At 72.0% G+C, this 55030-nt stretch carries 56 protein-coding genes (2 of these 56 only partly in view); 35 read left to right on the forward strand and 21 right to left on the reverse strand.

What is annotated here, in order from left to right:
- Both ACIBTX_RS25420 and ACIBTX_RS25425 read left to right on the forward strand, forming a co-directional pair.
- On the forward strand, positions 1–563 hold the 3' portion of the coding sequence (locus ACIBTX_RS25420) for a hypothetical protein (protein WP_357173121.1). It extends 4 nt beyond the left edge of the window; only the last 563 of its 567 coding nucleotides appear in the window; the start codon falls outside the window, past its left edge; its stop codon occupies positions 561–563.
- A 321-nt stretch (positions 564–884) separates the two neighbouring features.
- Positions 885–1559 (forward strand): YdcF family protein, encoded by a 675-nt coding sequence (locus ACIBTX_RS25425; protein WP_357127539.1) that lies wholly within the window; start codon positions 885–887, stop codon positions 1557–1559.
- A gap of 6 nt (positions 1560–1565) precedes the next feature.
- Here ACIBTX_RS25425 and ACIBTX_RS25430 read toward each other — a convergent pair whose 3' ends face one another.
- Complete coding sequence (locus tag ACIBTX_RS25430; RefSeq protein WP_357173124.1) at positions 1566–2792, reverse strand: helix-turn-helix transcriptional regulator; 1227 nt, start codon at positions 2790–2792, stop codon at positions 1566–1568.
- A gap of 370 nt (positions 2793–3162) precedes the next feature.
- Between ACIBTX_RS25430 and amcA (ACIBTX_RS25435) the strand changes: the two genes are divergently transcribed.
- The 6 genes from amcA (ACIBTX_RS25435) (at position 3163) to ACIBTX_RS25460 (ending at position 6293) form a co-directional block, all read left to right on the forward strand.
- Positions 3163–3327 carry a multiple cyclophane-containing RiPP AmcA gene (gene amcA, locus ACIBTX_RS25435; RefSeq protein WP_196921378.1) on the forward strand — a complete coding sequence of 55 codons (165 nt, stop codon included), beginning with the start codon at positions 3163–3165 and terminating at the stop codon, positions 3325–3327.
- Positions 3324–3671 (forward strand): hypothetical protein, encoded by a 348-nt coding sequence (locus ACIBTX_RS25440; protein WP_357127532.1) that lies wholly within the window; start codon positions 3324–3326, stop codon positions 3669–3671. Before amcA (ACIBTX_RS25435) ends, ACIBTX_RS25440 begins: the two co-directional genes overlap by 4 nt.
- Positions 3668–4804 carry a cyclophane-forming radical SAM peptide maturase AmcB gene (gene amcB / locus ACIBTX_RS25445; protein ID WP_357394082.1) on the forward strand — a complete coding sequence of 379 codons (1137 nt, stop codon included), beginning with the start codon at positions 3668–3670 and terminating at the stop codon, positions 4802–4804. Before ACIBTX_RS25440 ends, amcB begins: the two co-directional genes overlap by 4 nt.
- Entirely contained in the window at positions 4801–4983 is a 183-nt protein-coding gene (gene amcA, locus ACIBTX_RS25450; RefSeq protein WP_357127526.1) for a multiple cyclophane-containing RiPP AmcA, read from the forward strand. Before amcB ends, amcA (ACIBTX_RS25450) begins: the two co-directional genes overlap by 4 nt.
- Before the next feature lie 62 nt (positions 4984–5045).
- The gene (locus tag ACIBTX_RS25455) at positions 5046–5708 is read left to right on the forward strand and encodes a pentapeptide repeat-containing protein (RefSeq protein WP_357127523.1); all 663 of its coding nucleotides are present in this window, start codon (positions 5046–5048) and stop codon (positions 5706–5708) included.
- A 15-nt stretch (positions 5709–5723) separates the two neighbouring features.
- On the forward strand, positions 5724–6293 hold the full coding sequence (locus tag ACIBTX_RS25460) for a kinase (protein WP_357127520.1): 570 nt from the start codon (positions 5724–5726) through the stop codon (positions 6291–6293).
- 17 nt (positions 6294–6310) lie between these two features.
- Here ACIBTX_RS25460 and ACIBTX_RS25465 read toward each other — a convergent pair whose 3' ends face one another.
- On the reverse strand, positions 6311–6760 hold the full coding sequence (locus tag ACIBTX_RS25465) for a hypothetical protein (protein WP_357127517.1): 450 nt from the start codon (positions 6758–6760) through the stop codon (positions 6311–6313).
- A 119-nt stretch (positions 6761–6879) separates the two neighbouring features.
- Between ACIBTX_RS25465 and ACIBTX_RS25470 the strand changes: the two genes are divergently transcribed.
- Positions 6880–8121 (forward strand): FUSC family protein, encoded by a 1242-nt coding sequence (locus ACIBTX_RS25470; RefSeq protein WP_357173129.1) that lies wholly within the window; start codon positions 6880–6882, stop codon positions 8119–8121.
- On the opposite strand, the gene ACIBTX_RS25475 is transcribed toward ACIBTX_RS25470, so the two are convergent.
- Positions 8104–8529 (reverse strand): VOC family protein, encoded by a 426-nt coding sequence (locus tag ACIBTX_RS25475; RefSeq protein ID WP_357127512.1) that lies wholly within the window; start codon positions 8527–8529, stop codon positions 8104–8106. The genes ACIBTX_RS25470 and ACIBTX_RS25475 overlap by 18 nt on opposite strands.
- Before the next feature lie 136 nt (positions 8530–8665).
- On the opposite strand from ACIBTX_RS25475, the gene ACIBTX_RS25480 reads away from it, so the two are divergent.
- On the forward strand, positions 8666–10498 hold the full coding sequence (locus ACIBTX_RS25480) for a glycoside hydrolase family 15 protein (RefSeq protein WP_357127508.1): 1833 nt from the start codon (positions 8666–8668) through the stop codon (positions 10496–10498).
- 9 nt (positions 10499–10507) lie between these two features.
- On the opposite strand, the gene ACIBTX_RS25485 is transcribed toward ACIBTX_RS25480, so the two are convergent.
- Entirely contained in the window at positions 10508–11323 is an 816-nt protein-coding gene (locus ACIBTX_RS25485) for a DUF72 domain-containing protein (protein ID WP_357173326.1), read from the reverse strand.
- 132 nt (positions 11324–11455) lie between these two features.
- Here ACIBTX_RS25485 and ACIBTX_RS25490 point away from each other — a divergent pair, with 132 nt between their 5' ends.
- Positions 11456–12187, forward strand: coding sequence for a Clp protease N-terminal domain-containing protein (locus tag ACIBTX_RS25490; protein WP_357127506.1), 732 nt, complete (start codon positions 11456–11458; stop codon positions 12185–12187).
- A gap of 9 nt (positions 12188–12196) precedes the next feature.
- Here ACIBTX_RS25490 and ACIBTX_RS25495 read toward each other — a convergent pair whose 3' ends face one another.
- A complete protein-coding gene (locus tag ACIBTX_RS25495; protein WP_124771885.1) occupies positions 12197–12715 on the reverse strand; it encodes a hypothetical protein in 519 nt (172 codons plus the stop codon).
- A gap of 136 nt (positions 12716–12851) precedes the next feature.
- The gene (locus tag ACIBTX_RS25500; RefSeq protein WP_357127501.1) at positions 12852–13037 is read right to left on the reverse strand and encodes a DNA repair protein; all 186 of its coding nucleotides are present in this window, start codon (positions 13035–13037) and stop codon (positions 12852–12854) included.
- A 170-nt stretch (positions 13038–13207) separates the two neighbouring features.
- On the opposite strand from ACIBTX_RS25500, the gene ACIBTX_RS25505 reads away from it, so the two are divergent.
- Positions 13208–13870: a GNAT family N-acetyltransferase gene (locus tag ACIBTX_RS25505; RefSeq protein WP_357127498.1), complete on the forward strand. Its 663-nt coding sequence runs from the start codon at positions 13208–13210 to the stop codon at positions 13868–13870.
- A 235-nt stretch (positions 13871–14105) separates the two neighbouring features.
- Here the strand turns inward: ACIBTX_RS25505 and ACIBTX_RS25510 are convergent, their stop codons facing one another.
- A complete protein-coding gene (locus tag ACIBTX_RS25510; RefSeq protein ID WP_357127495.1) occupies positions 14106–15560 on the reverse strand; it encodes a glycoside hydrolase family 3 N-terminal domain-containing protein in 1455 nt (484 codons plus the stop codon).
- A 165-nt stretch (positions 15561–15725) separates the two neighbouring features.
- Here ACIBTX_RS25510 and ACIBTX_RS25515 point away from each other — a divergent pair, with 165 nt between their 5' ends.
- Positions 15726–16901 (forward strand): ROK family protein, encoded by a 1176-nt coding sequence (locus ACIBTX_RS25515; RefSeq protein WP_396833095.1) that lies wholly within the window; start codon positions 15726–15728, stop codon positions 16899–16901.
- 84 nt (positions 16902–16985) lie between these two features.
- Here ACIBTX_RS25515 and ACIBTX_RS25520 read toward each other — a convergent pair whose 3' ends face one another.
- Together ACIBTX_RS25520 and ACIBTX_RS25525 are read right to left on the reverse strand one after the other, a co-directional pair.
- Positions 16986–17999 (reverse strand): ABC transporter permease subunit, encoded by a 1014-nt coding sequence (locus ACIBTX_RS25520; protein ID WP_357127490.1) that lies wholly within the window; start codon positions 17997–17999, stop codon positions 16986–16988.
- Positions 17996–19006, reverse strand: coding sequence for an ATP-binding cassette domain-containing protein (locus ACIBTX_RS25525; protein WP_357127487.1), 1011 nt, complete (start codon positions 19004–19006; stop codon positions 17996–17998). Before ACIBTX_RS25525 ends, ACIBTX_RS25520 begins: the two co-directional genes overlap by 4 nt.
- 131 nt (positions 19007–19137) lie before the next feature.
- Between ACIBTX_RS25525 and ACIBTX_RS25530 the strand changes: the two genes are divergently transcribed.
- Positions 19138–19980, forward strand: a complete 843-nt coding sequence (locus tag ACIBTX_RS25530; protein WP_355052121.1) for an ABC transporter ATP-binding protein — start codon at positions 19138–19140, stop codon at positions 19978–19980.
- A gap of 10 nt (positions 19981–19990) precedes the next feature.
- A complete protein-coding gene (locus tag ACIBTX_RS25535) occupies positions 19991–20887 on the forward strand; it encodes a ribokinase (RefSeq protein ID WP_357128020.1) in 897 nt (298 codons plus the stop codon).
- Between the two features lie 17 nt (positions 20888–20904).
- Here ACIBTX_RS25535 and ACIBTX_RS25540 read toward each other — a convergent pair whose 3' ends face one another.
- Positions 20905–21633: a hypothetical protein gene (locus tag ACIBTX_RS25540; RefSeq protein WP_357127484.1), complete on the reverse strand. Its 729-nt coding sequence runs from the start codon at positions 21631–21633 to the stop codon at positions 20905–20907.
- 90 nt (positions 21634–21723) lie between these two features.
- Here ACIBTX_RS25540 and ACIBTX_RS25545 point away from each other — a divergent pair, with 90 nt between their 5' ends.
- On the forward strand, positions 21724–23304 hold the full coding sequence (locus ACIBTX_RS25545) for an alpha/beta fold hydrolase (RefSeq protein ID WP_396833096.1): 1581 nt from the start codon (positions 21724–21726) through the stop codon (positions 23302–23304).
- A gap of 14 nt (positions 23305–23318) precedes the next feature.
- Here ACIBTX_RS25545 and ACIBTX_RS25550 read toward each other — a convergent pair whose 3' ends face one another.
- From ACIBTX_RS25550 to ACIBTX_RS25560, 3 genes are all read right to left on the reverse strand, one after another.
- Positions 23319–23690 carry a hypothetical protein gene (locus tag ACIBTX_RS25550; protein WP_357127477.1) on the reverse strand — a complete coding sequence of 124 codons (372 nt, stop codon included), beginning with the start codon at positions 23688–23690 and terminating at the stop codon, positions 23319–23321.
- Complete coding sequence (locus ACIBTX_RS25555) at positions 23687–24169, reverse strand: DUF6232 family protein (RefSeq protein WP_357127474.1); 483 nt, start codon at positions 24167–24169, stop codon at positions 23687–23689. Before ACIBTX_RS25555 ends, ACIBTX_RS25550 begins: the two co-directional genes overlap by 4 nt.
- 193 nt (positions 24170–24362) lie before the next feature.
- The gene (locus ACIBTX_RS25560; RefSeq protein ID WP_357127471.1) at positions 24363–24842 is read right to left on the reverse strand and encodes a DUF6232 family protein; all 480 of its coding nucleotides are present in this window, start codon (positions 24840–24842) and stop codon (positions 24363–24365) included.
- Between the two features lie 98 nt (positions 24843–24940).
- Here ACIBTX_RS25560 and ACIBTX_RS25565 point away from each other — a divergent pair, with 98 nt between their 5' ends.
- A complete protein-coding gene (locus tag ACIBTX_RS25565) occupies positions 24941–25714 on the forward strand; it encodes an enoyl-CoA hydratase-related protein (protein WP_357127468.1) in 774 nt (257 codons plus the stop codon).
- A gap of 93 nt (positions 25715–25807) precedes the next feature.
- Positions 25808–27430: an acetolactate synthase gene (locus ACIBTX_RS25570; RefSeq protein WP_357127465.1), complete on the forward strand. Its 1623-nt coding sequence runs from the start codon at positions 25808–25810 to the stop codon at positions 27428–27430.
- Positions 27431–27478: 48 nt separating this feature from the next.
- Here ACIBTX_RS25570 and ACIBTX_RS25575 read toward each other — a convergent pair whose 3' ends face one another.
- Genes ACIBTX_RS25575 through ACIBTX_RS25585 form a run of 3 tightly spaced genes read right to left on the reverse strand, consistent with a single transcriptional unit; the run spans position 27479 to position 28617 of the window.
- Positions 27479–27895, reverse strand: a complete 417-nt coding sequence (locus tag ACIBTX_RS25575; protein ID WP_357394078.1) for a PLD nuclease N-terminal domain-containing protein — start codon at positions 27893–27895, stop codon at positions 27479–27481.
- Between the two features lie 27 nt (positions 27896–27922).
- Positions 27923–28228: a DUF202 domain-containing protein gene (locus tag ACIBTX_RS25580; protein ID WP_357127459.1), complete on the reverse strand. Its 306-nt coding sequence runs from the start codon at positions 28226–28228 to the stop codon at positions 27923–27925.
- Complete coding sequence (locus ACIBTX_RS25585) at positions 28225–28617, reverse strand: DUF202 domain-containing protein (protein WP_357127456.1); 393 nt, start codon at positions 28615–28617, stop codon at positions 28225–28227. Before ACIBTX_RS25585 ends, ACIBTX_RS25580 begins: the two co-directional genes overlap by 4 nt.
- A 42-nt stretch (positions 28618–28659) precedes the next feature.
- Here ACIBTX_RS25585 and ACIBTX_RS25590 point away from each other — a divergent pair, with 42 nt between their 5' ends.
- From ACIBTX_RS25590 to ACIBTX_RS25605, 4 genes are all read left to right on the forward strand, one after another.
- Entirely contained in the window at positions 28660–29457 is a 798-nt protein-coding gene (locus ACIBTX_RS25590) for a GNAT family N-acetyltransferase (protein WP_396833097.1), read from the forward strand.
- A gap of 2 nt (positions 29458–29459) precedes the next feature.
- The gene (locus ACIBTX_RS25595) at positions 29460–29867 is read left to right on the forward strand and encodes a hypothetical protein (RefSeq protein ID WP_357394072.1); all 408 of its coding nucleotides are present in this window, start codon (positions 29460–29462) and stop codon (positions 29865–29867) included.
- Positions 29868–30054: 187 nt separating this feature from the next.
- Complete coding sequence (locus ACIBTX_RS25600) at positions 30055–30834, forward strand: electron transfer flavoprotein subunit beta/FixA family protein (protein ID WP_357127448.1); 780 nt, start codon at positions 30055–30057, stop codon at positions 30832–30834.
- 14 nt (positions 30835–30848) lie between these two features.
- Positions 30849–31808, forward strand: coding sequence for an electron transfer flavoprotein subunit alpha/FixB family protein (locus ACIBTX_RS25605; RefSeq protein WP_396833098.1), 960 nt, complete (start codon positions 30849–30851; stop codon positions 31806–31808).
- A 96-nt stretch (positions 31809–31904) separates the two neighbouring features.
- On the opposite strand, the gene ACIBTX_RS25610 is transcribed toward ACIBTX_RS25605, so the two are convergent.
- Together ACIBTX_RS25610 and ACIBTX_RS25615 are read right to left on the reverse strand one after the other, a co-directional pair.
- Positions 31905–32732, reverse strand: coding sequence for an anti-sigma factor (locus ACIBTX_RS25610; RefSeq protein WP_396833115.1), 828 nt, complete (start codon positions 32730–32732; stop codon positions 31905–31907).
- Positions 32686–33288 (reverse strand): sigma-70 family RNA polymerase sigma factor, encoded by a 603-nt coding sequence (locus ACIBTX_RS25615; protein WP_357127442.1) that lies wholly within the window; start codon positions 33286–33288, stop codon positions 32686–32688. The genes ACIBTX_RS25610 and ACIBTX_RS25615 overlap by 47 nt, the downstream gene beginning before the upstream one ends.
- 230 nt (positions 33289–33518) lie before the next feature.
- On the opposite strand from ACIBTX_RS25615, the gene ACIBTX_RS25620 reads away from it, so the two are divergent.
- The 7 genes from ACIBTX_RS25620 to ACIBTX_RS25650 all read left to right on the forward strand — a co-directional run bounded on the left by ACIBTX_RS25620 (position 33519) and on the right by ACIBTX_RS25650 (position 40094).
- A complete protein-coding gene (locus tag ACIBTX_RS25620; RefSeq protein WP_396833099.1) occupies positions 33519–34349 on the forward strand; it encodes a DUF4397 domain-containing protein in 831 nt (276 codons plus the stop codon).
- Positions 34346–34996 (forward strand): class F sortase, encoded by a 651-nt coding sequence (locus ACIBTX_RS25625; protein WP_357127436.1) that lies wholly within the window; start codon positions 34346–34348, stop codon positions 34994–34996. The genes ACIBTX_RS25620 and ACIBTX_RS25625 overlap by 4 nt, the downstream gene beginning before the upstream one ends.
- A gap of 107 nt (positions 34997–35103) precedes the next feature.
- Positions 35104–36279, forward strand: a complete 1176-nt coding sequence (locus ACIBTX_RS25630; RefSeq protein ID WP_357173172.1) for a cysteine desulfurase family protein — start codon at positions 35104–35106, stop codon at positions 36277–36279.
- A 181-nt stretch (positions 36280–36460) separates the two neighbouring features.
- Positions 36461–37534, forward strand: a complete 1074-nt coding sequence (gene mnmA, locus ACIBTX_RS25635; protein WP_396833100.1) for a tRNA 2-thiouridine(34) synthase MnmA — start codon at positions 36461–36463, stop codon at positions 37532–37534.
- 104 nt (positions 37535–37638) lie between these two features.
- The gene (locus tag ACIBTX_RS25640) at positions 37639–38643 is read left to right on the forward strand and encodes a methionine synthase (protein WP_363661148.1); all 1005 of its coding nucleotides are present in this window, start codon (positions 37639–37641) and stop codon (positions 38641–38643) included.
- A gap of 37 nt (positions 38644–38680) precedes the next feature.
- Positions 38681–39049 carry a VOC family protein gene (locus tag ACIBTX_RS25645; RefSeq protein WP_357173178.1) on the forward strand — a complete coding sequence of 123 codons (369 nt, stop codon included), beginning with the start codon at positions 38681–38683 and terminating at the stop codon, positions 39047–39049.
- 31 nt (positions 39050–39080) lie between these two features.
- Positions 39081–40094 carry an ADP-ribosylglycohydrolase family protein gene (locus ACIBTX_RS25650; RefSeq protein WP_357127420.1) on the forward strand — a complete coding sequence of 338 codons (1014 nt, stop codon included), beginning with the start codon at positions 39081–39083 and terminating at the stop codon, positions 40092–40094.
- A 155-nt stretch (positions 40095–40249) separates the two neighbouring features.
- Here the strand turns inward: ACIBTX_RS25650 and ACIBTX_RS25655 are convergent, their stop codons facing one another.
- Entirely contained in the window at positions 40250–40795 is a 546-nt protein-coding gene (locus ACIBTX_RS25655) for a type II toxin-antitoxin system PemK/MazF family toxin (RefSeq protein ID WP_363661147.1), read from the reverse strand.
- 800 nt (positions 40796–41595) lie between these two features.
- Between ACIBTX_RS25655 and ligA the strand changes: the two genes are divergently transcribed.
- From ligA to ACIBTX_RS25685, 6 genes are all read left to right on the forward strand, one after another.
- Complete coding sequence (gene ligA / locus ACIBTX_RS25660) at positions 41596–43731, forward strand: NAD-dependent DNA ligase LigA (protein WP_357127414.1); 2136 nt, start codon at positions 41596–41598, stop codon at positions 43729–43731.
- 153 nt (positions 43732–43884) lie between these two features.
- Positions 43885–46731, forward strand: a complete 2847-nt coding sequence (locus ACIBTX_RS25665) for an EAL domain-containing protein (RefSeq protein WP_396833101.1) — start codon at positions 43885–43887, stop codon at positions 46729–46731.
- Positions 46732–46854: 123 nt separating this feature from the next.
- Positions 46855–47160, forward strand: a complete 306-nt coding sequence (gene gatC, locus ACIBTX_RS25670; RefSeq protein ID WP_355052147.1) for an Asp-tRNA(Asn)/Glu-tRNA(Gln) amidotransferase subunit GatC — start codon at positions 46855–46857, stop codon at positions 47158–47160.
- Between the two features lie 76 nt (positions 47161–47236).
- Positions 47237–48712 carry an Asp-tRNA(Asn)/Glu-tRNA(Gln) amidotransferase subunit GatA gene (gene gatA / locus ACIBTX_RS25675; protein WP_357394067.1) on the forward strand — a complete coding sequence of 492 codons (1476 nt, stop codon included), beginning with the start codon at positions 47237–47239 and terminating at the stop codon, positions 48710–48712.
- Positions 48713–48725: 13 nt separating this feature from the next.
- Positions 48726–50225, forward strand: coding sequence for an Asp-tRNA(Asn)/Glu-tRNA(Gln) amidotransferase subunit GatB (gene gatB / locus ACIBTX_RS25680; RefSeq protein WP_396833102.1), 1500 nt, complete (start codon positions 48726–48728; stop codon positions 50223–50225).
- Between the two features lie 115 nt (positions 50226–50340).
- A complete protein-coding gene (locus ACIBTX_RS25685; protein ID WP_357127402.1) occupies positions 50341–52698 on the forward strand; it encodes a transketolase-like TK C-terminal-containing protein in 2358 nt (785 codons plus the stop codon).
- Between the two features lie 6 nt (positions 52699–52704).
- Here ACIBTX_RS25685 and ACIBTX_RS25690 read toward each other — a convergent pair whose 3' ends face one another.
- Together ACIBTX_RS25690 and ACIBTX_RS25695 are read right to left on the reverse strand one after the other, a co-directional pair.
- Positions 52705–54276 (reverse strand): metallophosphoesterase, encoded by a 1572-nt coding sequence (locus ACIBTX_RS25690; protein ID WP_363661145.1) that lies wholly within the window; start codon positions 54274–54276, stop codon positions 52705–52707.
- Between the two features lie 61 nt (positions 54277–54337).
- Positions 54338–55030, reverse strand: partial view of a PQQ-dependent sugar dehydrogenase gene (locus ACIBTX_RS25695; RefSeq protein ID WP_357127396.1) — the 3' portion only. The gene runs 480 nt beyond the window's last position; the window shows 693 of its 1173 coding nt (coding positions 481–1173); its start codon lies beyond the right edge, outside the window — the gene reads right to left on this strand; the stop codon is at positions 54338–54340.

Consider the following 55030-nt stretch of genomic DNA (forward strand, 5'->3'; position numbering starts at 1 on the left):
CTGACTGGGGAAATGCTCCTGAATGGGTGGCCGCAGCGATCGCGGCCGCCGCTGCACTGTTCGCGTGGCGTTCGTATGTGGCCTCGGCAGAGTCAGCAGCGACGGCTGCGAAGCTGCTCCAGCAGCAGCAAGCGCCGCAGTTCACTGCCGAGGTGGAGAACCCTAACGGTGATGAGACCGGCCACCATGGTTGGCACAGGCTGATGATTGGCGTCGCAGCGTCGCCAGCTGGCCCACTTGATGAGCTGCGAGTCGATCTGCTAACCGATGGCGTCTCGTTCACCCCCGGCATCAACGGAGTCGAGCCGGGGGAGCCGCGGTTCACTGCGGTGCATGCGTACGAAGGGGTCAAGCCGGCCGGGCTGGATGTCGGCGACCGGGCACATTGGCGGGTGGAGTTCGCGGAGAGCGATGCTGGTATGCCTACCCTCGATCAGGTCGAGATCCGCGTAACGGCGACTCGCGGCGGACACAGCTGGACCAGCAAGTTGCACGCGGACGTCGCAGCGTGCCGGACAGAGCGGGAAGCGCTGCGAAGTTGGCGTCGTTCGGATCGGAGCTGAAAACACCAGTCCGGGTCGCGAAACTACAAGCGCCTCGCCCTACCGAGGCGCTCATCTGCCGCAGATCGCGTGGGCTCGCTCCGTGCGCGGTGCGGCCGTCCGCGAGGCTGGCGAGATGGCGTTGTGGGTTCAGGTACGCGAGCGGGCACCGACGGAGGGAGCGGCTGCCGATGGCGCTGATGGTGTCGGCCCTACCTGAATGCCCCCCGCTGGACAGACGTGCTGTAGCTGATCTGCGTCGCCCGGCCTGCCCTACGCTGACATCATGAGTAAACGGGGCGTGAACCAAACTCCAGCGCTCGCCCTAGCTGGCGGGCGCTGATGGAACGGCAGACCGAAGTGCCGACTCACGTGCTCTCAGACGAAGTCCGTGCTCACGTGGCGACGCTGTGGCGATACCACGACATGCACCACGAGCTACGCCCGTGCGACGTGGGCATCGGGCTGGGCAGCCATGACCTCGGCGTTGCAGTGGTCGCATCGCGCCTGTTTCAAGCAGGCCTGTTCCCATGGATTGTTTTCACCGGTGCGAACGCCCCGACCACGGTCGAAAGGTTCCCGCGTGGAGAGGCGGTGCACTACCGCGAGTACGCCGTCGAGCAGGGTGTGCCCCCGGAGGCGGTTCTCGTGGAGCCGCGTGCCACGAACACCGCCGAGAACCTCGAATTCTCCCGTGCGCTCCTGGCCGAACGCCAGATCCCGGTGAAGTCGGTGCTGATCATGTCGCGGCCCTACCAACAGCGTCGGGCCTACGCCACCTGCAGGCTGATCTGGCCGGAGGTCGATGTGGTGTGCGCCTCAAACCCGCTCGAGCTGGACGACTACGTGCGCAGCATCGGCGACCCGCGGCGGGTGGTGGACATGCTGGTGGGCGACACGCAGCGGATCGAGGTGTACGCCGAGCGCGGGTTCGCTATCCCCCAGGAGATGCCGGACGAGGTGCGGGCGGCCTTCGAGCGCCTGGTGGCGGCTGGCTACACGAGCCGGTTGATCTGAGCCCAGCTACCAGCGGGGGCCTCCCGTCCGGACGCCCATTCGGTCGCTGAGTTCGACGGCCAGTCGTGGTGGCCGGGGGCGGGTGAGGATGTCTCGGACGAGGTCGCGGGAGAGCTGGTGGTAGCGCACCTGGTCGGGCCCGAGGGTCTCGGCGTCTAGGAGCGCGGCGAGCGCGTCGTCGATGCGGTTCCACCGGGCGAGGGCTCGGGCAGTTTCGATGGCGTGGCGAACCTGCCGCTCGACGGGCACGGTGCTGGTGTCGAGTGGGGCGCCGATGGCGATGGCGCGTTGCACATCGCCGAGTTCCATCGCCACGGTCGTCTTGTGGATCGATACGTTGGTCGGCCCGAACGCGGTCCACACGTGGTTGCCGTCGGCGCCGAGCCGCTGTGCGGCGGTATCGGCTTCGTTGATGTGGGTGTCGGCGGAGGCGCGGTCGTCGTCTCGGGCGGCGGCGAGCGCGCAGACGAGGTGCAGGCTGCCGTAGACCGACAGCAGCTGCGGAGTCGGCCTGACGAGCCGGGGTTCCAGGAACCGCGCCGCCGTGGCGGCGAGGCCCAGGGCTTGGGCGTACTCCCCGATGGAGGCGAGCGAGTGCGCGGCGGAGCGGCTGAGTGAGCCGATGACGACGTGGTCGTGGCTGGCGTTGGCGGCGGCCAAGCCCCGGCTGGCGGCGGTCCACGCGAGGTCACCTTCGCCGAGCTTGGTGAGGAACAACGCGGCGAGCTGGTGGGCGTAGGCGGTCATCGCGTGCGCTCGCTGGCCATCGTCTCCGTCGTACGCCTCGGTGGCGGTGAGGCAGTCGTGGATGAGGTAGGGCAGCCGGCGGGCGAGGGTGCCGTATCGCGAGTGCTGGTAGGCGGTCCAGATCTCGGCGACGTCGTTCTCGATCTCGCGGAGGGCGGGGGCCTCGACGTCCCCCGTGCTGGCCAGCGTCGGCGCGAGGTGACGATAGTCGTGAAGCGCGGCCCGCAAGGCCGGGATGGTCTCGCGCCCTGAGTCGTCCGACCACTCGAACAGGCTCGGTGCCTCGATCAGGTCGCCGAGGGACACGTCGAGGGCTTTGGCGATCGCGCGTATGACCGATAGCCGATCGAGGTCAGCCCGGTTCGTCTCGACCTTGCGTAACCACTCCTGGGTCTTGCCAACCAAACCGGCCAGCACCTCCTGGGAGAGCCCTCGTCGACGCCGGTAAAAGGCGACGCGCTGGCCGGTGGTCATGTCTTCCGTCATCCCTCGCACACCATCACCCTGCCCGCTGAAGACCGCCGGACCCGGTACGGATTTTCCCGGTCCTCCGTACGGACCGCCCCTACGTTCAGTTCACCCCAGATCACCGGCGCGTGTCGATGCCGGTGTCGGGGATGACTAACAGGGAGCTGCAGATGGAGGGATCGATGAGCGGCGCACCACACCACGGCTTGGGCCGCTGGCTCGGCCCGTCCTGGAACGAACTGTCTCGGTGTTCTCCCCGCCTGCGTACCGCCATGAGGGCTGCGTGGGTGGGTGATCGGCGGCCTGCTCCCAGCCGCCGTGATGCGGCGGCGGGCTCGCCATTCCCCCGGCGAGCCCGCCGCTCATCGATCCTGGCGGGGGTGGAGGCATGACGGTGTACGTATCGCGTAACGCGATAGCCAGCCAGTCCCGGCGCCCCGAGCCCAGGTGGACGTCCTCACAGGGTCAGGTGCGGCGCGCTGATCCTCCGCTGCTCACCTTCGTGTGGCGTCGGCTGTTCGAGCAGCAGGCCCGCGAGGGCGGTCGCCGGTGACCGGGCAGCAGCGCCGTCTGGCGGCGAACGGGCTCGCGCCAGCCGAGGTGGAACATCTGCCGATGCGCCCGCTGTGGCTGTGCCGCCGGTGCGGGCAGCCATGGCCCTGCGGCGCGGCGAAGCTCGCGCTCCTCGCCGAGTACCGGGAAGAGCCGGTGAGCCTGTTCCTCTACCTGGCCGGCTGCCTGCACGACGCGATCGACGACCTGCATCGGCTCAACCCGAGCGTCACAGGCAGCGCCGCCGACATGTTCGACCGGTTCCTCGGCTGGCCCGCCCGCCACACCCACGCCTACCGCGTCAGTACCACCACGGCCGCCAGCATCGAAGAGGCCTCCTCGTGAACGGCATCGGCCTCATCAACGCTACCGGCCAGCCGGCGGTCGCCGGCAGCTTCCACACCCTGGTCGTGCAGCCGACGAGCTTTTGCAACCTCGACTGCACCTACTGCTACCTGCCCGACCGGAGATCCCTCCGCCTGATGAGCAGCGCAGTCGCGCAGGCTTGCGCCGAGTCGATCGCGCAGCAGAACAGCGGCCATCCGGTGAGCGTCGTGTGGCACGGGGGCGAACCCACCGCAACACCCACCGGGTTGTTCCGGGATCTACTAGACCCATTCGAGGAGCTCCGCCGCGCGGGGATGGTGCGTCACGAGATCCAAACAAACGCGACGTTGATCAACAGGCAATGGTGCGAAGTTTTCGCCGCTCATGGGTTCGAGGTCGGGGTCAGTATCGACGGACCGGGCGCGTTGAACCGGAACCGCCTCGACCGGGCCGGCAACCCGACGGACGCCCGAACCCTGCGCGGCATACAGACCCTGGCCGAGGCAGGGCTGAGGTATTCGGTGATCTGTGTTGTCACCCCGGAAACCATCGACCACGCGGAAGCCCTCATCGACTTCTTCACCGGCCTGCCCGGCTGCGAGTCGGTGGGCTTCAACATCGAAGAGCAGGAGGGCGCTGACCGGGCACCGGTGTCGGAGGACGCCGCGTACCGGTTCTGGCAGGGCCTTATCGAACGTCGCGTCGGCGGCAGCCCGCTCCGGATCCGCGACGTGGACCGGCTGGCCGACTATCTCGCCGCCACCCGCGCTGGCCGCGTCGACCACGAGCCGTACGAGCCGATCCCGACCGTCTCTTGGGATGGACAGGTGGTGCTGCTGTCACCGGAACTGCTCGGCATCACCGAGCCGCGATACGGCGACTTCATCGTCGGCAACGTCCTTCAGCAATCCATTTCCGCCATGCTTGCCGGCGCCGGCGACCTGGGCTACGTCGCCGAGTTCATTACGGCCCTCAACGGCTGTGCCGACCACTGCGCCTTCTACGACTTCTGCCGTGGCGCCCAGGCCGGCAACCGCTACTTCGAGCACGCGACGTTCACCGCCCGAGAGACGACCTACTGCCGGACCACCCGACAGGCCCTCGTTCGCGCCGCCGCGGACCACCTCACCCCTCAAGGAGTAGCACCATGACCAATGCTCTCGCGATCCTCGTCAACGCCGCACCCGAGCAACTCGCTCGCCTCGGCGTCGACCCTGAGCGGTCAGTAGCGTCGATCGACGCGGCGAAGTTCGACAACCGCCCCGCCTGGGCTAACAAGGGTAAGTTCGACAGCCGACCCGGCTGGGACAACTGGAACAAGAAGAAGTAGCCCCAACCACGGGAATGCGCGGGGTGGCGTGCCCACCCCGCGCCTACACAGGTTGAGGACACATGCGCACCACCACGATCGGCGACGTGAAGGTCCTGCTGCCGGACCTCGAACCGGACGACCTCGACATCACCGCGGACCTCGCCGGCGGCCTCACCGAGGCTCTCGTCAACGGCGCGGCGTGGCACGGCTCGCACCTTGAGGACGCCCGCATCCGCAGCAGCCTGATCACCGGCGTGGACCTGAGCGAGAGCACCTGGGAGGCCGGCAGCCTCTACGGCTGCGAAATCACCCGCACCGACTTCTCCGGCGCGACCCTGACCGGCATCACCATCGAACGCTGCGCCATTACCGGCTCCCGGTTCACCGGCACCAGGCTCACCGACGTACGCCTCAAGGACGTCCTGTTCGACGGCTGCCGCTTCGACTACGCCACCTTCCAACGCGTCACCGCCGCCGGCTCGGTCGCCTTCACCGACTGCACTCTCACCAACGGCGCGTGGTCCTCCTGCCGACTACCTCGCATCGCGCTGCGGTCATGTGACCTCGCCGGACTGGAATTGGACTCCTGCCAGCTCGACGGCACCGACCTGCGGGGCAGCCGGCTCCAGGGCCTCAAGACGCCGCTGGACAACCTGCGCGGCGTCACCCTCGGCGAGGACCAGCTTCCTGACCTCACCCAGCTGACCGTCGCCGCCCTCGACCTCAGTGTCCGCAACGACTGAAGCCGAGGAGGCATCGTGCTCGCTGAACCCACTGGCAGCCCGGACACGATCCTCGTCTGCATCCGGGGCAACTCCGGCTCCGGCAAGAGCAGCATCGCCCGCGAGCTACGACGCCGGCACGGCCGGGGCTGCGCCCTGGTCGAGCAGGACTACCTGCGCCGCATCCTGCTGCGCGAACGGGACAAGCCCGGCGGCATCGCGCCTGCGCTGATCGCGCAGACCGTTCGGTTCGCGCTTGACCACGGCTATCACGTGGTGCTGGAGGGCATCATGCACAGCAGCCGCTACCGAAGCATGTTGACCGCGCTGCGGGACGACCACCGCGGCCGGTCGCTGTTCTGCTATCTCGACGTGTCGCTGGCCGAGACCCTGCGCCGGCACCTCACTCGCCCGCAGGCCAGTGAGTTCACCGCCGAGCACATGAGCGGCTGGTACGCCGCTCATGACGTCCTGGGCTGGCCTGACGAACTCGTCCTGCCGGAGACGACCGGCCTGGACGAGGCCGTCGAGGCCATCGCCGCTGCGTCCGGGCTACCCCAGAGCGGATGCGACGACGACCTGCTGCCCGGCCGGCCGTACTCGTGAAGGTGCCCCGAACGCTCTCAGGCCTTGGCGAACCTCGTGGTGAGTCGTGCGGTTGCCTTGACCTCGTACTTCAGGTGGTAGCCGGCGGCGATCACCATCGCCTCGGCGACCTTCGCCGCGTGCTCGTGGCCCTTGACGGCGGCGTTGGCGGCCAGGTCGACCGGCTGCCCGGTGGCGAGGCTGCCGGCCAGGGCGAGCAGTCGTTGGTCGTCGGCGGACAGGTGCTCGACCGCCGGTAGCGCGAGCAGCGCCGCCCAGTCGCGGATCACCGCCACCTGGATGTCGTGGCCGTCGTCGTACTCGGGGATCTGCACGACCTCGACCAGGTCCGCGAAGCCGGGTTGGTCCGGGAACTTGGTGAAGGTCAACAGGTGTACGGCGGCCTTCTCGGTGTCGGAACGGCCGACCCAAGCGCCGGCGCGGATCAGCGTACGGAGGGCGTCGGGGCTGAACTCGGAGGTGGACATGGCAGTGCCTCCTTCGCCGAGGGAATCCTCGTGTCGAGTACAGCAGACGTCGACAAGCATGGATCCCAAGCGATTGGCGCAGCCGGGATAGGTTTGCGCGCTCCGGGTAAGCGGCGCGGATGTGTGCCCACCAGGAGTCGGCGGCTGTCGGCGAGCCGGCGGACCACCGGGAGGCCCGGTTCGACCGCCTGCGGGCGTGGGCACAACGGGCGCTGCGCTCGCGTGCCTGGCGGCTGCGTCTGTTCGGTCTGCTCGCGGTGCAGGCCGGCGTCGCCGCCGCGATCGCCTGGTTCGTGGCGTACCAGTTCTTGGACAATCCGTCCCCGGTCCTGGCGCCGACGACGGCGGTCGGCATCGTGGCGGCCTCGATGGGGTCGCGCCTGCGGCGCACCATCGAGCTGCTGGTCGGGGTGACCCTGGGGCTGGCCGTCGGCGACGTGCTGATGCCGTTCTTCGGCATCGGGTTCTGGCAGACCGGTGTGGTCGTCGTGCTGGCGATAACGGTCGCCATCCTGCTCAAGGGGGGCGGTTCGCTGCTCACCCAGGCCGGCGGCACGGCGGTGCTGATCGCGACCCTGGAGCCGCCGCTACGGGACCTGTCCGTCCCCCGCTTCGTCGACGCGGCGGTCGGGGGGCTGGTCGGGCTGGGGGTCGGTCTGCTCCTGGTGCCCATCCATCCGCAGCGGACGCTGCTGCGGCTGGCCGAGCCGGTGGTCGGGCCGGCAGCCGACATCATGCATGACCTGGCGACGGCGCTACGTAAGCGCGATCTCGGGGACGCCGAACGGAGCCTGCGCGGGTTGCGCGAGCTCGATCCCCGCCTGGCCGCTCTCAACGACGGGCTCAGCGCCGCCCAGGAGGTGACGCGGCTCGCGCCCCTGCGGTGGCGCGACCGTGACTCCTTGGCCTTCCACACCACGGCGATCCGGCACCTGGAGCGGAGCCTGCACGGTTGCCGTTCACTGTGCCGGCGACTGACCACCGCGCTGAAGGACGACGAGCCGATTCCCGAGGAGTTTCCGCAGGCTATCGACCTGCTGGCCGACGCGATGCCAACGCTGCGCCGAGCTGTCCAGGTCGGTCGGGAGCCTCAGGAGACCCGCGACCAGATCCTGGCGGGCGTCGAGCTGGTCGGGCGGGCGCAGGGAGCCGTCCGGGACTCGACCCGCCCGCACATCCATCGTCTCGGCTATTCGGGTTTGGTCGCGGTGGGGGAGTTCCGGGCGGCCGCCCACGATCTGCTGATCGCCAGCGGAATCGAGACCGTGCGGGCGGCGGCCCTGGTGCGGCAGGCGGTGGATGAGGACTACCAGGATCGAGCGGCGGAAACGGGGACGCCGAGCTCAGGCCGCCCGGAGTGAGGCGAGGATGTCGAGGTAGTGCGGGTTGGTCATGACGCCCAGCACGTTGCCGAAGGGGTCCACCACCGACGCCGTCACGAAACCAGTGTCTCCGCGAGGCGTGATCGGTTGGTACTCGGTGGCGCCCAGGGCCAGGAGCCGTTCCACGGTGGCGTCGAGGTCGTCGACGTGCCAGTGCATGACCGCCCCGCCAGGCCCGCTCGCCGCGCCCGGGGGCGCGTACCGGCGGTCGATGATGCCCAGCTCCGCCTGGTAGTCGCCGAGGCGGAACTCGGTGTAGGCGGGACGCCCGTCCGGGCCGGGTCGCGAGAAGTAGGCCTCCTGGCCCAGGAACCGGGCGTACCAGTCGGTGGCCGCCGCCACGTCGTCGGCCCAGATGTTGAGGGTGGCGAATCCGCGCAGGCTCATCCGGTGTCCTTTCGTCGATGTCGTCGAACGGTCACGCTATCGGCGGCCACCGACACCCTCGCCGGATCTCGGGGCTGCGTTCGTGTAGCGACGGGTTTCCCGGGTAGTCGCCGTCAGCCTGACGAGGGGGGTCAGTGTGCAGACGCGATATCCGGGGATCGAGGAGCACGGCCTGATCGGCGACCTGCAGACCGCCGCGCTGATCAGTAGGGACGGAACGGTCGACTGGTTCTGCGCGCCGCGCTTCGACTCGCCGAGCGTCTTCGCCGCCCTGCTCGACCGCGACAAGGGCGGACACTTCCAACTCTCGCCCGACGAGATCGAGTATTCGAGCAAACAGCTCTACCTACCCGGCACGCCGATCCTGATCACCCGCTTCCACAGTGCCGACGGCGTGGGCGAGCTGTTGGACTTCATGCCCGTAACGGGCGAGCAGGCCACCGACCGGCACCGGCTGGTCCGGCTGGTCCGGATGGTTCGGGGAAGCATGCGGTTCCGCTTCGACTGCCGGCCCCGGTTCAACTACGGGCGCGACCCGTACGAGTTGGAGGTCCATCCGGAGGGCGACGTCTTTCGCAGCTCGACCCTCTCGCTCACCCTGACTGCGTTCAAGGACGCGAAACGGCTTGTCGACAACGGGGCGATCCACCGGGACGCGGAGGGCGTCTGCGTCCGTTACGAGTTGCACGAGGGCGACATCGGTGGGGTCGTGCTGGAGACGGCCTGCCCCCACCCACCCCGGGCTCTCACCACGGAAGAGGCCTGCGAACTGCTCGCCGAAACCCGGGACTACTGGCGTCGGTGGGCCCTGCGAACCTCCTACACCGGTCGCTGGCGGGAGATGGTCGAAAGATCGGCCATGACCCTCAAGCTCATGACGTACGCCCCGACAGGCGCCCTGGTCGCCGCGCCGACGGCGGGGTTGCCGGAGCAGATCGGCGGCCCGCGGAACTGGGACTACCGCTACACCTGGATCCGCGATGCCTCGTTCTCGGTGCACGCGCTGCTCAGCGTCGGTTTCACCGATGAGGCCCAGAAATATCTGTCGTGGCTCGAAGCGCGTATCCAGGAGGCCCACGACGGCGGCCTGCCACTGCAGATCATGTACCGCATCGACGGCTCGCCGGACCTCCCCGAAGAGGTGCTGCCGCACTTGGAGGGGTATCGCGGGTCGGCGCCGGTGCGGATCGGCAACGGCGCGGCGGGCCAGCTGCAACTGGACATCTACGGCGAGGCGCTGAACTCGCTGCACCTCGCCGACCAGAGCGGGCTGATGACGTCGTACGAGGGGTGGCGCAAGACGGCCGGCCTGATGGACTGGCTCTGCGACCACTGGGACCAGCCCGAGGACGGCATCTGGGAGACCCGGTCCGGCCGGCAGGACTTCACCTACGGGCGGATGATGTGTTGGCTCGCGTTCGACCGTGCCATCCGCATCGCGCACAATCGGGGGCGTCCCGCGAGCATCACCCGGTGGGCGGACCAACGCAACGCCGTTTACGAGCAGGTCATCGCACGGGGATTCCATCCGGGACGGCAGGCCTTCGTGCAGCACTACGGGAGCGACATCACCGACGCCTCGCTGCTCGCGATGCCCGGCGTCGGCTTCATCGCGCCGAACGATCCGATGTGGCTGTCGACGTTGCGGGCGATAGACAACGAGTTGGTGTCGGACAGTCTCGTCTACCGGTACGACCCGAAAGCCTCGCCCGACGGGCTCGTCGGCTCCGAGGGCACCTTCAGCATGTGCACCTTCTGGTACGTCCAGGCTCTCGCCCAGTCCGGACGGCTCGACGACGCCCGGTTGACGTTCGAGAAGATGCTGACCTACAGCACGCCGTTGGGGCTCTACTCGGAGGAGATCGCCCCCACCGGCGAGCAGATCGGCAACTTCCCGCAGGCGTTCAGTCACCTCTCGCTGATCAGCACCGCCCATCACCTCGACGCGCTGCTCGACCGACAGCCGTGACGTGGGTGCTCAGAAGAGGGTCAGCGGCTCGACGGAGATCGGGTCGGGCAGCGGGTCGAGACCCGGCACGTGGGCGCGTACCTCGTCGTGGAACCGCCGGGCGAGCCGCGGCGCGTCGGCGTTGTCCGGCGTGTGGACGAACATGGTGGGGGAGCGCCCCTCGCGCAGCCAGCCGGCGGTGACCTCGACCCAACGCCGCCACCCCTGCACGGTCCGGGTGTCGTCGTCGCGGCCCAGGTAGCGCACGATCGGGCGGTCGGTCAGCGCGACGGACCGCAGCGGCACCCGGGGTTTCTTCATCCAGGCGTCGCGTTCGGCGTCACTCGTCGGCGGGCGGCTGAAGAACGCGGTGGTGTCGAAGGGGATCCATTCGGCCGACGCCCCGGTCAGGGTCTCCTCGAGCAGCCGGGTCGCGCCGGGCTCGGTGAAGAACGCGGGATGGCGGACCTCCACGGCGTAGCGGTGGGAAGCCGGGAGCTGCGCGAGGAACCGGCCGAGCGTGGGTACGTCGGCCGGCGCGAACGACCCCGGTAGTTGAATCCAGAGGGCGTGGACGCGTGGGCCGAGGGGCTCGATCGCGTCCAGGAAGGCGTGCAGCGGTTCGTCGGCGTTGGTGAGCCGACGTTCGTGCGTGACGACCTTGGGCAGCTTGAGGACGAATCGGAAGCCGGCGTCGGTCTGCGCCGCCCAGGATGCCACGGTGTCCTGGGTCGGGGTCGCGTAGAAGGTGGTGTTGCCCTCCACGGCGTCGCACCAACTGGCGTAGTGCCGGAGGCGTTCTCCGGACGGCAGCGAGTGCCCCGGCCACGACCGGTGACTCCACATGGCGCACCCCACGTGCAGACGCATGCCGGCCCCTCCTCCGCTGTGCGGCCGCGCCCACCCTAGCGGGCGTCTCGCGACTGATGTCGTCAACCAGTGGTTGACGGAATGCGGGCGTCAACCTATGGTTGACGCATGACCGAACCTTTCCAGATGAGCAACCCCGTCAAGCTCGACGACCTCATCCAGGCGATCAAGAAGGCGCACACCGACGCGCTCGACCAGCTCACCGACGCGGTGATCGCCGCCGACCATCTCGGTGAGGTCGCCGACCACCTGATCGGGCACTTCGTCGACCAGGCCCGGCGCTCGGGAGCGTCGTGGACCGACATCGGCCGCAGCATGGGGGTCAGCAAGCAGGCCGCCCAGAAGCGCTTCGTGGCCAAGGGCTCCACCGAGGCCGCGGCGCTCGATCCGAACGCCGGCTTCGGCCGGTTCACCCCGCGAGCCCGCAACGTGGTGATGGCCTCGCAGGAAGAGGCCCGCGCCGCCGGGAACCCCGAGATCGGCCCCGCGCACCTGGTGCTCGGGCTGCTGGCCGAGCCGGAGGGGTTGGCCGCCCGGGTGCTGGTCGGTCGGGGTGCCACCCCCGAGGCAGTGCGGGAGGCCGTCGGCGCCGTCCTACCGCCGTCGGTCGACCAGGTTCCGGACCTCATCCCGTACGACGCGCGCGGCAAGAAGGCGTTGGAGCTGACCTTCCGGGAGGCGCTGCGCCTCGGGCACAACTACATCGGCACCGAGCACATCCTGCTCGCCCTGCTGGAGCAGGAGGACGGTGCCGGCGTGCTCACCGACCTAGGCCTCGACAAGGCGGCGGTCGAAGCCGACCTGTCCGCCGCCCTCGCCGCCGCCGTCGCGCAACAGTAGGAACCGGGGTCAGGACGCCTCGGGGAAGCCGTAGCGCAGGGCGTGCTCCGGATCGGCCGGGTCGATCTGGCGCACGCCCGCGTCCGCGAGCCGCTTGTTGACCTCGTCGAGCTGCTCGCGGACCAGCCGGGCCTCCTCCTCGGTGACGCGGCCCCGGTGCGGCTTGCCGGCGTGCTCCAACGTGCCGTAGTCGATCTTTTCGGCGCTCTTGCGGGCCTTGGGCGGGCGGACCCGTTCGGCCGTCTTCAACAACTGCGCCATCGGGACGTCGGTGGCCATCGCGTCGAACTCGCTCGCGGTGAGGACGACCCGTCGGGGCTCGCCCCCGCCGTGCCGGTCGTGGATCTCGACCACCGCCACGTCCAGCGCGGCGTCGTCGATGTTCTCCACCTCGCCCGGGGTGGCGTCGAGCTGCACGGGCCCGGCGACCAGGTCCGGGTGCTCCAGGACGACGACACGAACCACCTCGTCGTCCTGCTGCAGAACGGTTCCGGTGAAGTCGGAGACGTGGATCGTCTTCTTGCCCATGCGCGGAGCTTCTCCTGTCGTAGGCCGGGTGCCGGACCTGGAAGAAATTACCCGACAGGTGTGCGAATGCCGTCGCTGGTCCTCCTGCGGTGTGTCGTCCCCGACGCTGTCCGTCGTAGCTGACGCGTCGGTGTGTTCAGCGCCGGTTGAGGCCGTGCCGGCTGGAGCTGGCCGGCAGCTCGTTCAGCGCCGCCCAGGGCAGCCCGCCCGTCGCACGGACCACCCGGTACCCCGCCTGGGTGGGGGTGCCCTCGGCGGTGCCCGCCGCTCGCCAGAGTCGCGCGGGGTGCTGGTGGAAACGGTCGTTCGGCTGAATCGGCATGCCCATACCGTGGCAGAGAAAGGTGTCCAGATAGGGAAATGCCTATGACGGTCGATGTCGCGAGCTGATTCCCGGATCTCGGGCAGCGTCCCACCCTGGCGCGATGGTCCGCCCGGTCGAGCCGCCCGGGCGTACGGTGATCACGACGTGTGGGGCGACGGGAGGTACGCATGCTGGACCGGCGGTTGCAGCTGCACCTCGCCTCCTGGCTCGGCCAGTGGCCGGCCGGACCCGGGCTGCACGTGGTCGCCTCGCGCCGGCGGGCACTGCCGGCCTGGGACGGCCGGCTGCGTCCGGCCCTCGCCGTGGACACCGGTCGGAGCGCGGTGCTCTCCGTCGCGCCGGACCGGGCCGCCGCTATCCGGGCGTTGGTCGAGCGCACGCCGGAACGGCTGCTCGCCGCGCTGCCGGAGGCTGTCGGGCACCCCGCCTTCTGCGTGCACGACGGCCCCTTCCGCTGGACTCTCTCGCCCGCGCCCCTGCCCGACGCGGGCGAGTGGGTCGCCTCGACGACCCCTGGGCTGCCGCCCTGGCTGCGGCTGTTCGACCGGCCGGTGCTCGTGGTGCGCGATGCCGACGGCGGCTACCTGGCGGGCGCCGCCATCAAGCGCCACGACGCGTACGGGCACGAGCTTGCCGTCGGCACCGCGCCGGCGGCCCGCGGCCGTGGCCTCGCACGTCGGCTGGTGGCGCAGGCGGCGCGGCGGGTCCTGGACGAGGGCGCGGTGCCGACCTACCTGCACGAGCGGGACAACCAGGCCTCGGCCCGGGTCGCGGAGGCGGCGGGTTTCCCGGACCGGGGTTGGCGGGCGTACGGGGTGTATCCGCGCTGAGGTGGGCTCAGTGCGCGGACCGTGGATCCCGGGCCGGATCCACGGTCCGCAACCTGCCCCCAGGCCCCGGTTCGCTCCGATCGGCCGTGCCACTGACACGCCGATCCGATATCGATCACGCTACGTATCGAAACTGCAAGCTGCAAGATGCGAGCAGTCGGGTCGGAGTGTCGAATTGTGGACTTGACCTGCGACGAAGCGCGGTGACGTTGGCGAGCCGATCAGTAACGCAGGGTCAACCCGCGAGGCCGAGCGCCTCCGCCGCCGCCCGTCCGTTGGCGTGGCTCGCGCCGTACGTGGTGACGAACGCCCGTGCGCCGGACGGTCGCCACGCCCCCGGCCAGCCCATCTCCACGACGGTCACCGGATGCGCGGCGGCCAGCGCGTCGACCAGTTCCGGGCCGCCGGGCAGCCGATGCAGGTGCCGCCCGACCAGCACGATCGGCCGGTCCCCGGCCAGCTCGCGGACGGCCGCCTGATCGGTCTCGCTGGCCACGACGCGGATCTCGCGTCCACCGTCGAGGTGTGGGCCGAGGCCCCACGGCACCCGGCCCTCGGCCATCGTGGACTCGGTGTGCAACTGGACCACCAGCGGCTGGTCCAGGTCGGTGAGCAGTCCCTCCACCCGCACCGCCCGGCGTGCCACCGCGTACCCCAGGTCGGGGTCGGGGGTGGCCGACGACCGGCCGGCGGCCCGGGTCCAGGCGGCGAGCGCGGCGGCGCGGCCGGCCGCCTCCTCGACCCGGGCGACCGGCAGCCGGCCGTCGGTGGTCGCCGCGGCGATCTCGGCGGCCACGCGCTCGACCAGCGCGGCGTCGACCTGCGCGCCGATGCAGAGCAGGTCGGCGCCGGCCGACAGCGCCCGTACGGCGGCCGGCCCGACGCCCCCGGCGGCCACCGCCGCGCCCTTCATCTCCAGGGCGTCGGTGATCACCGTGCCGGTGAAGCCGTACTCGGCGCGCAGCAGGTCGACCAGGACGGCCCGGCTGAAGGTCGCCGGACCGTCGCCGGTCAGCGCCGGCACCCGGATGTGCGCGGTCATCACGGCCTGCGTGCCGGCCGCGACGACCGCGGCGAACGGCGGCAGGTCGCGCTGGCGGAGCAGTTCCAGCGGTACGTCCACCGTGGGCAGCTCGTGGTGGGAGTCGGTGACCGTCGCGCCGTGTCCGGGGAAGTGCTTGGCGCAGGCGGCCACACCGGCGGCCTGGAGGCCACTGACGGCCGCGGCCGAGTGTGCGGCCACCCGCAGCGGGTCGGCGCCGAACGAGCGGGTGCCGATCACCGGGTTGTCGTCGGCGGTGTTCACGTCGACGGTGGGGGCCAGGTTGACGGTGACGCCCAGCGCGGCCAGCTCTGCGCCGATCGACTGGTAGACCCGGCGGGTGAGCGCCACGTCGCCGACCGCGCCGAGGGCGGCGTTACCGGGGTACGGGCTGCCGGTGGCGTGGGCCAGCCGGGTCACGTCGCCACCTTCCTCGTCGATGGCGATCAGCACGTCCGGCCGGCCGGCGCGCAGCGCCGCCGTGCTCGCCGCCACCTGCGCGGGGTCGTGCACGTTCGTGCCGAACAGGGTGTGCCCGGCCAGGCCGTCGGCCACCAGGTCGACCGCCCAGCGCGGCGGGACCGCTCCCGGGTACGCGGCGAGCAACGTGCCCAGCGCGAGCCGGCGCAGTCCTGGATCGAGCCCCACGAGATTTCCCCCTTCGCTTCCCGTGGATACGAACGTGTACCCGCGGTGGTCGTCGCCCTGCCGGGTTGGCCGAGCACTCTGCCTCGGGGTGACCGTTACGCTACGGCTACCCGTTCGCAGGTCGGTTTACAGTTAGCAAAGTTTACTAAAACTAGAGGACGTGGCATGAGTGCGACCCGGCTGCCCGGCACCCCCCGCCTGTTGCGGGCGCTCAACGACCGTGCGGCGCTGGAACTGCTCCTCGAGCGGGGACCGCTCACCCGGGCCCGGCTCGGCGAGCTGACCGGCCTGTCCAAGGTCACCGCCTCGCAGCTCGTCGAGCGCCTGGAGGAGCGTGGCCTGGTCAGCCGGGTCGGCGAGCAGGCCGGCGGGCGAGGGCCGAACGCCCAGCTCTACGCCGTACGCGCGAGCAGCGCGCACGTCGTCGGGGTGGACGTCGGGCCGGACCGGGTGGTGGCCGCCTGCGCCGACATCACCGGCGCCGTCATCGGCCGGGTGGAGCAGTCGACGCGGGACACCGACGATCCGGTGGGCGTGGTGCACAACGCCGTGGTGCAGGCCGCCAGCAGCGCCCAGGCGCAGCTCAGCAGCGTCCGACGGATCGTGCTCGGCACGCCGGGCCTGGTCGATCCGCAGACCGGCGACATCACCTTCGCCTTCAACCTGCCGCGCTGGCACAGCGGTCTGCTGGCCGCGCTGCGGGACGACCTGCACACCCCGGTGGTCTTCGAGAACGACGTCAACCTGGCCGCGGTGGCCGAGGCGCAGTCCGGCGCCGCGCAGGGCGTGGCGGACTTCGTCCTGGTCTGGGTGGGTGCCGGTGTCGGCCTGGCGATCATGTTGGGTGGGCGGCTGCACCACGGCAGCAGCGGAGCGGCGGGCGAGATCGGCTACCTGCCGGTGCCCGGCGCGCCCATCCCACGCGATGTCTCGCGGCGCGCGAAGCCCGCCTTCCAGCAGGTGATCGGCGGTGACTCGGTGCGCTCGGTGGCCCGTGAGCACGGCTTCTCCGCGTCGGACGCCGCCGGCGCGGTGCGTGGGGCGGTCGAGGCCGGCGCCGCCGGTGGCCCGATGCTCGACGAGTTGGCCCGCCGGCTCGCGCTCGGCGTGGCCAGCACCTGCGTGGTGCTCGACCCGCCGTTGGTCGTGCTGGCCGGCGAGGTCGGCCAGGCCGGCGGCACGGCGCTCGCCGACCGGGTGCAGCGGGAGGTCGCCGCGATCACCCTGGTCCGGCCGCGGGTGGTGCCCACCGGCCTCACCGAGGAGCCGATCCTGCGGGGTGCCCTGCGTACCGCGTTGAACGCCGTCCGTGACGAGGTGTTCGGCTCCACCGTCGGCTGAGCCCGCTGCGGCGGTCATGTGAAGGAATATTTCACCGCTGGCCGCCCGGCTGCAAGCTCTTGCCACCGGGCGGCCGTTGCCACCTCAGTTCAGATCACGGCGGCGGAAGGCGGCGAAGGCCAACACGGTCAACCCGCCGGCGACCGCGAGCAGCACCGCCAGCGACGGTCTCCAGGTGAGGGTGTAGAAGCCCTCGCAGGACGTGCCGCTGAAGTTTCGCCGACAGAGCTGGGAATCCCAGATCCGTACCTCACCGCTGAGCCACGCCCCGACGTACGTGGAGAGCATCATCTGTTCCGGCCGCCGGGCGTCGACGATCGCCAGCACCAGCCGGGCGCCCAGCTCCCACACCACCGCGTACGCGGCGACCACTCCGAGCGCCGCCGACGTGTGCCGGCCCAGCGTCGCGATGGCGAAACCTGACGCGGTGGCCAGCAGCACCAGCACCAGGCCACGGCCGTGGATGGCGCCCAGCGAGCTCCAGAAGTCACCGTCGAGCCGACCGGCAAGCCCGGCGGTCTGCCCGATCACCCAGAAGGTGGCCAGGTAGGCCACCGAGGCCACCACCGCCAGCGCCAACATGGCAGCCAGCAGGGTGCCCAGCTTCGTGCCCAGCACCGTCAGCCGGCGTGGCCGCCACAGCAGCAGGTTCACCACCCCACCGGAGTTCAGGTCCGCCCCGATGTACGAGGCGCCGACCAGGAAACCGAACAGCACCAGGAACGCGATGAGGAAGAACAGCAGCGGTTTGGCCTGCTCGGCGAAGTTGAACACCCCCGACAGGTAGTCGGACGCGATCGGCAACCGGTCCTGCTGGGCCGGGTCCATGTCGGAACAGTCGGCGGGCAGGTAGTCCTGGGTGTCGGGGGTCGAGATCCCGTCCCGCCGGGCCAGGCACTGCTGGTAGCTGACCTCCATGCTCCGCCGCGCCTCGATGGCCTGCTGCCGCGCCGAGGAGAGTTCCTGGGCGCTCGGCTGATGCGACCCGGCCAGCGTGGTCGCGGCCGTGATGCCGAACGCCAGCACCAGCAGGACGATCATGAGCTGCACGAAGCGGCGTGCGGAGAGGCGCTCCAACTCGGCCCGGACCAGGTTCACGCGTCCACTCCCCGTACGTCGAGATCGATCACCGGCGCGCCGTCGGCGTCGATTGGTCGTGCCGCCTCGTCGACCTGGCGGGGCACCGAGGGGTGCTTCCCGGCCCCGGTCAGCTCCAGGAAGACGCTCTCCAGGTCGGGTCGCAGCGGCGTCAGCTCGGCGACCCACAGATCCTGTTCACCGAGGACGCGGCTGATGATCGTCGGGTCGGTCGCTCCGCTCACCACCAGCGTCTCGCCCTCGACGGCAGCCGTCAGCTCCGCCGCACGCAGCACGTCGGCGGCGCGCTCGGGCTCGGCCACCCGGACCAGGAACTCGTGCCGGTCGTGACCCGCCAGCACCTCGTCCACCCGGCCGGCCGCCACCCGCCGCCCCTGCGAGATGATCGTGACGTGGTCGCAGATCAGTTGGATCTCGCCCAGGATGTGGCTCGACACCAGCACGGTCACCCCCGCCGCGGCGAGTGACCGCATCAGGTCGCGCATCTCGCGGATGCCCGCCGGATCGAGGCCGTTCGCCGGCTCGTCGAGGATGAGCAGACGCGGATCCTTCAGCAGCGCGGACGCCACCGCGAGCCGCTGCTTCATGCCCAGCGAGTAGCCCTTTACCCGCTCGTCGCCCCGGTCGCGCAGGCCCACCAGCTCCAGCGTCTCGTCCACCCGCGAGATCGGCACCCCGCCGGCGCGGGCCAGCAGCCGCAGCGTACGACGACCCGTGAAGTTGCCGAAGAACTGCGGACTCTCCACGATGGCGCCGACCTGCCCCGCCACCCGGGGCAGCAGCTCCGGCGACGGCTGGCCGAACACCGTCATCCGGCCGCTGTCGGCGCGGACCAGCCCGAGCAGGGCGCGCAACGTGGTGGTCTTACCCGAGCCGTTGGGCCCCAGGAAACCGTGGATCTGGCCGGCCTCGACCAGCAGGTCGAACCCGTCGACCGCCACCCTCCTGCCGTTGCGCAGACTGCGGAAGGTCTTGCGCAGACCCTCGATCTCGATGACCGCGCTCATCCGCGCGGCGCCAAACCTCGACCGGGCATGGGCCGTCCCTGGGGTGTGGTGATCAACGACACGGTGCCTCACCCTATGGCCAGAGCGCCGCCCGTGGGGGGCACGCCACTCCTGCGTGGTTGGATGGTCGGGTGACTGGTGACCTGATCCCCGGCGCTGCCGGCGCCGCGCCTGCCGCCGCACCCGTGGACCCGGATCTGGTGGTCAGCCTCGACAGCGTGGGCGTACGCCGCTCCGACAACGCCCTGTTGCAGGACCTGACCTGGCGCGTCGAGCTGGACGAGCGCTGGGTGGTGCTCGGCCCCAACGGCGCGGGCAAAACCACCCTGCTCAACCTGGCCGCCGGCCGGCTGCACCCCACCACCGGCGTCGCGTACGTCCTCGGTGAGCGGATCGGCCGCACCGACATCAACGAGCTGCAGACCCGCATCGGGCTCACCACGGCCGCGCTCGCCGCGCGGGTGCCCGCCGACGAGCAGGTCAGCGACGTGGTGGTCACCGCAGCCTGGTCGGTGGTCGGACGCTGGCGGGAGAGCTACGAGCACGGCGATGTGGCGCGGGCCAGGGCGCTGCTCAGCCAGCTCGGCGTCGGCAACCTCGCCGAGCGCCGCTACGGCACCCTCTCCGACGGCGAACGCAAGCGCGTCCAGATCGCCCGGGCGCTGATGACCGACCCGGAGCTGCTGCTGCTCGACGAGCCCACCGCCGGGCTCGACCTCGGTGGCCGCGAGGACCTGGTCGGCCGGCTGGCCGAGCTGGCGTACGACCCGGACGCCCCCGCCATGGTGCTCGTCACCCACCACGTGGAGGAGATCCCGCCCGGGTTCACCCACGCGCTGCTGCTGCGCGAGGGCGCGGTCGTCGCCCAGGGCCTCCTGGCCGAGACGTTGACCGGCGACAACCTCTCCAAGACCTTCGGTCTGCCGTTGGTGGTCGAGCGCTCCGGCGACCGCTACACCGCGCGCGCCGCCTGAGCGGGTGACCATGTCGCCGACGCGGGTGGTGGTGGTGGGCAGCGCCAACATGGACCTGGTCGCGATGGCCCCCGCGCTGCCCCGGCCGGGCCAGACCATGCTCGGCACCGACTTCGTGATGGTGCCCGGCGGCAAGGGCGCCAACCAGGCCATCGCCGCCGTCCGGGCCGGCGCCTCCTGCACCTTCCTGGGCGCGATCGGCTCCGACGCGTTCGGCGTGACGCTCCGCGCCCGCATCACGGCGGCCGGCGTGGACACCGGTCACCTGCGGGTGGCGTACGGCACGTCCGGCGTGGCGCTCGTGATGGTGAACGGCCAGGGGGAGAACGCCATCGTCGTCACCCCCGGCGCGAACGACGCGCTGGTCGGCCTCACCGAGGAGGAGTTGGTCGCGGTACGCGAGGCGGACGTCCTGGTCGCCCAGTTGGAGATCCCGGTGCGCACGGTGACCGCCGCGGCGCTGGCCGCCCGCGCCGCCGGCACCCGGGTCGTCCTCAACGCCGCACCGGCCCGGGACCTTCCTCCGGAACTGTTCGAAGCCGTGGATTTGCTCGTCGTCAACGAGGGTGAGGCGCAGGCGTTCACCGGCCGGGGCCGGGACTACCCGAGGGCGCTGCTCGACCTGGTGCCCCGCGCGGTACTCACCCTCGGTGACGCGGGGGCCTGGTACGTCGACCGGGAGGGCGTCGAGGTGCACGTGCCCGCCGTCAGAGTTGACGTGGTCGACTCCACGGCGGCCGGCGACGCGTTCACCGCCGCGCTGGCGGTCGGCTGGGGCGAGGGACGGGACGTCGTCGACGCCGTACGCTGGGCGGCGGCGGCCGGCGCGGCCTGCGTACGCAAGCTCGGCGCCTCGGTGGCACTGCCGCAGCGGGCCGAGATCGACGCGCTGTACGAGCCGGGCTGACCGCCCGTCCCGCGCGGTCAGTCGACCGGTTCGTCGCTCAGTTTCTCGCCCCGTCGGCGCAGCATGCCGAGGCCGGGGATGCCGGCCACGGCGAGCTTGAGGTCACGGGTGACATCGAGCAGGTCGTGCAGGTCGGGCCCGACCCGGTCCAGGGTCGCGAGGATCGGCAGGATGTCGGCGGTCAGGTGCTCCTTGAGCTTGGGCAACTCGTCGATCAGGTGGATCGCCGCCGTGATCTCCTCGTGGCTCAACTCCGCCACGAACCTGTCGGCCATCGGCGCGGCCCGGCGCAGCGCCGGCTCGTACGCCGCCAGCAGTTCGGCCGCCGTGGCCGCGGCCCGCGCGGCCGTGTCCACGGTGACCGCGGCGTTGCCGGCCACCGCGTCGGCCCCGGTGACCACCGTGCCCGCGAGGCGTGCGACCTTGTCGGCCTCGTTCACCACCACGGCGGCTGCGGCGGCCACCTCGGTGGCCGTGTCGACGGCGGTGGTCGCGGCGGCGCTGATCACCGCCACCTCACGGACCGCCGTCTCGGCGTCGGTGAGCACCCCATCGGTCCGGTCCAGGGTCGTCTCGATCCGATCGACCACGCCGTTGATCCTGGCCAGCAGCGCTTCCACCCCGTCCAGCACCGCGAACGCGCGGGCGGGCACGGCGGCGAACGAGGCAGCCGAGCCGAGCGCCTGGTCGAGGGCGGAGCGGGTCAGGCCGACCACCGCGGTTGGTGTGGGGAGGGGGAGCGCCATGGGGTCAAGTGTGCGTCGGTCCTGCCACAACCGCTCGTTCGCGGCTGTCGGCCCGGTCCGGGACGGGGTGCTCGGCGGTAGGGTGCCGGCATGTCGGCCGTACCGCCGCGCCACCCACCGAGCACCCGGACCGCCGTCCTGCTCGCCGTCCTCGCGGCGGTCACCGCCGCGCTCGGCACGGCGGTGCTGGTACGCGCCGACGCCGGCCTCACCGTGCGGCAGATCACCGTCGACGGGGTGCCGATGACCGAGGTACGCGCCGGCCCGCCGAACCCGGACGTCCGGCGACCCGGCGTGGTGATCGCACACGGCTTCGCCGGCTCGGCACGGCTGATGCGTCCGATCGCCGACACCGTCGCCCGTCGCGGAGCGGTCGCGCTGGTGTTCGACTTCGCCGGGCACGGTGCCAACCCGGCCCGACTCGGCACCGGCATGTCGCCCCCGACGCTCGCCGCCGACCTGGACATCGCCGTCGGACACCTGCGTTCCCAACCGGACGTGGACCCGACCCAGATCATGCTGGTCGGCCACTCGATGGGCGCCGGCGCGGTGACCCGCTACGCGGCCGGGCATCCCGAGATCGCCCGGACCGTGGCGATATCGCTGCCCGAGGCCGGCGAGCTGCCCCCCGGCCGGCCGACCGACCTGCTGCTGATCGTGGGCGGCGCGGAGTTCCCGGGGTTCCGCCGAGCAGCCGACGACGCCGCACGGCGGGGCGCGACGGTGGGTCGCCGACCCGCCGTCGTGGTGCCGGGGGTGGAGCACATCTCGGTGCTCTTCGCCCCGCGTACCCACGAGGAGATCGCCCGCTGGCTGCCCAGCGTGGACGGGGACGCCCCACCCCGTCCGTTCGCCCGGCTCGCCGGCGCGGCGCTGCTCGTGGTCGCGTTCGCCGTCGGACTGGTCCCGCTGGCCGCGCTGCTCCTGGGCCGGCGGGCCGCCGTGACGCTCGCACCGGCACGGCTGCCTGCCGTGACGCTCTCGCCGGCGCACTCCGCCGGGCGGCGGACGGCGGGGGGATCGGCGTCGGCGCTGCGGGTTCCCGTCCTGTTCGGGCTGGCCGTCCTCGCCAGCGGGCTCGCTGCGGCCGTCGCGGCGATCCTGCCGACCAACCGCCTGCCGCTCGCGGTCGGCGGTTACGTCAGCGGATTCCTACTGGTCACCGGCATCCTGACGGTCGGCGGTCAACGCTGGCTACCCGCCGCGACACGCGTGCCGGAGATCGCCGACGAGCCGGTCGGCAGCCGGACACCGATACGGATCACCGGCGCGGTGCTGGCGCTGACGGCGTACGCGATTCTCGCCGTGGTGCTGCCGATCCACCTCGGGCTGACCTCGGCGCTGCCGGTCGGCGCCCGCTGGTGGCTCCTTCCGCTGGTCATGGGCGCGTGCCTGCTGTTCCTGCTCGGCGTCGAGCTGGTGGCGGTCGGCCGGACGTGGCGGCGTCTGCTCGTCGTCGCGGTCACCGTGGTGGTGCTGAGCACGTCGGCGGTGGTCGGCCTGGCGCCCGGGTTCGTGCTACTGGTGGTACCGCTGTTCGCCGTGTTGCTCGGCTGGCACGTGCTGTGGGCCGCCGTCCTGCGTCGCTACGCGTCACCGCGCTGGCTGCCGGCGGTCGTGGGCGCGGCCCTGCTGGGCTGGCCGATCGCCACCACCCTGCCGCTGACGTGACCGGCGGCTGGGCTCTATCGAGTGGCGCGTGCGACGCGCAGCGCCCACCAGATCAGTGGTACCTGTAGGGGCACCCGACCGTAGGCGATCGCCCGTCTCGTCGGCCGGCGGTGTCGCCAGTCCACGGCCATCTTCACGTTGGCCGGCAGGACGGCGACGAACAGCGCGGCGGCGGCTCGACCGCCGGCCCGTCGGCTGGCCGGGTGCGCGACCGCTGCCGCCACCGTCAGTTCCGCGACGCCGCTGGCGTACGTCCAGAGGCGGGCGGGACCGGGCAGCGTACGAGGCACGATCGGGTCGTAGTAGCCGGGGCGCAGCAGGTGGGTGACGCCCGCCGCGGCGAGCAGCCCGGCCAGGGCGACGGCCTCGCCGTGTCGGCTGGTCATCGATGGTCCCCCTGCTGTTCGACGGCGCGCTGCACCGCCCGGTAGATCTGCCCGAACCGTAGCGCGTCCGGCGTACGCAGGAGCAGGTGTTCCTGACCGTGGTGCTGGACCCACAGTTCGTGCACGTGGCTGCCGCGCTCGTAGGAGCGGTCCAGCCAGCCGAGGGGGATCTCCAGGAAGGGCGCCAACGCCAGCGCCCCCACCGCGCAGGCGGCGAGGATGATCAGCGCCAACTGCCAGTTGCCCCGGTCCTGGGCCGACCACGCCAGCGACACCACGCAGACCAGCGCGACGAGGGGCGGCAGCGACAGCAGCAGGACCAGTACGCCGCGACCCAGCACCCGGCCGCGTACGGCGAGCGTCTTCGGCCCCCGTTGGTGCCAGACGAACGTCACGTCGGGCAGGGCGATCACCTGACCGCCCGCCCGGATCGACTCGGATGTCACCTGCACCGCGTCGTCCCGGTAATAGAGGGTCATCACTAAGCCTAACCACCCGCAGGCAAACCCGCGCCTCCTGCGCCCGTCCCGCCTCGCGCTGCCCTCCGCCCGTCCCGCCTCGTCGATCTTGCACTTTCTGTTGTGACATAAAGGGCATGAACGCCCATATTGACAACAGAAAGTGCAAGATCGGCGGGAGGGCGGGGCGGGGTAGGGGTGGGGGTGGGGTGGGCTAGCGGCGGGCGGCGGGGCGGACGGGCTGGCTGGCCTCCATGGCCCGCTGGACCGCGCGGTAGATCTGGCCGAAGCGCAGCGCGTCGCGGGTGTGCAGCAGGCGCACCGGCTGGCCCCGCCAGCGGGCCCAGATCTCCAGTTGGCGACTGCCCCTGGCGTACGAACGGTCCAGGTGCTCGAAGAGGAAGTCGGCGACCGGGCCGACGGCCAGCCCGACCAGCACCGAGGCGCCCACGATCGCGATCGTGACGGTGGGTGAGCGGTGCAGCCAGACGGCCACGCCGATGCCGATCACCGCAGCGACCAGTGGACCGGCCAGGGCGGCGCCGATCGCGCCCCGGCCGGCGAGCACCCGCCAGGAGCGGCTGCCACGGCGGTGCCAGACCATGGTGATCTCGGCCAGGGGGTAGCTGCGCCCGTCGACCTGGACGGCGGTGGAGGTGACCCGTACCGACCTGTCGTCGTAGAAAGTGATCATGGCTGGACTCCCGCCCGCGGGGCTGACACCACACTACTTACCCCAACGACCCGGGTCGTAAGGTTGGCACGCGACTTCGACGAGGAAGTGAGGGCAGCGTGGGCGAGTTCGTTCGGCTGGAGACCAGGGACGGCATCGGCACCATCCGGCTGGAGCGGCCGCCGATGAACGCGCTCAACACGCAGGTGCAGGAGGAGTTGCGCGCCGCCGCCACGGCGGCCACCGTCGATCCCGAGGTCCGTGCCGTCATCGTGTACGGCGGGGAGAAGGTCTTCGCCGCCGGTGCGGACATCAAGCAGATGGCCGACATGTCCTACGTGGACATGGCCGACCGGGCCGCGGCCCTGTCCAGCGCGCTCGGCGCGATCGCCCGGATCCCGAAGCCGGTAGTGGCCGCGATCACCGGGTACGCGCTCGGCGGCGGCTGTGAGCTGGCGTTGGCGTGTGACTGGCGGGTGGTCGCCGAGGACGCCAAGCTCGGCCAGCCGGAGATCAAGCTGGGCGTCATTCCCGGCGCGGGCGGTACGCAGCGGCTGGCCCGTCTGGTGGGTCCGGCGCGGGCGAAGGATCTGATCATGTCCGGGCGGATGGTGGACGCCCAGGAGGCGCTGCGGATCGGTCTCGCCGACCGGGTCGTACCGGCCGCGGAGGTGTACGACGCGGCCGTCGCGCTCGTCACGCCGTACCTCAGGGGTCCTGTGCAGGCCCTGCGCGCCGCGAAGCTGGCGGTCGACGGCGGCCTCGACATGGACCTCAACTCGGGCCTGGCCTGGGAGAGTCAGCTCTTCGCGGCGCTGTTCGCGACTGACGACCGGCGCGAGGGGATGGCCGCGTTCGTCGAGAAGCGCAAGCCGGACTTCACCGGTCGCTGATCGGTCGGGCCGACGGCAAACCGAGAGCGGTTCACATTCTGCCTACCGGCCAGTAACGTGTGACGTCGGCCATCTGCGACCAAAGGAGCGGCGATGACGGAGCGGATCGAGGGTCACGGCGGCGAGTTGGCGCTCGCGGCACTGCGCGCGCACGGCGTACGGGAGATGTTCACGCTCTCCGGCGGGCACGTCTTTCCGCTCTACGACGCCGCGCACAAGACCGACTTCCCGATCTACGACGTCCGGCACGAGCAGTCGGCGGTCTTCGCGGCCGAGGCGGTGGCGAAGCTCCAGCGCCGACCCGGCCTCGCCGTGCTCACCGCCGGCCCCGGTGTCACCAACGGCATCTCCGGCATGACCAGCGCGTTCTTCAACGCCTCCCCGGTGCTGGTGCTCGGTGGTCGCGCGCCTGCCTTCCGGTGGGGCTCGGGCAGTCTCCAGGAGATGGACCACCTGCCGCTGGTCGCCCCGGTCACCAAGCACGCCGAGACGGTGTTCAGCACCGACGACATCCCGCGCGCGGTCGGGGCCGCCCTCACCGCCGCGCTCACCCCGCACCGTGGCCCGGTCTTCCTCGACTTCCCGCTGGAGACGGTCTTCTCGGTCGCCGACGCGGACCTGCCCACGCCGGCCGGCGTCGACGCGGTCGAACCCGACCCGGACGAGGTGAGCCGGGCCGCCACCCTGATCGCCGGCGCGCAGCGGCCGGTCATCATCGCCGGCTCGGACGTGTACGCCGGTAACGCCGTGGCCGCGCTGCGCGAGGCTGCCGAGGCGTTGCAGGTGCCGGTGTTCACCAACGGCATGGGCCGTGGCTCGCTGCCGCCGGAGCACCCGCTCGCCTTCGCCAAGGCCCGCCGCGCCGCGCTCTCCGGCGCCGACGTCGTCGTGGTGGTCGGCACGCCGCTGGACTTCCGGCTCAGCTTCGGCGACTTCGGTGACGCCAAGGTGGTGCACATCGTCGACGCTCCCAGCCAGCGCGCCACGCACGTGCAGCCGGCCGTGGCCCCCGCCGGTGACCTGCGGCTGATCCTCTCGGCGTTGGCCGACCACGCCGGTGACCGGGCCGACCACGCCGACTGGATCGCCGACCTGCGGGTCGCCGAGGACGCGGCGAAGGCCCGGGACGCCGCCGAGATGGCCGCCGAGACCGACCCGATCCGGCCGGCCCGGATCTACGGCGAGCTGCGCCGGGCGCTCGCCCCCGACGCCATCACCATCGGTGACGGCGGTGACTTCGTCTCGTACGCCGGGCGCTACCTGGAGCCGTCGCAGCCCGGCACCTGGCTGGACCCGGGCCCGTACGGCTGCCTGGGCACCGGCATGGGCTACGCGATGGGGGCCCGGGTCAGCCACCCGGACCGGCAGATCTGCGTGCTGATGGGCGACGGCGCGGCCGGCTTCTCGCTGATGGACGTCGAGTCGCTGGTCCGCCAGAAGCTGCCGGTGGTGATCGTCGTCGGCAACAACGGCATCTGGGGGTTGGAGAAGCACCCGATGCGGGCCATGTACGGCTACGACGTCGCCGCCGACCTCCAGCCGGAGCTGCGCTACGACACGGTGGTCAGCGCGCTGGGCGGTGCGGGGGAGACGGTCGCGAAGGCCGCCGACCTTGCGCCGGCACTGCAACGGGCCTTCGACTCCGGGGTGCCGTACCTGGTCAACGTGCTCACCGACCCGACCGACGCGTACCCCCGCTCGTCGAACCTGGCCTGAAACGAGCCGGCAGCCGCCGTCGTCCCGCGCGGGGCGACGGCGGCGCTGTCACACCTCCGGCCGGTCGCCCTCGCGGGGCGGCTCACCGTCGCGGCGGCGCAGGTCGTCCTCACGCCGCCGCAGGTCCTCCTCCCAGCGGCGGAAGAGTTCCTGATCCTGCTGCTTGGCACGGTCCTGCACCGAGCGGAGGAACTCCGGGTCGTCGTCGGGAGCGAGTGGACGGCGCGGCTGCCGCTCGGCTGCGCTCGGGCCACCCGGCCACACCGTGCGGCTCGCGGTGCCGGGCTCCCGCCCGGCGACGAACCAGGCGATCGACCCGACCAGGGGGAAGAACAGGATGATCAGCACCCAGGCGATCCGGGGCAGGGCACGGATCTGACCCTCCTCGGCGGACAGGCAACTGATCAGCGCGCAGACGGCGAGGACGACCTGCGCCAGGAAGAGGAGAACGTACAGCCGGGCCATGCACCCATCATGGCGCACGGCGTCCCGTCAGCGTAGTCCGCGAACTGTCAGCAGCACGCCGAGCAGCGCGAGCCCGACCGTGCCCAGCGCGACCAGCGGCAGCGTCCGGCCGCCGGTACGGGCCGCGCCGACGCCGGTGGCCCGCGGCCAGCAGAGCACGAGCAGGCCGCCCCAGACGAGCACGGCCGCGCCGACGACGAGCGCGCCGAACGGGCCGCCGTTCGACGCCAGCCGGACCGCCAGCGCGGTCACCACGGTCAGCGTCAGCAGGGTGCGCCGCCAGGCCAGCCGGGTCCGCTCCGGTTGCAACCCCGGGTCGCGTACCGCGCTCACCGTTCCCCGATCGCCCGGACCAGGACCGCGAGGACCAGCAGGATCGCCCCCGCGCCCACGGCGAGGGCGAGGATGGCGGGGAAGCGGGAGGCGGGCAGCTCCTGACCGAGCCGGATGGCCCGTTCGGTACGCGCCCAGTGGTCCACGGCGCGGATGGCGACGGCGCCACCGAGCAGCAGCAGCGCGACCGCGATGACCTCCCGCAGGTGACTCATCGGCAGCGGCGGCAGGAACTGCGCGGCGGCCAGCCCGCCGCCGACCAGCGCGAGACCGGTGCGCAGCCAGGCGAGGAAGGTCCGCTCGTTGGCGAGGGAGAACCGGTAGTCCGGTCTCTCACCGACGGTGCGCGCCTCCGCCGGGTCGAACCATCGCCTGATCGCTTCCCACACGCTGGGAGATTATCCGCTTCCCTCGCCGCTTAGCCTGGTCAGGTGACCGATCTTGATGTGAACACGCTGCGCGCCGCCTACGACAACCAGATCCGCCCGGAGATCCCCGACCCGGTTCCGGCCGGCGTGACCGTCGAGCGGGATGGTCCGCTCGTGCGGATCATCGGGCTCGACGCCGGCGGCTTCCTCACGTACCGCGACCTGGGCGGGCTGACCGGCGACGCGTTGGACGAGCTGATCGCCCGGCAGGTGCGGTTCTTCCGTGAGCGCGGCATGTCGGTCGAGTGGAAGCTCAACGAGCACGACGAGCCGGCCGACCTGGCGGACCGGCTGCGCGCCGCCGGGTTCGTGCCGGAGGACCGGGAGACCGTCGTGGTCGGGCCGGTCGCGCCGCTCGCCGCCGCGCTGCCGGTGGTTCCCGAGGGGGTACGCCTGCGTGAGGTGACCGCCCGGGAGGACCTGGAGCGGATCGCCGCGATGGAGGAGGAGGTCTGGCGCGAGGACCGCTCGCACCTGGTGACGGGTCTGGCCAAGGAGATCGACGCCGACCCGAACTCGATCACGGTGGTGGTGGCCGAGGCGGACGGGACGGTGGTGAGCGCCGGCTGGGTGCGGTACCTGGCGAACACCGGTTTCGCCACCCTCTGGGGCGGCTCGACCCTGCCGCAGTGGCGGCGCAAGGGCATCTACCGGGCGTTGGTCAACTACCGGGCGCGGCTGGCCGAGCAGCGGGGTCGGACGCTCGTGCAGGTCGACTGTTCCGAGGACAGCCGGCCGATCCTCCAGCGACTCGGACTCGTAGCCGTCACCACCACCACGCCGTACGTCTACACTCCGTGATCATGGAGCAGCGGTTGACGGACGAGGAGCGCCTGACCCTCAAGACGGGCGCGTTCGGCGCGGTCTTCCTGGTCTCGAACGCCGACCCGGGGATGCTGGGCGTGATCCGGGAGAGTGTGGCCGCCTCCGGCGCGCTGGCCGACGCGAGCGGCGTGGTCAAGGACGCGCTGACCACCGGCCCGCTGCCCCGTCTGCCCCGGGACTCCCAGTTGGAGATCGAGTCGGTGGTGCTGCCGGCGCTCGGTCGGGCGGTGCGGATCCTGCGGGAGAAGTCGCCGGCCGACGTCGAGGCGTACCGGTCGGTGGTGTTGAACGCCGCGGACCGGGTGGCCCACGCACACGACGGGGTGGCCCCCGCCGAGGCCGCCGCCATCGACCGGATCCGGGGCGCGCTGGCCGAACCCGTCTGACCTGCGCCACGCCGGTGACCTGTGTCACTCTGCGTGCCCGGCAGCGGTAACCTACTGGTAGGTAACATTGCTGCGTGGGCAACTGCACAGCAGCCCGCGGTTGACCGGGCGTCGACCGACACGCGAGGCTGCGGCCCAGACCGGGCGAGCCAATCGCAACACCACACAGGAGGGTCGTCGAAGCGCGATGAATATCGTCGTACTCGTCAAGCAGGTGCCTGATTCGGGCGCGGACCGCAACCTGCGCAGTGACGACAACACCGTCGACCGCGGTTCGGCGAACAACGTGATCAACGAGATGGACGAGTACGCCATCGAGGAGGCGCTGAAGATCAAGGAGGCGCACGGTGGCGAGGTCACCATCCTGACCATGGGTCCGGACCGGGCGACCGAGTCGATCCGCAAGGCGCTCTCCATGGGTCCCGACAAGGCCGTGCACGTGGTGGACGACGCCCTGCACGGTTCCTGCGCGGTGGCGACGTCCAAGGTGCTCGCCGCCGCCCTCGGGCAGCTCAACGCCGACCTGGTGATCTGCGGCGCGGAGTCCACCGACGGCCGGGTGCAGGTCATGCCGCACATGATCGCCGAGCGGCTCGGCGTCGCGGCGCTCACCGGCGCGCGCAAGCTCACCGTCGACGGCGCGACGCTGACCGTCGAGCGGCAGACCGAGGAGGGGTACGAGGTCGTCACGGCCGCCACCCCGGCCGTGGTCTCCGTCTGGGACACCATCAACGAGCCGCGCTACCCCTCCTTCAAGGGCATCATGGCCGCGAAGAAGAAGCCGGTGCAGACGTACTCCCTGGCCGACCTGGGCGTCGCGCCGACCGAGGTGGGCTTCGACGGCGCGACCAGCGCCGTCGTCGAGCACACCAAGCGCCCGCCGCGTTCCGGCGGTGCCAAGATCACTGATGAGGGCGAGGGCGGCGTCAAGCTGGTCGAGTTCCTCGCCACCGAGAAGTTCGTGTGAGAGGGGGATCTGACATGTCTGAGGTTCTCGTCGTCGTCGAAGCCACCAAGGAATTCGGCGTCAAGAAGGTCACCCTCGAGATGCTCACCCTCGCCCGTGAGCTGGGCACCCCGAGCGCGGTGGTGCTCGGCGGCGCCGGCGCCGCCGAGGCGCTCAGCGGCAAACTGGGCGAGTACGGCGCCCAGAAGATCTACGCCGCCGAGGGTGACGACATCGACGGCTACCTGGTCGCCCCCAAGGCGAGCGTGCTGGCCGAGCTGGTCCAGCGGGTACAGCCGGCCGCCGTGCTGCTGGCGTCGGCCCAGGAGGGCAAGGAGATCGCCGCCCGCCTCGCCGTCAAGCTCGACAACGGCATCCTGACCGACGTGGTCGGCCTGGACGCCGACGGCACCGCCACCCAGGTCGCCTTCGCCGGCTCCGCCATCGTCAAGTCCAAGGTCACCAAGGGCCTGCCGCTGGTCACCGTGCGGCCCAACTCGGTCACCCCCGCCCCGGCGGCGGCCACCCCGACGATCGAGCAGCTCACGGTGTCGGTCACCGACACCGACAAGCTGGCCCGGGTCGTCGAGCGGGTCGCCGAGCAGAAGGGCTCGCGGCCCGAGCTGACCGAGGCCGGCATTGTCGTCTCCGGCGGTCGTGGCGTCGGCAACGCCGACAACTTCAAGCTGGTCGAGGAGCTGGCCGACCTGCTCGGTGGCGCCGTTGGCGCGTCCCGCGCGGCTGTCGACTCCGGCTTCTACCCGCACCAGTTCCAGGTGGGTCAGACCGGCAAGACCGTCTCTCCGCAGCTCTATGTGGCGCTGGGCATCTCCGGTGCCATCCAGCACCGGGCCGGCATGCAGACCTCGAAGACGATCGTCGCCGTCAACAAGGACGGCGAGGCGCCGATCTTCGAGCTGGCCGACTTCGGCGTGGTGGGCGACCTGTTCAAGATCGTTCCGCAGGCCGCCGAGGAGATCCGCAAGCGCAAGTGAGCGTGTGACGCAGAAAGTGGCCGCCCGTCGTGACGGGCGGCCACTTTTTCGGTGGGGAGCTGATCGGCGGGCCGGGGAGCTGAGCCGGCCCGCCGATCAGCCCGTCAGGGTGCCCCTCAACAGGCTGTCGCCCGAGTGGCGGGTGTTGTTGTCGTACTGCTCGGCGGACACGTCGACCACCGAATAGCTCTTGAGGTCGACGTTCGGGGGCAGGGGCAGCAGAGCGTCCGCGTCGCCACCGAGGGTGCCGATCGAGAACATCTCCATGGTCGTCGGGTTGATGAGCCAGACCTCGTAGTACCCCGGCACGCGCGGGAGATTCGCCACATGCAGATGTAGTTGGCCGCCCTGCAGGACGCGCGCGTCGCCCTGGGCCGACTTCGGCGTCGAGCCGAACGCCGCCAGTGGCGCGCTGGCCAGCACCGTCGGCGTTTTCGCCGGCTCCGGTTCGGTCGGCTTCAGCACCGAGACCGTGCCCAGCACACCGATCGCCGCCGCCGCGACGGCGGTCACCGCCGTGGCCGCCCAGCGGGACCAGCCGCGACCCCGGTGGGGCCGGCGCGTCGGGTCCAGCCGGGTGACCGTCGCGGAGGTGGTGCCGCCGTCGGCGTCCTCGGCCGCCGTCCCGTGCGCCTGCGCGGGTACCTGCTGCCGGCCGGCTCCGGTCAGCACGGCTACGGGCGCGTGGCCCGCGGTGCCCTCGGCCGCCCGGATCTCGGCTTCGATGCCCTGCCAGATGTGCTCCGGCGGGTCGGGCAGGTCGCCGAGGCCCTGCGTCTCGGCGCCGAGCCCGGCCACCTGCCGCAGGGTCGTCAGCTCCGTCCGGCAGTGCGCGCAGGTGTCGAGGTGGGTGCGCTCCCCGTCGTCCGCGTCGCTCTCACCGAGCGCCAGAAAGACCAGCCGCTCGTGCTCCAGGTGCTGCACCATCCACCTCCCATCTGCGTTTCAAGCTCGCCATGCCGCGCCGGATGTGACTCTTCACGGTGCCCAGCGGCACCCCGGTCACCGCGGCGATCTGCTGGTGTGTCAGGTCGTCGTAGAAGGCCAACTCCAGCATGCGCCGCTGGTCGTCCGGGAGTCGTGCCAGCTCGTCGGCGATCACCAGCCGATCCACCACCCGGTCCGGGTCCGGCCCGGTCTGCGCCGGCTCGGGCAGTTGCCGGACCGTCTCCACCACCCGGGTTTCCCGCGCCGAGGCGCGCATGCGGTCGATCACCTTGCGCCGCCCGATGCCGAGCAGCCAGCCGACCAACGAGCCCTTGGCCGGGTCGAAGGTCTCCCGGCCCAGCCACGCGCCCACGAACGTCGCCTGGGTCACGTCCTCGGCGTCGGCCCGGTTGGCCAGCATGGTGGTCGCCAGGTGCAGGACGGCGCGGCCGTAACGCTCGTACGCCGTACGCAGCGCCGCCTCGTCCCCGGCCCGGAACCGGGCCGCGAGGTCGTCCGCCGGTGGGTCCGGTTGCGGTGGCAGCGCCGTCACGGGGCGGCCCGCCTTCGATGGGGCATGCCCGACTGTAGCTGCCACAGCCCTCGCCCCACTCTCCCGGTCAAAGTCATCTCACCTGCTCTTCGGCCGCTGACGGTGATCTGGATGCGGCCGGAACCGAGAAAAAGAAACGCGTCGAGAGCGCATCCGCCCGTCGCGGAGCCGGCGTAACCCGTTCTGCAAGCCAGGCCTGACGAATCAGCACCAATCACCAGGAGGCAGACATGCAGCTCTCGTACTTCCGTCGGGTCGCCGCGGGCGGCGCGGTCGCCGCGCTCGCCTTCGCCGGTGTCGGCGCGTTCACCGCCACGCCCGCGTACGCCGCCACGTCGAAGGTCTCCGTCGTCCACGGCATCCCGGACACCCCGGTCGACGTCTACGTCAACGGCAAGAAGACGCTTGACAACTTCAAGCCCGGTGACGTCGCCGGTCCGCTGAACCTGGCCGAGGGGGAGTACGACATCGCCCTCACCAAGCCCGGTGAGCCGGTCGGCAGCGCGATCCTCAAGGTCGACGACGCCAAGGTGCCGGGCGGGGCGAACATCAGCATCGCCGCCCACCTCGACGCCGCCGGCATGCCGAAGATCACGCCGTTCGTGAACGACGTCTCCAAGGTCGACGCCGGCAAGGCCCGTCTGATCGTCCGGCACACGGCGGCCGCCCCGGCGGTCGACGTACGGGCCGGCGGCACCCCGGTCTTCAAGGGCCTGACCAACCCGAACGAGGCCAAGGGCGACGTCGACGCCGGCGCGGTGAAGGCGGACGTGGTGCTGGCGGGCACCGACACCGTGGCCATCGGCCCGGCGGACCTGAACCTCAAGGAGGGCACCGCCACGATCGTCTACGCCATCGGCTCCGCCGAGGGCAAGAACCTCGACGTGGTGGCCCAGACGATCACCGGCCTGCACTCCGCGCCGGGCGGCGTGCCGAGCGGTGACGGTGGCCAGGCGGGTACCGGCGTGGGCACCTGGTGGTACGTGCTCACCGGTGCCGGCGTACTCCTGCTGGTCGGTGGTGGGGCGCGGATGGCGACCGCGCGGACCGGCCGCAAGTGACGGTGCGCAACCGCGGCGCGCTGGCGGCTCTGGCCGCCGGCGCTGCCGCGCTCACCGTCGCCACCCTGGTGGCGTGCAACTCGCAGCCGGCCGGAACCGTCGGTGCCGAGGAGGCGACCGCGCTGGCCAGCGCCACCCCGACCACGGCCGTCCCGTCGGTGCCGGTGACCGGCGGTGACCTGCCCGCCGGCGTTCAGGCCGTCCCGCCGGTCCGGCTGGTCATCCCGGGAATCGGTGTCACCGCCACGGTCAACGCGGTCGGCATCAACGAGCGCACCAACGAGTTCGAGGTGCCGCCGAGCGTCGACGAGATCGGCTGGTACCGCTACGGCCCCGGCCTGGAGGCCGACGCCGGATCGGTGGTCATCGCCGGGCACGTGGACAGCGCCAGACAGGGCAAGGGCGCGTTCTACCGGCTGCGCGAGCTGGACCGGGGCGACACGCTGACCGCGACCGGCAGTGACGGCACGGCGCGGCGGTACCGGGTCGTCGCCCGGGAGGAGTACGCCAAGACCAAAATCCCGTTGGACCGCTACTTCGCCCGGGACGGCAAGCCGCGGCTGACCCTGATCACCTGCGGTGGGCCGTTCGACGCCAAGGCCCGCAGGTACCGCGACAACATCGTCGTCACGGCGGTGCCCGCCTGAGCGGGCCGCGTCCGCTTCGTGCCGGGGTGGCCGTCCCACCCCGGCGCGTCGCGCGCAGGCCACTCCGCCCTCAGGTCACTGGCCGGTCGGCCGTACGCTGAAGGGTGATGGCTTACCTGGATCACGCGGCTACCACCCCCATGCTCGACGAGGCACTGGAGGCGTACGTCGCCACCGCCCGCGAGGTCGGCAACGCGTCCTCCCTGCACGCGGCGGGTCGTCGTGCCCGTCGCCGGGTCGAGGAGTCGCGCGAACGGGTGGCCGCTGTGCTGGGCGCCCGACCGTCCGAAGTGATCTTCACGGGCGGTGGCACGGAGAGCGACAACCTGGCGGTCAAGGGCCTCTTCTGGGCCCGCCGGGACGCCGTCGCCGACCGTCGGCGGGTGGTCTCCAGCGCCGTCGAACACCATGCCGTGCTCGACTCGGTCGACTGGCTGGCCGAGCATGAGAACGCCGAGGTCGGCTCGCTGCCGGTGGACCCCACCGGCCGGCTCGACCCGGAGAACCTGCGCGCCGAGCTCAGCGCGCACGCCGACCGGGTGGCCCTGGTCACCGCGATGTGGGCCAACAACGAGGTCGGTACCGTGCAGCCGGTGGCCGAGCTGGCCGCCGTCGCCGCCGAGTACGGTGTGCCGTTCCACACCGACGCCATCCAGGCCGTCGGCCAGGTGCCGGTCGACTTCGCCGCCAGCGGGGCCGCCGCGCTGACCGTCACCGGTCACAAGCTGGGCGGCCCGATCGGGGTGGGCGCCCTGCTGCTCGGCCGGGACGTGGCCGCCGTACCGCTGCTGCACGGCGGCGGTCAGGAGCGCGACGTCCGTTCCGGCACGCTGGACACCGCCGGCATCGTCGCCTTCGCGGTCGCCGTCGAGACGGCGGTCAAGGGCCAGCAGGAGTACGCGGCCCGGGTGGCCGCCCTGCGCGACGACCTGATCGAGCGGGTCCGCCGGGCGGTGCCCGAGGTGATCTACAACGGCGACCCGACCGACCGGCTCCCCGGCAACGCGCACTTCTCCTTCCCGGGTTGCGAGGGCGACGCCCTGCTGCTCCTGCTCGACGCCCAGGGCATCGCCTGCTCGACGGGCTCGGCCTGCTCGGCCGGGGTCGCCCAGCCGTCGCACGTGCTGCTGGCGATGGGCGCCGACGACGACCGCGCCCGATCGTCGCTGCGCTTCACCCTCGGCCACACCAGCACCCAGGCCGAGATCGACGCCCTGGTGTCGGCCCTCCCCGCAGCCGTGGAGCGAGCCCGGAGAGCCGCCGCCCCCCGAACCCCCCGCTAACCCCCCCGCCCCGAAACGCCCTCGCCCGCGCCTCCGGTGCGGTCGATCATGAAGTTGTGGTGCCCGGAGTGTGGGGTTCAGAGGCCTTTGTCAACCACCACAACTCCATGCTCGACCCGGTAAGGCGGGGTGGGGGTTTGGCGGGGTGGTGGTTAGGGTTGGTGGGGAAGGGGGTTCGCTGGTGAGAGTTCTGGCGGCGATGTCGGGCGGGGTTGACTCGGCCGTGGCGGCGGCGCGGGCGGTGGCGGCCGGGCACGACGTGACCGGCGTGCACCTGGCGTTGGCCCGTAACCCGCAGACGTACCGGACCGGGGCGCGCGGCTGCTGCACGCTGGAGGACTCCCGGGACGCCCGCCGGGCTGCCGACGTCATCGGCATTCCGTTCTACGTGTGGGACATGGCGGACCGGTTCCACGAGGACGTGGTGGACGACTTCGTCGCCGAGTACGCCGCAGGTCGTACGCCCAATCCGTGTCTGCGGTGCAATGAGAAGATCAAGTTCGCGGCGGTGCTGGACCGGGCGATCGCGCTGGGCTTCGACGCGGTGGTCACCGGTCACCACGCCCGGCTCGGCCCGGACGGGCTGTTGCGCCGCAGCGTCGACATCGCCAAGGACCAGTCGTACGTGCTGGCGGTCCTCACCCGCGAGCAGCTGGACCGCTCGATGTTCCCGCTCGGCGACTCGACCAAGGCGCAGGTCCGCGCGGAGGCCGCCGAGCGCGGCCTGGCGGTGGCCGACAAGCCGGACTCCCACGACATCTGCTTCATCGCCGACGGTGACACCCGTGGCTTCCTCGCCGGCCGGCTCGGCGAGACGCCCGGCGACGTCGTCGACGCGAGCACCGGCGCGGTCGTCGGCAGCCACACCGGGGCGTACGCGTACACGGTGGGCCAGCGTCGCGGCCTGCACCTGGACCGGCCCGCCCCCGACGGTCGCCCGCGTTACGTGCTCTCCATCACGCCCAAGACCAACACCGTGACGGTCGGTCCGGCCGAGGCGCTGGAGGTGTCCGAGGTCCGGGCCGTCCGCCCGGTCTGGACCGGCGGTCCGCGCCCGGACGCGCCGGTCGAGTGCGAGGTGCAGCTCCGCGCGCACGGGGACGTGGTGCCGGCGACCGTCGACCTCGACGGCGACGCGCTGCACGCCGAGCTGCGCCGACCGGTCCGCGGCGTCGCCGCCGGCCAGGCCCTGGTGGCCTACCGACCGGACCCGGCCGGCGACATCGTCCTCGGCTCGGCCACGATCTCCAGCTGAGCGCCCGACTCCCGGCCGGGGCGCACACCAGGTGCTCGTCCGCGCGGCCAGGACGTCGGCTGGTCGCCGCATCGTCGCCGCGCCCACCGGGATAGCCTTCGGCCGTGACAGATCAGGCGTGGCCCTGGCCGGCGGGCGCGGCGACCGGCATCGGTTCGCTGCCCGGCACCGACATCGCCGAGGCCCAGCGGGTGGTTCTCGGCGAGCTTCCCGACCTGCCGCACCTGCCCGAGCTGCCGGCCCGAGGCCCCGGAGCCGACCTCATCGGGCGCAGCGCCGGGCTGCTGGTCGAGCTGCCCGTCGAGCTGTACACCGGGCGTTGGCGGGTCGCCCCCCGCGCCGGCCGTGACCTGCGCCGGGCCCGGGACCTGATGGAGCGTGACCTGGACCAGCTCGCCGAGCAGGCCGAGGGGTACGCCGGCCCTATCAAGGTGCAGGCCGGCGGCCCGTTCACCCTGGCCGCCGCGCTGGAGCTGCCGATCGGTGGCCGGCTGCTGCGCGACCCCGGTGCCGTGCGCGACCTCACCGGCTCGCTCGCCGAAGGGCTGCGCGAGCACGTGGCGGCGATCGCGCGACGGCTGCCCCAGGCGTCGGTGCTGCTGCAACTGGACGAGCCGTCGCTGCCGACCGTGCTGGCCGGACGGGTGCCGACCGAGAGCGGGCTCGGCGCGTACCGGGCGGTGGAGTCGGCCGACGCGGCTGCTCTGCTGCGCACGGTCGTCGACGCCGTGGGCGTACCCACGGTGGTGCACTGCTGCGCCCCGGACGTGCCGTTGGAGCTGATCCGCTCCACCGGGGCCGTCGCGGTCGCCCTCGACCTCGGTCTCGTCACCGACCTGGATCCGCTGGGCGAGGCGATCGACGCCGGCCTCGGGCTGTTGGCCGGCGCCGCGCCGACCCGGCCGCCGTCGGCCGGTGGCGCGCCGACCTCCGGGCAGATCGCCGACCGGGTACGCCACATCTGGGACCGCCTCGGCTTTCCCCGCCGGCAGCTCGCCCAGCAGGTGGTCGTCACCCCGGCGTGTGGCCTGGCCGGCGCCACCCCGCGGTACGCCCGGGAGCTACTCGCGGCCTGCCGGGACGCCGGCCGCCGGTTCAGCGAGGAGTGAGGTTTTTCTGTCGTACCCGCTGGGCAGGATGACCGCCATGATTGGACAGCTACGTTCAGTGGTGATCGACTGCCCCGATCCGCAGGCGCTGGCCGCGTTCTACTCCGAGCTGCTCGGCATCCCCTTCGCCGAGGGCGCCTCCGAGGACGACGAATGGGTGGTGCTCGGTGGCCCGCCCGGTCACCAGCCGCGACTGGCCTTCCAGCGAGCGCTCAACCTGCGTACGCCGTCCTGGCCGGATCCGGAGCGCCCGCAGCAGTTCCACCTGGACGTGACCGTGGACGACATCGAGAGCGCGGAGAAGGCGGCGCTCGCGCTCGGTGCGCGGCGGCTGCCCGGCGACGGCGAGGGTTTCCGGGTCTACGCGGATCCGGTCGGCCATCCGTTCTGCCTCTGCTGGGACTGACCGCGCCCGACGGCGGTCGCGGCGGCCGGGCATGATGGCCGCCGTGACCTCCACCGCCGTGCTGCGCGCCTCCGGTTCGCTCTTCGGTCTCGCCTACGGCGACGCGCTGGGCAAACCCACCGAGTTCCTGACCGTCGCCGACATCCAACGCCGCTATGGTCCGACCGGCCCACGTGAGCTGACCGGCGACCCGGCGCTGGTCACGGACGACACGCAGATGGCGCTGGCGGTGGGCTGGGCGCTGCACGAGGCCCCGACGTTCACCCCGGACGCGGTGGAGCCGTTGCTGCGACGCCGCTTCGTGGCCTGGTCGGTCAGCCCGGATAATGACCGCGCCCCCGGGATGACCTGCCTACGGGCCTGCGCCGACCTGGATCGGGGGCTGCGCTGGCAGCAGGCGACGGTCGCCGGTTCGAAGGGCTGCGGCGCGAACATGCGCGTCACGCCCGTGGGGCTGTTGGACGTCGACCTCGACACGATGGCCGGTCTGGCCCAGTTGCAGGCCGGGCTGACCCACGGCCACGCGACCGGTCTGGCCGCCAGCGAACTCACCGCGTACGCGGTCGTCGCCCTGCGCGGTGGCGTCACGCTGCCCGAGCTGCCCGCGATCCTCACCGAGCGGGCGCGATCCCAACGCCAGGTCTACCGGCAGGACTGGCTGGGCGACCTCTGGCGACACCCGGGGGTCGACACGCCGGAGAGGTTCATCTCCCACGGTTGGGACGAGTGCCTGACGGCGCTGCGCCGGCTGACGACCGCCCTGGATGCGCCGGACGACGGCGGCGATCCGTGCCGGGCCACCGGGCAGGGTTGGGTGGCCGAGGAGGCGCTGGCCACCGCGCTGTTCTGCGCCGTACGCCATGCCGACGATCCGGTCGCGGCGCTGGCCCGGGGCGCGACCACCGCCGGCGACTCCGACTCGATCGCCGCCCTGGCCGGCGCCTTCGTGGGCGCGGCCAGCGGCCTGGCCGCCTGGCCGTCCGAATGGGCCGAGCGCATCGAGTACGCCGATCAGCTCGCCGCCCTCGGCGAGAGCTGGGACTGACCGCGCGGCCCGCATGGCGCTGCCGGTCCGGCCCGGCTGCCCATGATCGACTCGATTTCCTGGAAGTCGGGGTGCTACCACAGGTAGACAGGCCGCTTTCCTAAAAGTCGAGTGGATCATGGCCTGCGGTCGGGGTGCCTTCGGCTCGGCCGGCCTCAGCCGGTGGGCAGGTGGCGCAGGCCGCGGACCTTGCGCCACAGGTCGGCGTCGCAGCGGCCGGCGCGGTCGGCGAAGTCGGCCGAGCTGATCCGGACCGGCTCGGTCAGGCTGAGGTAGCTGTCGTGCTCGGCGCCGGGATCCCAGTCCCGGGTGGGAATCCGGACGTGGTCGTCGCGGTCGCTCTTGTCCTGACTGGTGATCTTCAGGACGTCGGCGCCCCGCGAGTCGGCGCGTAGCACCAGGCAGGGGCGAATCTTCGAGCCGCTGCCGTCGGCGTACGGGACGTCGGCCCACCAGATCTCGCCCGCCGCCGGAGCATCGGTAGCCCGATCGGTGTCACGGGAACGGGGCGTCCCGCCCGGCCGATCGGTGCCGCGTGGCCTCGGGGGCGCGGGACGACGCCCACCCGCGCGGGTCGTGGCACCCGGACCGGTTCGGTTGGTCGGTCGGCGCGTGGCCGCCCGGTGCCGCCAACTGTTCCACGCCCAACCGGCGGCCACCGCGAGCAGGATCGCCACCGCCCAGAGCAGCGTCTCGTTCATCGCCACCTCCGTGTCAGGCGGCACGCCGGCCGCATCGTCCGGCGATCCTCGCACGTCACCGCCCCCGCCGCCCGTCGACGACACCGCCGCTCGTGCCGCCAGCCAGCGTCCCCACCCGCCGGGGCGGTCGATCCCGCGCCCGTGCCGGCCCAGCCGCGTGCCGGCCGATCCCGCGCCCGTGCCGGCCCAGCCGCACCCGTGCCGGCCGATCCCGCGCCCGTGCCGGCCGATCCCGCGCCCGTGCCGGCCGATCCCGCGCCCGGCCGACCCCGCGCCCGTGCCGGCCCAGCCGCGTGCCGGCCGATCCCGCGCCCGCGCCCGGCCGATCCCGCGCCCGCGCCCGCGTCGATCTTGCACTTTCTGCTGCGACATCCGGGGCATCCCACCCCTATCGACGACCGAAACTGCAAGATCGCCGGGAGGTTGGCAGCGGGCCCGCCGCTGCCTTTCGGGGGCACCGCGCCGGAGTGGCCGGTGTCGCCGCGAGGCCGGCGTTTATCCCCGCTGGCGGCACCTCCGCCTGGGTCGCGTGGACGGTCCCGCTGGGTCCGCGCAGTTGCGGGGCCTTGATCCACTCCAGATCGCCGATGTGGGGGCATCCGGGGCATCGGGACACCCCGGCATCGGCGATCTGGAGTGGATCAAGACTGCGGGTTCGGTGGCGACGTGCGGCGGGGCCTGGGGCCGGGCGCGCGGGGTGTCACCGTCGGCGCGGGTGGGCGGCGGATTGTCAGCCCGGACCGATACCGTGCCTTAGTAGCGTGATCAGGGAGGTCGCAGGCGTGTCCGAAGGTGGTGGGGTGTCCGAGGAGCAGATCGGTCAGCGGGTCAGCCCGGCTCAGGAGGCGGCGGCCGGCGCGGAGCCGACGCCGCAGGCGCGGGAGCGGCACGCCACGCTGAGTGGCGAGCTGACCGAGCATCAGTACCGCTACTACGTGCTGGATTCGCCGATCATCACCGACGCCGAGTTCGACAAGCAGCTGCGCGAGCTGGAGGCGTTGGAGCAGGAGTTTCCCGCGCTGCGCACGCCGGATTCGCCGACCCAACGCGTGGGTGGCACCTTCTCCACCGACTTCACCCCGGTCACGCACGCCGAGCGGATGCTCTCGCTCGACAACGCCTTCGCCGACGAGGAGCTGGCGGCCTGGGCCGAGCGGGTCGAACGGGACGCCGGCGGGCCGGTGCCCTACCTCTGCGAGTTGAAGGTCGACGGTCTGGCGATCAACCTGACCTACGAGGCCGGTCGGCTGGTCCGGGCCGCCACCCGGGGCGACGGCCGTACCGGCGAGGACGTCACCGCCAACGTGCGCAGCATCCGGGACGTGCCCGTCCAGCTCACGCCGTCCGCCGAGTTCCCGACGATCCCCGAGCTGCTGGAGGTCCGGGGCGAGATCTACTTCCCGGTCGCCGCGTTCGCCGACCTCAACGCGGGCCTGGTCGAGCAGGGGCGCGCGCCGTTCGCCAACCCGCGCAACGCCGCTGCCGGCAGCCTGCGGCAGAAGGATCCGAGGGTCACCGCCTCCCGGCCGCTGCGTCTCGTGGTGCACGGCATCGGCGCGCGTCGGGGGTTCCAGCCCGCCGCGCAGTCCGAGTCGTACGCGGCGCTGAAGGCGTGGGGGCTGCCGACCAGTGACCGGTGGCGGGTCGTACCGGACCTGTCCGGCGTCGCGGAATATATCGCCTACTACGCCGAGCACCGGCACGACGTCGAGCATGAGATCGACGGTGTGGTGGTCAAGGTCGACCCGGTCTCCATCCAGGGCCGTCTGGGCTCGACCAGTCGAGCCCCACGCTGGGCGATCGCCTTCAAGTATCCGCCGGAGGAGGTCACCACCAAGCTCCTCGACATCGACGTCAACGTGGGGCGTACCGGTCGGGTCACCCCGTTCGCCGTGCTCGAGCCGGTGCGGGTGGCCGGTTCCACGGTCGCGCTCGCCACCCTGCACAACGCCCGCGAGGTCGAGCGCAAGGGCGTGCTGATCGGCGACACGGTGGTGCTGCGCAAGGCCGGCGACGTGATCCCCGAGGTGCTCGGTCCGGTGGTCGACCTGCGGCCCGCCGACGCCCGCCCGTTCGTCATGCCGACCACCTGTCCGTCCTGCGGCACCCCGCTCGCGCCCTCCAAGGAGGGCGACGTCGACATCCGCTGCCCCAACACCCGCAGCTGCCCGGCCCAACTCCGCGAGCGGGTGTTCCACCTCGCCGGCCGTGGCGCGTTCGACATCGAGGTACTCGGCTACAAGGGTGCGGCAGCGCTGCTCGACGCGGAGATCATCGCCGACGAGGGTGACCTCTTCCAGCTCGACGCCGACCAACTGTCCCGGTCGCCGTTCTTCGTCAACAAGGACGGCAGCCTCGGCAGCAACGCCGTCAAGCTGCTCGACAACCTGGCCGTCGCCCGGGAACGTGACCTGTGGCGGGTGCTGGTGGCGCTCTCCATCCGGCACGTCGGCCCCACCGCCGCCCAGGCGCTGGCCCGGCACTTCCGATCCATGGAGGCCATCGACGCGGCCAGCGAGGAGGAGCTGTCCTCGGTCGACGGCGTCGGGCCGACCATCGCGGCCAGCATCCGGGAGTGGTTCGCCGTGGACTGGCACCGCGAGGTGGTCCGCAAGTGGGCCGACGCGGGCGTACGGATGGCCGAGGAGGCGGTCGACGAGGGCCCGCGTCCGCTGGAGGGGTTGACCGTCGTGGTGACCGGCACCCTCGCCGGCTTCTCCCGGGACCAAGCCGCCGAGGCCGTGCAGACCCGGGGCGGCAAGGTCAGCGGGTCGGTCTCCAAGAAGACGAGCTTCGTCGTCGTGGGGGACAACCCGGGTTCCAAGGCCGACAAGGCCGCCAGCCTCAAGGTGCCGGTGCTGGACGAGGAAGGGTTCCGGCTGCTGCTGGACGCGGGTCCGGACGCCGCGCGGGAGGTCGCCCGCGTCGAGGGCTGACGCCGCCACGTTCCCGAGGTGGCCGCCGCGTATACCAACTTAATTACGACTACTACCGATTCGTGACTGTCATACCGGGAAACTCGGGGCTGAGGGCGTTTCATTGGGTGACGACGTTCTCACCGACACGTCGACAGTTCCTCGGGAGGTGTGATGGAGGTCGCCGACCCGCGCAACTCCCTCCCACCTGGGCGGGTGGCGCCGTTCGCCACCTTCGTCGTCGGCATCCTGGTGGTGGCGGCGCTGACCGTCGCTGGTCCACTCACGACGCTTCCCGGGGAGCTGTCCCGGCTGCCGGTGGCGTTCTGGACGATGGCCGCGCTCGCGGTGATCTGCGACGCGCGTCCGTTCGTCCCGCCCGGGCGACGGCAGACCTCGGCGGTCTTCCCGTCCACCTGTTTCACCTTCGCGATCCTGCTCGGTTGGGGGCCAGGCCCGGCGGTGGCGGTGCAGGCCCTCGGGGTGATCGTCTCCGGCTGGCGGATGGGCAACGCCGCCTGGCGGACGGCGTTCAACGTCGGCCAGTACGCCTGCGCGCTCGCCGCCGCGTACGGGGTCGTCCAGCTCGGACCGGGCACCATCTTCTCCGGGGGACGCCTGCACTGGACCGACGTGGTCGCCGTCGGCGGCGCGACGCTCGCCTGGTTCTCGGTGAACTACGCGCTGGTGAGCTGGGCCGTACGACTGCGCTTCGGCGGCCGCTGGTGGCCCACCGTCCGCCAGGGCGTCGGCTTCGAACTGCTCTCCACCGGCTCGCTGCTGCTGCTCGCGCCGGTCCTCGTCGCCGCCGCCCGGCTCAGTGCGGCGCTGATCCCGCTGGTGCTGGTGCCGCTGTTCGCCGTGTACCGGATGGCCCGGTTGACCGTCGAACAGCAGCACCTCGCCGCCGCCGACCCGCTGACCGGTCTGCCGAACCGAAAGGCGCTGCTGGCCGAGGTGGCGGAGCAGGTCCACCTGCACGCCGAGCGGACCGCCCGGGGCGAGCCCGGCGGACATCTGGCGCTGCTGCTCATCGACCTGGACCGCTTCAAGAACGTCAACGACGCGCTCGGGCACGCGGTGGGGGACCGGCTGCTGGTCGAGGTCAGTGCCCGACTCGCGGACGTGGAGCCCCGACCGCAGATGATCGCCCGGCTGGGTGGGGACGAGTTCGCCATCGTGATGACCGGGCTGTCCGACGTCGGTCAGGCGCGTGAGCTGGCCGACCGGGTGGTTGGGGCGTTGGCCGAGCCGGTGCCGTTGGACGGGTTGCCGCTGGACGTCGGCGGCTCCATCGGGATCGCCCTCTTCCCCGAGCACGGTGAGGACTTCGCCACCCTGATGCGCCACGCCGACGTGGCGATGTACGACGCCAAGCACCGCAACGACACGGTCGCCGTGTACGCCCCGGAGTCCGACCACAACTCGGCCGAGCGTCTCGGGCTCCTCGCCGACCTCCGACGGGTGCTCGAATCCGGCTCACCCGCCGTCGAGGCAGATCCCACGGCCGAGGCGGGCCACGCGGTCGAGGCGGGCGACGCGGTCGAGGCGGGCGACGCGGTCGAGGCGGGCGACGCGGTCGAGGCGGGCGACGCGGTCGAGGCGGGCGACGCGGTCGAGGCGGGCCACGCGGCCGAGGTAGATCACGCGGTCGAGGCGAGCCACGCGGGCGAGGCAGGTCACGCCGACAGGGCGGATCGCGCGGTCGAGGCAGGTCACGCCGACAGGGCAGATCACGCCGACGAGGCGGGGCATGCCGTGGACGCCGCGCGGGCCGTATCAGCGGGCGAGGCCGCGCCTGCCCGGCACGCCGAGCGGGGTGGGTCGGAGCGGACGGCAGACGTACCCCTCGCGGTGGAGGCCGAGGTGCGCGGCGGTGACGGCGCCGCGCTGCCGGCCGGGACCGCGCCGGTGATCGCCGCGCCGTCGGTGACCGGCGGGCGGTGGTGGGGTCGCCGTCGGCGTGCCGGCGACGAGGTGGCGCACGCCGATGAGTTGATCAATCGGATCGCCACCGGGGCCGATCCGATCCGGGGCCGCAACAGTCGCGCGACGATTCCCGGTACCCGGCCCGGTCCGAGCCGGGACCGGCGTTCCGGCGGTCACGGGCGGCGCTCGCCGAACGGTGGCGCGCTGTCCGCGGTGGGCGACCGCCGTCCGGGGCGCGACGGCGGGTCCGCCACGGGCGGGCGGACGATCGGGCCGACCGGGTGGGCGCGCGACGGTGGGCCGGTCGACGACGCCGGTGAGATCACCATGTACTACCAGCCGCAGATCGCCATCGCGACGGGCGAGGTGGTCGGCGTCGAGGCCCTGCTGCGCTGGCGGCATCCCCGCCGGGGCATGGTCGACCCGGAGGAGCTGATCCGGGTCGCCGAGCAGAGCGCGGTGATGCGGCTGCTCACCCGCCGGGTCGTTGACGACGTGGTGGAGCAGCTCGCCAAGTGGTCGGCGGCCGGCATCGGGCTGCGCGCGGCGCTCAACGTGAGCGTGCGCGACCTGCACACCGGCGAGATCGCCGACCAGATCGCCGACCGGCTGGCCCGCTACGGGGTGCCGGCCGAGCGGCTGCAACTGGAGATCACCGAGGGCGCCCTGATGGCCGATCCGCGTCGGGTGCTGGCGACGATCACCCGGTTGCACCAGATCGGGGTGGCCATCGCGCTGGACGACTTCGGCACCGGCTACTCGTCCCTGCAGCACCTGCGCCGGCTGCCGCTGTCCGAGGTGAAGGTGGACCGCTCGTTCGTGCTGGGCATGGCCGAGGACGCCGACGACGCGGCGATCGTCCGCTCGACGATCGAGCTGGCGGGAGCGTTGGGCCTGCGGGTGGTCGCGGAGGGGGTGGAGGACGAGCGGACCTGGCGGATGCTGTACGCGGCCGGCTGCGACGCGGCCCAGGGGTGGTTCTACGCCCGTCCGATGCCCGCCGAGGAGTTGGTCACCTGGCTGGCCCGCTACCGGCCGGTGCGCCCCAGCGGCGGCCCGGAGACGGACGCCGGCCGCCGGCTGACGCGCTGACCCACCCGAGCAGTCGGCGCGGGGCGCGGAACAATAGACTCGCTCCGGTCACCGCGCGTCACGCTGCACCCGCCGCGCGGCCGGCACACCGCCCGACCAGCAGGACATCAGAAGGGGGCACGGATGGCCGCCATCTCCCGCGAGGAGGTCGCGCACCTGGCGCGCCTGTCGCGGCTCGCCGTCACCGAGGAGGAGTTGGACACGTTCGCCGGCCAGCTCGACGTGATCCTCCAGGCGGTCGCCCAGGTCGGCGAGGTCGCCGCCGCGGACATCCCGCCGACCTCACACTCGGTGCCGCTGACCAACGTCTTCCGCGAGGACGTCGTCACGCCGTGCCTGACCCCCGAGGAGGTGCTGTCCGGTGCGCCCGACGCCGAGGAGCAGCGGTTCCGCGTACCCCGGATTCTGAGCGAGGACGTGGCGTCATGAGCGAGCGTCAGCGAGCGAATCATCGGTGCAGTGCCGTGGTGTCTCGTGACGTCACGGAGCGAAGCGGAGTGACGGCATGAGCGATTTGACCAGAATGACCGCGACGGAGATCGCTGCCCTGGTTGCCGGCGGGGAGACCTCCGCCGTCGAGGTGACCCAGGCGCACCTGGACCGGATCGCCGCGGTCGACGACCGGGTGCACGCGTTCCTGCACGTGGACAGCGAGGGCGCGCTCGCCGCCGCCCGGGCCGTGGACGAGCGCCGGGCCGCCGGTGAGGAGTTGGGCCCGCTCGCGGGCGTGCCGGTCGCGGTGAAGGACGTGCTCGCCACCCGTGGCGTGCCGACCACCGTCGGCTCGAAGATCCTCGAAGGCTGGCGTCCGCCGTACGACGCGACGATCGTGCAGCGACTGCGCGACGCCGGCACGGTGATGCTGGGCAAGACGAACATGGACGAGTTCGCGATGGGCTCCTCCACCGAGTACTCGGCGTACGGCCCGACGCACAACCCGTGGGACCTGAGCCGCATCCCGGGTGGTTCGGGTGGTGGCAGCGCCGCCGCGCTGGCCGCGTACGAGGCGCCGCTGGCGATCGGCTCGGACACCGGTGGCTCGATCCGCCAGCCCGGCGCGGTCACCGGCACCGTCGGGGCGAAGCCCACCTACGGCGGGACCTCCCGGTACGGCCTGGTGGCGTTCTCCTCATCGCTGGACACCCCCGGCCCGTGCGCCCGTAACGTGCTCGACGCCGCCCTGCTGCACCAGGTGATCGGCGGGCATGACCCGCGCGACTCGACGTCGATCCCGCAGCCCGTACCGGACGTGGTGGCGGCGGCGAAGCTCGGCGCGACCGGCGACCTGACCGGCGTACGACTCGGCATCGTCAGCGAGTTCGTCGGCGAAGGCACCGAGCCGGGCGTGATGACGGCGTTCCGCGAGTCGGTGGACGCGCTGACCAAGATGGGCGCCGAGGTCGTCGAGGTCTCCTGCCCGACGTTCGCGTACGCGCTGCCGGCGTACTACCTGATCGCCCCGAGCGAGTGCTCCTCCAACCTGGCCCGGTTCGACGGCGTCCGGTTCGGCCTGCGGGTCGGCGACGACGGCAACCGGTCGCTGGAGGAGGTCATGTCGCTGACCCGCGAGGCCGGCTTCGGCCCCGAGGTCAAGCGCCGGATCATGATCGGCACGTACGCGCTGTCGTCGGGCTACTACGATGCGTACTACGGGCAGGCGCAGAAGGTCCGTACGCTGATCACGCGGGACTTCACCGCCGCGTTCGAGCGGGTCGACGCGCTGATCTCGCCGACCACCCCGTTCACGGCCTTCCCGATCGGTGCGCGCACCGCCGACCCGTACCAGATGTACCTGGCCGACCTGTTCACCATCCCGACCAACCTGTACGGCGGGCCGGGCATCTCGGTGCCCTGCGGCCTCTCCGAGGGGCTGCCCGTGGGCCTGCAGGTGATGGCCCCGACGATGGCCGACGACCGGATGTACCGGGTCGCGGCCGCGCTGGAGTCCGCGGTCGGCACGTTCACCCCACCGGCACTGTGAGGCAGGAGCCCAGATGACGACGACGCTGCCCGCGTACGACGAGGTCGTCGCGCGCTACGAACCGGTGATCGGCCTGGAGACCCACGTCGAGTTGGGCACGAACACCAAGATGTGGTGCGGCTGCCCGACCGACTTCGGCGGCGAGCCGAACACCCGGGTCTGCCCGGTGTGCCTGGGCCTGCCCGGGTCGCTGCCGGTGGCCAACAAGGCCGCCATCGAGGCGATCATCCGGATCGGCCTGGCGTTGAACTGCTCGATCGCCGAGTGGTGCCGGTTCGCCCGGAAGAACTACTTCTACCCGGACATGCCGAAGAACTTCCAGATCAGCCAGTACGACGAGCCGATCTGCGTCGACGGTTACCTGGACGTCGAGGTGAACGGCGAGACGGTGCGGATCGAGATCGAGCGGGTGCACCTGGAGGAGGACACCGGCAAGACGCTGCACGTCGGCGGTGCCACCGGGCGGATCCACGGCGCGACGGAGTCGCTCGTCGACTACAACCGGGCCGGCATCCCGCTGGTCGAGATCGTCACCAAGCCGATCACGGGCACCGCCGCGCTCGCCCCCGACGTGGCCCGAGCGTACGTCGCCGAGCTGCGCGACGTGATCCGTACGCTCGGTGTCTCGGACGTGCGGATGGAGGAGGGTTCGCTGCGCTGCGACGTGAACACCTCGCTCAACCTGCCGGGGCAGGAGTGGGGCACGCGCACCGAGACCAAGAACGTCAACTCGCTGCGGTCGGTGGAGCGGGCGGTCCGCTCGGAGATGCTGCGGCAGGCGACGGTGCTCGACGCGGGCGGCCGGATCACCCAGGAGACCCGGCACTTCCACGAGGACACCGGTGACACCACGCCGGGTCGGTCGAAGGAGACGGCGACCGACTACCGCTACTTCCCCGAGCCGGACCTGGTGCCGGTCGCCCCGGATCCGGCCTGGGTGGCTGAGCTGAAGGCCGCCCTGCCGGAGCTGCCCCGGGTGCACCGGCGTCGGCTCCAGGAGCAGTGGGGCCTGTCCGACCTGGACATGCAGTCGGTGCTCAACGCGGGCGCGGTCGAGCTGATCGAGGCCACCGTGGCCGCCGGCACCACCCCGGCGGCAGCCCGCAAGTGGTGGTTGGGCGAGTTGTCCCGCCGCGCCAACGAGAGCGGTGTGGAGCTGGCCGATATCGGTGCCACCCCGGCCCAGGTCGCCGAGCTGCAGGGCCTGGTCGACGCCGGCAAGCTCAACGACAAGATGGCCCGCACGGTGCTGGAGGGCGTGGTCGACGGTGAGGGCTCGCCCACCGAGATCATGTCCAGCCGGGGCCTGGAGGTCGTCTCGGACACCGGCGCGCTCACCGCGGCCGTGGACGAGGCCATCGCCGCCAACCCGGGCATCGCCGACAAGATCCGCAGCGGCAAGGTCGCGGCGGCCGGCGCGCTCGTCGGCGCGGTGATGAAGTCGACCCGTGGTCAGGCCGACGCCGCCGCCGTCCGCACGCTGATCCTGGAGCGCCTGGGCGTCCAAAGCTGATACCCGTTGTTAGGAAGGGCCCCCTCCTATGCACCAGGCGTTAGGAAGGGGCCCTTCCTTGCACCCCTCTGCACCTTCTGCTGCGGCGTCAACGGCGACGCCCGAATGGAGCACCGTGAACGAGCACGACCTCGATGTCCTCGACGAGATCCAGCGGCGGGTGCTCTGGCTCGCCACCCGGATCGTGGATGCCGCCAACCACGACCGGGCCACCGGCGACGGCGTGAAGGTCGGCGGCCACCAGGCGTCCAGCGCCTCGCTCGTCACGGCGATGACCGCGCTCTGGTTCGCCCACCTGGACGCCGAGGACCGGGTGGCCGTCAAGCCGCACGCCTCCCCGGTGTTCCACGCCATCCAGTACCTGCTGGGCAACCTGGACCGGTCCTACCTGCCCCGGCTGCGGGCCCGTGGCGGCCTCCAGTCGTACCCGTCGCGCACCAAGGACCCGGACGAGGTGGACTTCTCCACCGGGTCGGTCGGTCTGGGCGCGGCGGCGCCGCTCTTCGCCGCCGCCACCCGCCGGTACGTCGACGCGCACTTCGGCGCCCGGCCGCACTCCCGGTTCGTGGCGTTGATCGGCGACGCCGAGTTGGACGAGGGCAACATCTGGGAGGCGGTGGCCGATCCCGCCACCACCGGCCTGGGCAACGTCATGTGGCTCGTCGACTTCAACCGGCAGTCGCTGGACCGGGTGGTGCCCGGCATCCGGATCAACCAGTGGCGGGGGCAGTTCGAGGCCGCCGGCTGGCACGTCGTGGAGGTCAAGTACGGCCGTCGGCTCGCCGAGGCGTACGCCCGGCCCGGCGGCGGGGCGCTGCGCGACTGGATCGACGCGATGCCCAACGAGCAGTACCAGTCGCTGTTCGGACTGGCCGGCGACACGTTGCGCAAGCAGTTCCTGGACGGCGCGCCGGCCGGCATCGCCGAGCTGATCGAGGGCGTCACCGACGAGGACCTCGGCCCGCTCGTCACCGACCTGGGCGGGCACGACCTTCAGGCGATGCTCGACGCCTATGCCCAGTGCGACGCGGTGACCGACCGGCCCAGCGTCGTCTTCGCGTACACCGTCAAGGGTTGGGGGTTGCCCATCGCCGGCAATCCGCGTAACCATTCCGCGCTGCTCAGCACCGAGCAGGTCGACACGCTGCGCGCCGCGCACGGGTTGACCGCCGAGACCGAGTGGGACCGCCTCGACCCGTCGTCGCCGGCCGGCGTCCGGGCCGGCGCCCGCCGGGAGGCGCTGTCCCGCGCGCCGCGCGAGCGCGCGCTGGGGGTCACCGTTCCGCAGAGCACGGGAGTACGCGCCAACAAGCCGATCTCCACCCAGGAGGTGTTCGGTCGGGTGCTGGTGGACCTGGCGCGGGACCGGGAGGTCGGCCGTTACCTGGTCACCACCGCCCCGGACGTGGCCACCTCCACCAACCTCGCCGGATTCATCAACAAGACCGGCGTGTTCGCCCCCACCGAGCAGCGTTCCTGGACCGAGGACCGGATGCTGCGCTGGACCGAGAGCCCCACCGGGCAGCACATCGAGCTGGGCATCTCGGAGATGAACCTGTTCCTGCTGCTCGGTCAGCTCGGCCTGTCGTGGGACCTGTCCGGTCAGCCGCTGCTGCCGGTGGGCACGGTCTACGACCCGTTCGTGCTGCGGGGCCTCGACGCGTTCCTCTACGGCACGTACTCGGGTTCGCGATTCGTGGTGGCCGGCACGCCGTCGGGTATCACCCTGGCCCCCGAGGGCGGTGCCCACCAGTCCACGATCACCGCGTCGGTCGGCTTGGAGCTGCCCGGGGTGACGTTCGTCGAGCCGGCGTACGCGGGCAGCCTGGACTGGCTGCTCTGCGACGCGCTCGGGCAGATCGCCGGCGGGGCGACCCCGGCCGCGACCGCCGCCCCGGCCGAGGACGGCGCGTACTACTTCCGCCTCAGCACCCGTCCGCTGGACCAGACGCCGTTCGAGGCGGCCCGGGCCCGGCTCGGTGACGCGGTGCTGCGCCGGCAGGTGGTCGCCGGGGCGTACCGGCTCGTCGACGCGCACCAGGCGTACCCGCACCTGGCCGACGCGCCGGTGGTGCAGCTCGCCGGCTCCGGCGCGGTGCTGCCCGAGGTGTTGGCCGCCGCCGCCGAACTGGCCGAGGAGGGCATCGCCGCGCACGTGGTGGACGTGACCAGCCTGGACCGGCTCTACCGGGCCTGGCAGCGCACCCTGCGGCAGGGCGTGCGCACCGCCACCGTGCCGAGCGTGCCCGGCGCGCTGCGGTCCGCGTTCGCCGACCGGGTGCCGGTGGTGACCGTGCACGACGCGGCCTCGCACGCCATGGCCTGGCTCGGGTCGGCGCTCGGCGCGCCGGCGGTGCCGCTCGGGGTGGACGAGTTCGGCCAGTCCGGCAGTGTGGCCGACCTGTACGAGCTGCACGACCTGCTGCCCGGCAGCATCGTCAACGCCGCCCTGGCCGCCCTCGCCCTGCGCTGACCGGTCTCAGCGGGTCGGCGTCGGGGTGACCGAGGCGGGCGCGCCGGCGCTCGGGTCCTGCACGATGTGGCGTTCCAGGTTGACCTGGGCCTGACCGGTGCCGCCGACGGTGATGTCGTCGTACGCCTGGAGCATCTTCTGCTGGTCGAAGTAGAGCACCGTCATCGACAGCGGGGTGGGCTTCTCGCCCTCCAGACCGCGCAGCCCGGCCCCGCCCGTGGAGCCCTCCACGAACAGGGCGGTCGGCTGCTGGCCGGGGGCCTGCGGCAACTTGGAGACCTGCCGGGCGTGCGTGTGCCCGGCCAGCACCAGTGGGCAGGTGCCGGCGAGCGGCCCGGCCGACGCCGGGTCGTGCACGAGGGCGATGTTGACCGGCCGCGGCGAGTTGCGGATCGTCGCGGCGAGCTGCTCACCCGCGCCGATCACCTGGTCGGCCACCTCCTGGGTGAGCCCGCTGCCGGCCGGTGAGGTGTTCTTGTCCGGGGTGAAGCGCGGGTCGCCGATGCCGGCGATGGTCAGGCCCGCGACCGTGGTCGTCGTGTTGTTCAGCACGATCGCGTTCGGCTGGCGGGCCACGGCGGCGCCGGTCTTGCCCGAGTCGTGGTTACCCCGGATGAACACGTACGGCTTCTTGAGCAGGCTGATCGAGCCGACGAACGACGCCTCCGGCTCGCTGCCCCAGTCGGTGATGTCGCCGGTGTCGATGACCACGTCGATGCCGAACTGCTCCACCACCGTGCGGATGAGCTGCCAGCCCGTCGGGTTGAGGTGCATGTCGGAGACGTGCAGGACCCGGGTGGTGCCCGGCGCGGGATCCAGCACCGGCAACGCGGACACCGTCGTGTAGAGCTGACTGACGTTGCCGACGATGCGTTGCAACTGCTCGGCGTACTTGGTGTAGTCGTTGGCGATGCGGCGGGCGTCGCCGACGATCGCCGGCGCGTTGACCAGCAGGCCCTCGTAGCGTGGCTCCTCGATCGCCTGCGGGCGCAGCGTCGCGGCGGCCGTGCCGAGGCTGCCGGCGGTGACCAGCAGCGCCAACCCGCCGGCCCAGGCCGTACGGCGCACGTCCCGGAAGACCAACGCGGCCAGGATGAGGGTGACCAGCACCGCCGAGGCGAGGGTACGCAGACCGAGCCGCATCACCCCGGAGCGCACATCCTCCACGGCGCTCTGGCTGGCCCGACTGATGCTCGCCGGGTCGTCCAGCAGCGCCTCGGTGCGCCCTTGGTCGAGCGCGCCGAGTCGCACGGTGAGGTGCGTCGGCCCGCTGTGGCTGTCGAGCAGCAGCGCGCCCAGCGGCGGCACGTCGATGGTCGTCCCGCCGTCGGTGGCCGGCGAGAGGGTGAGGTTGGCCCGGAACGGCCCGATGTCGGTGTTCACCCGACCGCCGGCCAGCACGCCGAGCGCCGCCCCGGCCAGGGCCACCACCAGCACGGCGAGGATCATGCCCGTGCGCCGCACCGGCCCGCCGGGGCGGCCGATCCGTCGGCGGGCCGGGCGCGACGGCTCGCCGCCGGTCACCGGGTCGTCCCGGCCCTCGGCGTCGCCGTGCTGCTCGTCGCGTTGCCCGTCCATGCTGAGATTCTGACCTGCCCGTCGAAGGATCTTGGCAAACCTGGGCGGAAGGTGACGCAGGTCAGCTGCGGCCGCCGTCGCCGCCGGCGAAGACCACCCGCAGGAGGCGGTCGTCGTCGGCCGCCGGGTCACCCCGCCCGTCGTGGTTGGAGGTGCTCACCCAGAGCGAGCCGTCGGGCGCGGCGGCCACGGCGCGTAGCCGCCCGTACCGGTTGGTCAGCAGCTCGCTCGGCTGCCCGAGCAGGGTGCCGGTGTCGGTCAGCTCCATCACCCACAGTCGCTTTCCGCGCAGGCAGCCGGTGACGAGCAGCCGGTCCGTCGCGGCCAGCCCGGAGCAGGACGCGTCGGACGTCGCCCACTGCGTGATCGGGTCGGTGTAGCGCCTGTCGCCGGCCCGCCCCTCGACCTCCGGCCAGCCGTAGTTGCCGCCCTTGGTGATCTGGTTGATCTCGTCCCAGGTGTTCTGGCCGAACTCGACGGCGTACATGCGCTTGGCCGCGTCCCAGGCGAAACCCTGCACGTTGCGGTGGCCGAAGGACCACACCGGCGAGCCGGGGAACGGGTTGCCCGGCGCGGGCTTGCCGTCGGCGGTGATCCGCAGGATCTTGCCGCCGAGGCTCTTGGTGTCCTGCGCGTTGGGCCGCTCTCCCGCGTCACCGGTGCTGACGTAGAGCTGCCCGTCCGGCCCGAACCCCAGCCCGCCGCCGTTGTGCACGTTCGCCTTCGGGATACCGGTGAGGATCGGGGTGGGTTG

The organism is Micromonospora sp. NPDC049359, assembly GCF_044466585.1.
In the GTDB taxonomy this organism is placed as follows: Bacteria; Actinomycetota; Actinomycetes; order Mycobacteriales; family Micromonosporaceae; genus Micromonospora.

What these genes read in the sequence shown, in the direction of transcription:
- ACIBTX_RS25665 (WP_396833101.1), top strand. Translation starts at nt 43,885, where the DNA reads ATGGAGGTCGCCGACCCGCGCAACTCCCTCCCACCTGGGCGGGTGGCG.
- ACIBTX_RS25495 (WP_124771885.1), bottom strand. Translation starts at nt 12,715, where the DNA reads ATGGGCAAGAAGACGATCCACGTCTCCGACTTCACCGGAACCGTTCTG.
- ACIBTX_RS25465 (WP_357127517.1), bottom strand. Translation starts at nt 6,760, where the DNA reads ATGTCCACCTCCGAGTTCAGCCCCGACGCCCTCCGTACGCTGATCCGC.
- ACIBTX_RS25485 (WP_357173326.1), bottom strand. Translation starts at nt 11,323, where the DNA reads ATGTGGAGTCACCGGTCGTGGCCGGGGCACTCGCTGCCGTCCGGAGAA.
- ACIBTX_RS25540 (WP_357127484.1), bottom strand. Translation starts at nt 21,633, where the DNA reads ATGGCGCTCCCCCTCCCCACACCAACCGCGGTGGTCGGCCTGACCCGC.
- ACIBTX_RS25475 (WP_357127512.1), bottom strand. Translation starts at nt 8,529, where the DNA reads ATGAGCCTGCGCGGATTCGCCACCCTCAACATCTGGGCCGACGACGTG.
- ACIBTX_RS25505 (WP_357127498.1), top strand. Translation starts at nt 13,208, where the DNA reads ATGCTGGACCGGCGGTTGCAGCTGCACCTCGCCTCCTGGCTCGGCCAG.
- amcA (WP_196921378.1), top strand. Translation starts at nt 3,163, where the DNA reads ATGACGGTGTACGTATCGCGTAACGCGATAGCCAGCCAGTCCCGGCGC.
- ACIBTX_RS25650 (WP_357127420.1), top strand. Translation starts at nt 39,081, where the DNA reads ATGATGGCCGCCGTGACCTCCACCGCCGTGCTGCGCGCCTCCGGTTCG.
- ACIBTX_RS25515 (WP_396833095.1), top strand. Translation starts at nt 15,726, where the DNA reads ATGAGTGCGACCCGGCTGCCCGGCACCCCCCGCCTGTTGCGGGCGCTC.
- ACIBTX_RS25655 (WP_363661147.1), bottom strand. Translation starts at nt 40,795, where the DNA reads ATGAACGAGACGCTGCTCTGGGCGGTGGCGATCCTGCTCGCGGTGGCC.
- ACIBTX_RS25555 (WP_357127474.1), bottom strand. Translation starts at nt 24,169, where the DNA reads ATGACCCTCTATTACCGGGACGACGCGGTGCAGGTGACATCCGAGTCG.
- ACIBTX_RS25545 (WP_396833096.1), top strand. Translation starts at nt 21,724, where the DNA reads ATGTCGGCCGTACCGCCGCGCCACCCACCGAGCACCCGGACCGCCGTC.
- ACIBTX_RS25470 (WP_357173129.1), top strand. Translation starts at nt 6,880, where the DNA reads ATGTGTGCCCACCAGGAGTCGGCGGCTGTCGGCGAGCCGGCGGACCAC.
- ACIBTX_RS25560 (WP_357127471.1), bottom strand. Translation starts at nt 24,842, where the DNA reads ATGATCACTTTCTACGACGACAGGTCGGTACGGGTCACCTCCACCGCC.
- amcA (WP_357127526.1), top strand. Translation starts at nt 4,801, where the DNA reads ATGACCAATGCTCTCGCGATCCTCGTCAACGCCGCACCCGAGCAACTC.
- ACIBTX_RS25550 (WP_357127477.1), bottom strand. Translation starts at nt 23,690, where the DNA reads ATGACCAGCCGACACGGCGAGGCCGTCGCCCTGGCCGGGCTGCTCGCC.
- ACIBTX_RS25570 (WP_357127465.1), top strand. Translation starts at nt 25,808, where the DNA reads ATGACGGAGCGGATCGAGGGTCACGGCGGCGAGTTGGCGCTCGCGGCA.
- ACIBTX_RS25630 (WP_357173172.1), top strand. Translation starts at nt 35,104, where the DNA reads ATGGCTTACCTGGATCACGCGGCTACCACCCCCATGCTCGACGAGGCA.
- gatC (WP_355052147.1), top strand. Translation starts at nt 46,855, where the DNA reads ATGGCCGCCATCTCCCGCGAGGAGGTCGCGCACCTGGCGCGCCTGTCG.
- ACIBTX_RS25575 (WP_357394078.1), bottom strand. Translation starts at nt 27,895, where the DNA reads ATGGCCCGGCTGTACGTTCTCCTCTTCCTGGCGCAGGTCGTCCTCGCC.
- ACIBTX_RS25430 (WP_357173124.1), bottom strand. Translation starts at nt 2,792, where the DNA reads ATGACGGAAGACATGACCACCGGCCAGCGCGTCGCCTTTTACCGGCGT.
- ACIBTX_RS25605 (WP_396833098.1), top strand. Translation starts at nt 30,849, where the DNA reads ATGTCTGAGGTTCTCGTCGTCGTCGAAGCCACCAAGGAATTCGGCGTC.
- ACIBTX_RS25490 (WP_357127506.1), top strand. Translation starts at nt 11,456, where the DNA reads ATGACCGAACCTTTCCAGATGAGCAACCCCGTCAAGCTCGACGACCTC.
- ACIBTX_RS25690 (WP_363661145.1), bottom strand. Translation starts at nt 54,276, where the DNA reads ATGGACGGGCAACGCGACGAGCAGCACGGCGACGCCGAGGGCCGGGAC.
- ACIBTX_RS25500 (WP_357127501.1), bottom strand. Translation starts at nt 13,037, where the DNA reads ATGCCGATTCAGCCGAACGACCGTTTCCACCAGCACCCCGCGCGACTC.
- ACIBTX_RS25600 (WP_357127448.1), top strand. Translation starts at nt 30,055, where the DNA reads ATGAATATCGTCGTACTCGTCAAGCAGGTGCCTGATTCGGGCGCGGAC.
- ACIBTX_RS25525 (WP_357127487.1), bottom strand. Translation starts at nt 19,006, where the DNA reads ATGAGCGCGGTCATCGAGATCGAGGGTCTGCGCAAGACCTTCCGCAGT.
- ACIBTX_RS25620 (WP_396833099.1), top strand. Translation starts at nt 33,519, where the DNA reads ATGCAGCTCTCGTACTTCCGTCGGGTCGCCGCGGGCGGCGCGGTCGCC.
- gatA (WP_357394067.1), top strand. Translation starts at nt 47,237, where the DNA reads ATGAGCGATTTGACCAGAATGACCGCGACGGAGATCGCTGCCCTGGTT.
- ACIBTX_RS25455 (WP_357127523.1), top strand. Translation starts at nt 5,046, where the DNA reads ATGCGCACCACCACGATCGGCGACGTGAAGGTCCTGCTGCCGGACCTC.
- gatB (WP_396833102.1), top strand. Translation starts at nt 48,726, where the DNA reads ATGACGACGACGCTGCCCGCGTACGACGAGGTCGTCGCGCGCTACGAA.
- ACIBTX_RS25645 (WP_357173178.1), top strand. Translation starts at nt 38,681, where the DNA reads ATGATTGGACAGCTACGTTCAGTGGTGATCGACTGCCCCGATCCGCAG.
- ACIBTX_RS25425 (WP_357127539.1), top strand. Translation starts at nt 885, where the DNA reads ATGGAACGGCAGACCGAAGTGCCGACTCACGTGCTCTCAGACGAAGTC.
- ACIBTX_RS25595 (WP_357394072.1), top strand. Translation starts at nt 29,460, where the DNA reads ATGGAGCAGCGGTTGACGGACGAGGAGCGCCTGACCCTCAAGACGGGC.
- ACIBTX_RS25535 (WP_357128020.1), top strand. Translation starts at nt 19,991, where the DNA reads ATGTCGCCGACGCGGGTGGTGGTGGTGGGCAGCGCCAACATGGACCTG.